The following is a 55,904-nucleotide window of genomic DNA, read 5'->3' on the forward strand; positions in this document are numbered from 1 at the left end:
GTCGGTGCTGCTGTGTTGCTGCTGCAGAAGGATGTCACCGAGCAGAGCCTGCTGGAGGCTTTGGCGGGGTTGTTCACCGATCGGGAACGGCGAGAGAGGATGAGTGCAGCGGCACGATCGCTGGCGAGGCCGGGAGCTCTGGAACGAATTGTCGAGATGATACGAGGACTGGCGGACGGTAAAAAGGGCTGAGACATTGTGTCTCAGCCCTTTGGGTTTTGTGGATTAGCGGGTTTTCCCTGAAACGCCGCTTCACGCCCCTTCCGGAAAGTAACAGGGAAAAATGCTTAGCGGTGTCCGCCGCCACCGCCGTGGAAGCCACCGCCGCCTCCACCACCATGGAAGCCGCCACCACTGCCGCCGGAGAAGCCGTGGCCACCGCCGAAGCCTCCACCGCCACCGAAGTTACCGCCGCTGCTACGGGGAGCGCTGAAGCTGCCGCCACCACCAAAGCCTCCGCGATTGCCGCCGAAGCTCGGCTGGCTGCCACCGAAGCTGCCCCGGTTTCCGCCAACACTGGGCTGGTTTCCACCAAAGCCGCCGCGGTTTACGTTGCCGCCGAAGTTTTGGCCGCCGTTGAAGGCCTGACGGTTTCCGTCAAAGCGCTGTGCTCCACTGCCGAAGCTGCCACGGTTCTGGCTGAAGTCACGGTTGCTGTTGAAGGCCTGACGGCCTCCATTGAAGTTCTGGTTGCCATTGAAGCGCTGGGCTCCGCCATTGAAGCCACCGCGGTTAACCGAGCCATTGGTCCGGTTGAAGTTATTCACCGTCGTACCGCCGCGGAAGTTGGCGTACCGCGCGGGGGGATTGCGCTGGAAGCTGGCGCCGCCGGGATGGACGGGAACTCCACGATAAGGCTGGTTATAGAACGATCCGCGGAAGCCGGGCCTGAAGTTGCAATAGGCGCGGTTGTACCAGAAGCGGCCGCCGTTCCAATAACCGCCATAGAAGCCGGTGCCAAAGTAGCCGAAGCCGTAGTTGATGCCGCCGTAGTAGCCAATGGTGGATCCCCAGTAACCGGGATGCCAGAAGTAGGCGCTATCACCCCAGCCCCACCATCCTGGGGTCCAAAGGGCGCCCATATAAGGAGGAAGCACCCATGCGCCGTCGACCCAGTAATAGCCGTCCGGACCGTAAGCCCAGTAGCCGGGAGTCCAGATATAACCATCGCCGGGGGCTACAGGCTGCGCGTACACAGGGATAGGAGGAGGCGCAATGCCCACAGAGACAAACACGGCTGCGTGCGCCGCCGTTGGAACAACCGCCGCTCCCAGGGCAAGGGCCGAGCCTAAGATCATATTTCCGAACGACTTACGAATTGTACTTGCTACATCCATCGGGTCACCTTGCCGCTGTTCACGCCTTCGCTGCTTCGTCCTTGCGCGGTGTGTGCGGCGAGCTTCCGGCCTAAAGGGGAAGGTCCGGCACTCGTTTTAAGAGACACCGGACCCTGGGGAAAGTTGCTTGTTGGCGGGGGAGCCGTTAGTGCGTCAGAGCCTGCCAGGCGCTATATACATAGACGCCGATGATGCCTGCGGTCGCCAGACCGGCGGCGCCACCCAGGACACGTAACATGGGTTGCAACCTGTTGACTTTCCTAACGATTTCCATTTGTTCGGTCTTTTCGACAGTGTTGGAGTCGCTGAGAAAGAGTTGGTCCTCCTCATAACGGGTGAGCGTTCCGCGATACGCCAGAAGCGCGAGAAAACAGGCGGTGAGCGCCGCCCATATGATCAGCATCAGTTGCATAGACATGTTGAAACCCTCCGAAAGGCTGCAATCGCCGGCTCGGGATACCGGGCGGGTCCGCTTTTATTTGGCGGGCTCTCGGGGTAGGCAGGGCCGTTCGCGCGGAATGATACTCCTGCCGATAACTGACGCACTATAGCTTTCGGAAAATAAATTTATGGGCGAACCAGATAGAAGAGCACGGTGGCGATCCCTCCGAGGACGGCCAGAGTGGCTGTCATCAACCCGACAATGAACCAGGCAGCCATACGCTTCTGACGTTCAGTCGGGTGGGTAATGCCGAAGAAGTCAATAAACCAGTTGGCGATGAACCTGATCACAATGACACCGCCTCCTCACTATGGAAGATGCCGAGTTAAGTAGAAAGGGTTCGAAAACGAAACCGGCCGCCAATTCTGGCGGCCGGTTTTACCAAGGCGCTCCTTCTGGAGCTCGATTGGGAATTCTACTCATCCGCGCAGAACCTGGATGGCGTTTACAACATAAATTCCCAGCAGCGCGGCAGAGAGGGCAATCGTGGTTCCACCGGCGAAGGCTACAAAGGGTTTAAGGTACTGGATTCTCCGCTGGATGTCGTCCTGACGGCGTTTTTCTTCGCCGAGGATATTTTCATCCAGGAAGATCTGGTCTTCTTCCCCGCGGGTAAGAAGACCACGATAGACCATAAGGGCAGTCGTGGAAATAAATAGGAAGCCCCAAACGGTCCAGAGCAGAGTCATGGTGCTCATGGGGTACACCTCCTGAGAGAATCACTGCAGGCGTACTAGAACGGTTGCCGTCTGTGTGGGGGAATTTGATTCGCAGCGTCCACACGAAACGACGGTCAGCCTACCGGCGGGTCTGTAACGGGCAGTATGCAGGCTCGGACGGTAGAAAAGGCCGTCACACGGAAATATACGCCGGTTTTGGAACACTGGTCCAAAATGCATCCATTTAGGTACGACGGCATCCATTACTTGTGTAGCGGGCGCAAAATCGCCCCTTGCCCGGCCTTCCGAGGGGGCATACACTTAGATAGAGATCGACTGAATAGGAGTTTCTTACCATGGCCACTACTGCCGCTACCCCCGAGGTTGTTGAGGTTGTTTCCTCGCCGATGCCCTCGACGCAGCCCGTCAACCTGACCTCGGCGGCGATTGCCAAGGTGAAGGAGATTATGGCTACCCAGGATCCAGTCCCGGCCGGTCTGCGCATCGGTGTTGTAGGCGGCGGATGCTCCGGCTTCCAGTACTCCATGAGCTTCGAGAACCAGCAGGGCATGATGGACAAGGTCGTCCGCTTCGAGGACCTGAAGGTGTTTGTGGACGCCACCAGCGCCATGTACCTGAACGGCTGCACCGTGGACTACGTTGAGACGCTGGAGGCTGCCGGCTTCAAGTTCGAGAACCCTCAGGTGAAGAGCACCTGCGGCTGCGGATCGAGCTTCAGCGTGTAAGTTTCTGATTTCCGGTGAAAAGACCTCGCTTCGGGCGAGGTCTTTTCTTTTGTGTGAGTTTGATGGAAATGGACCTCCGAAAAGGGGCACGCGGCGTCTAAACTCATACAGGGTTACCCCCGCCGGATTCATGACTGAGTTTGTCATCAAGTTGGCCGATGAGCGCGGCCGCATACAGGAGCAAATCCACGCCGCTGCCACGGCTGAGGAGTTACGTCTGCGTTTCACGCAGGCGGGCTACCTGGTCTATTCCGTTAAGCCCCGCTCGGTGTTGGCGGCAGGACGCAAGAAGAAGATCAAGCTCGACACCTTTCTCATCTTCAATCAGCAGTTCCTGACCCTGATCCGCGCTGGTCTGCCCATCCTGGGCGGGCTGGACCTGCTGACAGCTGGTCAAAAAGACCTGAATCTAAAGGGGCAGTTGGAGGACGTCGCAGCACGCGTCCGTACGGGCGAGTCGCTGTCGTCGGCGTTCGATGCGCAGAGTGGCGTGCCGATTATCTACACCACGACGCTTCTGGCTGGTGAGCGGTCGGGCAACCTGGAAGAGGTACTGCAGAGATTTGTCGACTTTCAGCGGTTGTCGTTGAGCTTTACCAAGAGATTGAAGTCGGCGATGGTGTATCCCATTGTTCTGGTGCTGATGGTGATCAGCATTATGATCTTTTTGCTGACCTTTGTGATTCCGCGGTTTGCGGAGCTGTACGAGCAACTGAATACGCCGCTGCCCGCAATTACGGTCTTTCTGCTGAATCTTGGGAAACAGGCGCAGCACTATGGAATTTACGCCGCCATGGTGTTTGCCATAGCGATCTATATCTTCTTCCGCTGGCTGAAGACGGATACCGGGAATCAATTGGTCGATCGCATCCGGATCAGGCTGCCCCTGATTGGGCCGGTGTGGCTGAAGTACCAGGTAGCGCTGTTTTCCCGCACGTTGTCGACGCTGTTGACCGGCGGTCTGCCGCTGGTGCCGTCACTGGAGACGGCGGCAAAATCGATCAATAGCCGCCAGACGGCACTGGCCGTGTATGCTTCGGTGGGCTCGGTCCGCGAAGGCAGAGGATTGGCGTATTCTCTCCGGCAGACGAAAATCTTTCCGAACCTGGCGACAGAGATGATTGAGGTCGGTGAGTCCACCGGCGCCTTGCCTGCGATGTTGAACTCGGTGGCCGAGTTTTTTGAGGAGGACGTACAGCTTTCCCTGGCGGCGGCCATGAGCCTGATTGAGCCAATCCTGCTCGTCTTTATGGGCATTGTGATTGCCGTTATTCTTATCTCTCTCTATCTACCGATCTTCTCGCTGGGCGCTGGCGGTCTCGGTCAGTAAACCCTTGGCGCAAACCGGAGTCCAATAAACCATGGCACAAGCTCCCATCGCGATCCCGATTCCCTCGACCAACGGCCTGGAGCTGAACGAGGTAGAGCGTGCGCAGATGCTGGCGCGCCGCTATCACTCTGAGTTTGTTGACCTGAAAAACTTCAAGATTCAGCATGAGCTGTTCCGGACGGTGCCGGTGGAACTCATGTTCCGCTATAACTTCGTCCCGTTGGAACAGAGGCCCGATGGCCGCCTGCTGATCGCGGTAAGCGATCCCTCAAAGCTGATGATGCTGGATGAGATTGCGTCACTGCTTTCGGCGCGGCTGATCACGCGGGTGGCGACGCTGTCGCAGATTACCGACCTGCTGAAGAAGAACGAGCAGTCGCAGCGTGTTCTGGAAGAGGCGAGCGAGGGGCTGACTTTCGATGTGGTGTCGCTGGACGAGAATGCGGACGAGAATATCTCGATCGAGAAGTTGACCAGCGAAGAAGATATCTCCCCGATTATCCGCCTGGTAGATACGACCATCTTTACGGCGCTGGAGCGCCGGGCTTCAGATATCCACCTTGAAACTTACGACGACTCACTGCTGGTGAAGTACCGCATCGATGGTGTGCTGACACAGGCCATGGCGCCCATCGCGCGTGAGCATCATCAGACGATTCTTTCGCGTATCAAAGTCATGAGCGAACTGGATATCGCCGAGCGCCGTGTGCCTCAGGACGGACGTTTCCGCGTGCGGTACAAGGGACGGCTGATCGATTTCCGTGTCTCGATCATGCCGACAGTGCATGGTGAGAATGCTGTGCTCCGTGTGCTCGATAAGGAGTCGATGAGCGAGAAGTTCACCAAGCTCTCGTTGGAAGTGGTGGGCTTTGCGGAGGAGGATTTGCGGCGGTTCCGGCGTTACATCAAAGAGCCGTACGGCATGGTGCTGGTCACGGGACCTACGGGTTCCGGTAAGACGACCACGCTGTATGCTGCGTTGAACGAGATCAAGAGCGAAGAAGACAAGATCATCACGATCGAAGATCCGGTCGAGTATCAGATTCGCGGCATCACCCAGATTCCGGTCAATGAGAAAAAGGGCCTGACCTTTGCCCGCGGTCTGCGTTCGATTCTGCGTCACGACCCTGACAAGATTCTGGTCGGTGAGATTCGTGACGCTGAGACTGCGCAGATCGCCATCAACTCAGCGCTGACCGGGCACCTTGTTTTTACGACCGTGCACGCGAATAACGTTGTCGATGTGCTTGGCCGCTTCCTGAATATGGGAGTGGAGCCGTACAACTTTGTCTCTGCCTTGAACTGTATTCTGGCGCAGCGGCTGGTACGCCAGATCTGTGATTTTTGCGCGCACTACGTTACGTACGACGATGAGACGCTGCTGCAGAGCGGTCTCGAGCTCGAGGATTGGCGAGGTTTCAAGTTCCGCGAAGGCGCCGGCTGCATGGAGTGCGGCGGCACGGGGTATCGCGGACGTTCGGCCATTCATGAGTTGCTGGAGCTGGATGATGAGATCCGCGAGATGCTGCTGGCCAAGAAGCCAGGCTCAGAGATTCGGCGTGTGGCGCGTGAAAAAGGAATGGCATTTCTACGCGACTCGGCGCTGCAGCGTGTGCGCGCCGGTGTGACTACCTTGAAGGAGATCAACAAGGTAACCTTTATCGAGGCGACCCGGTAACAGATCAACATATGTCCTTTCTTTCCAAGTTGAGCGGCACACATCAACGTCCCCGCCTGGCGGTAGAGTTACGTGGCGAACTGGTGGTGGCCGCAGCGGCTGATGTAACCACGGCACCGGTGCGTGCAGTCACGCAGGTATCGCTGCGCGCGGGTGCTTTGCAGCCTTCGCTGAAGGTTCCTAACCTTGTAGACCGTGTTGCGGTTGCCGCCGCACTGCGTTCGGCGCTGGAGCGGGTAGCGGCACAGAGCCGTGATGTCACGCTTGTTCTTCCGGATGCAACGGTCCGCGTCGTTCTCCTGGATTTCGACACCATGCCCTCACGGGCAGACGACGCCGAGAGCGTGGTGCGGTTCCGTCTGAAGCGCATGTTGCCCTTTGATTCTGATACCGCCGCGGTCAGCTACCAGGTGATGAGCGAGGCCAGGGGGAGCGTGAGTGTCCTGGCGGTCGCCATGCCCGCGGACTTGCGCACAGAGTATGAGCAGGCCGTTCGCGAGGCAGGATATGAGCCCGGCGCAGTGCTGCCGTCGACGCTGGCTGCCGTGGCAGCGCTCGACCCCGCGGAGCCAAAGGCGCAACTGCTCTTGAATATTGATGAAGCCAGCATGACCACTGCGATCGTGCGAGGCGGCAACGTAGTGTTGTACCGTACGGTGGAGTTTGCCCATGAGACGGTCAATACAGCGGCGCTGGAGCCAGAGCCTGTAGCCAGCGATCCGACATCGGCTCTGGCCATGGAGCAGGCAGACGTCCTGTTAGCCGAGGTGGAGCATTTGAGCCATGCCGATGAGATTGCCCGCGCCATCTCGGTTGCGACGGCCTATTTTGAAGATACGCTGGGCGCAGTGCCGGAGGAGATTCTGGTCGCCGGGACATGGCCTTCGAACGAGCTGCAGCGAATCGCATCCGAGACGATTGGAGAAGGAGTGCGACTGCGGGAGATTGTACGTGCCGAGGATCTATTGACCGGATCGACCATGTCGCGCAATCTGCTGGCTGGTGTGAGAGGAGCGTTGAAGGGCTGATGCGTATCCAGATCAATCTCGCGTCGAGGCCCTTTGTCGAACTTGGGCAGGTCTTCAAGCGGCTGCGTGTTGCCATGGCGGTACTGGGGGTAACAGCGGCTGCGTTGGGTGGTTTGCTGTATATGGAGTCGTCTAAGGCGGATGTCGCACAGGGACAATTGGCAACGTTGCGGAACAAGACTTCAGATCTGCAGCGAGAGCGCTCCCGGAATGAGGCGCGTATGCATCAGCCGGTGAATGCGGCGGCGCTGGAGCGCTCCCGGTTTTTGAATGAGCTGTTCCTGCGCAAGAGCTTCAGTTGGACCGCTGTGATGATGGACCTGGAAAATGTGCTTCCAGCAGGAGTACAGGTGTCATCCATCGAACCGCAGATCGGTAGCGATGGCGAGGTGCATATTCGCCTGCGCGTGATGGGAGACCGCGACAAGGCGGTAGAACTGATTCGTAACCTGGAGCATTCGCGACGGTTTGCCGAGCCTCGCCTGGCCAGCGAATCGTTGCAGACGTCAGGCAATCAGCCTGCCTATCAGCTGGCAGCGATGGGCAATGTAGAGTTCGATATCCTGTCCGGCTATAACCCGCTGGCTCCGCGTACCGAAGCGAAGAAAGACACAGAGAAGGACGATACGGCGAAGGCGAAGAAGGACGTTACAACGGTGAAGCCGGCAATCCGCACTCCTGGAAAGCTTCCCGCAAAGCCTGTGAATGCGCCGAGCGGGCCGGGGATGCCGATCAGGTCAGGTCCACCTGCTGGGCCGGGTACAGCGATGCGGCCGAAAACAGTTACGCCAGGAATCAACCAGGGAGGGGTGAAGCGATGAGTACATCTACCGTCACTCCCAGTGTGAATTCGCGCCGCGTGGCGGCGGCCCTGTCTCCTGTGAACCTCCATATTGCAGGCGTGATGGTGCTGCTGGCTCTGAATATCTATCTTGCGGTGCATCTCTTCCTGGCATGGAACAAGCTTCGTCAGAGCGGCAGCGACGCAGTGAGTCAGCAACAGGTGGCGTTGAAGACTGCCGATATTGCGGCGCAACCGCTGCGTGGGCTGGATGACAAACTGAGCACTGCACGTGCTGATGCTGACAAGTTTACCGAGCAGCGCTTGTCCTATGCGTGGTCGCCGGTATTGGCGGAGCTGGGTGCACTCGCGAAGAAGCAGAATGTCCGTCTGACGAGGGTACAGTACACCGAGACCCCTGCGGAAGATTCGCCTGATCCTGATCTGGTCGAGATCAGGATGGATATGACGCTCTCAGGAGACTATCGTCCTCTGATGCAGTTCCTGAATTCAGTGGAGCGGGACAAGACCTTCTTCGTGATCGGTGCAGTGACGTTTACAGGGCAGGCGGGCGGAGGGAATAACAACAATGCGCCGGCAACCTCTGTGGTGAATCTGCGTTTGCGTGTGACGACGTATCTACGCAAGCCACTGCCGTCCGATATCAAACAGGAGACAGGTACGAAAGAGGTCAGCACCAAGCAGCAGGAGGCAGGTCATGAAGTCCGGCGCTGAGGATAAGAAGAAGGTCGCCATTGCCGGAACGCTGGGCGCTGTTGCGGTGATTTGCCTGGGCTATATCATCTGGGACAACTTTCTTAGTTCGCCGGCAACTACTGCCCCACCTGCCGCTCCGGTCATTCGTGACCTGACGCCTAACGGTGGAACTGCTGCGAATACAGGCCGTAAAGGCGGAGGAGCCACAGGGGGTTCCTCCGCGAAGAAGGTTGGCACGACGGCGGCGCAGCTTGATCCCACGCTCCATATGGAAGCGATGAAGGTGGCGGAGTCGCTGGAGTATTCGGGCTCTGGGCGGAATATCTTTTCGATGACGTCAGCGCCTCCACCGATGGCGAACATTCCAAAGCCCATTGCTCCACCGCGTCCGATAACGCAACCGGTGAATCTTGCACCAGTTGGGCCACCGCCGCCTCCGCCGATCAACCTGCGTTTCTTCGGAGTAGCGACACGGTCCAATGGGCTGCGTCAGGCATTCCTGCTGCAGGGGGATGATGTCTTTCTGGCGGGATCCGGCGATGTGGTTGCGCGCCGTTATAAGGTAGTGACGGTCAATGCTACCTCTGCCGTGGTGATGGACATGACCAACAATAACCAGCAGACCCTTCCCCTGGTGACGCAATGACGAAGCAGCGGACCAACGAAGACGGTTATCTTCTGGTTGGTCTGCTGGTGATCATCTTCATTGTGCTGTTGACGCTTGGAGTAGCCGCGCCGACGATGCTGAAATCATTGCGGCGCGATCAAGAGCTCGAGTCCATGCACCGTGCGCAGCAGTACCAGCGTGCGATTCGGCTGTACTACCTTAAGCTTGGCCATTATCCGGCCTCGATCGATCAGCTCGAGAATACAAATAATCAGCGCTTCCTGCGGCGGCGCTATGTCGATCCTCTGACAGGTAAGGATGATTGGCGCCTGATCCACTTCGGCCAGGCGAAGGCGCAGATTAAGGGCTTCTTCGGCAAGCCGCTTGCGCCTACAGGCGGCGGTCTGGGGGCAGCCTCAGGAATGGGCTCGAATATCGGGGGCGTCAACACCACTGCCAATCCAGGCCTGGGTGCAAGTCCAGGACTTGGCGCGACGGGAGCGAGCGGAGCCACTGGCAGCACGGGAAGCACGAGCCCCTTTGGCGGTATCGGCAGCCAGAGCGCATCAAGCCTGCAGGGAACCGGTGGCCTAATTGTCGGTGTAGGGACCTCCAAGACCGGACCGTCACTGCTGGCGATCAACGGGGATGAAGTGAAATACGAGGACTGGGAGTTTACCTACGATCCCAGGGTGGAACAGCTGCGGGCGCAGGCAAGCCTTCTGGGAGGCGCGCCGAGTAGCGGCTCCTTAGGAAGCCTGGGTTCTTCCGGATCGACCGGGAGTACGGGAAGCAGTGGGGCTAGTGGAAGCAGCGGCGCTACCGGAACCTCAACGACGCCGCAACCGTAACAAGTGTCCCGACAGATTTCTTTGGACTCGCTTGCATCCCGTTGTGTTCATACCCTATGTAGTATATTACCTATAAAGGGGCCAAGCCGCCTGCCCTGCAGATGCGTCGACCGCGGTAAACGCTAAAACTAACTGACAAGGCTCGATCCCGGAGAAGGTTGCTATGATAGAGCGTCGTTTCACCCTTTCTTTGCTTGTGCTGGTTGGTTTGCAAGCGGCAAATCATGCGCAGGTTCTGACGGCTCAGTACGATAATTTCCGAACCAGCGCAGACCTCCACGAGACGATTCTGAAACCATCGAATGTAAACGCTCGCGATTTCGGGAAACTATTTTCCAGAACTGTGGATGGGGATGTTTTTGCCCAGCCTCTGTACATGCCCTCGCTTGCGATTCCTGGAAAGGGGAAGCGCGATGTGGTCTTTGCCGCGACGGCACACGATAGCGTCTATGCATTCGATGTGAACGGTACGGTCGATGCTCCCTTGTGGAAGACCACGTTTATCAACCCACAGCGTGACATAACCGCACTGAGCGAAGGAGATGCGTCCTGTCCGTTCATTACCCCGGAGGTGGGAATCACTCCAACCCCTGTCATCGATGCAGGAAGCAAGACAATGTATGTACTCGCGCGGACCAGGGAGCATGGCGCGTTCGTACAAAAGCTGCATGCACTCGACATCACCAACGGAAAGGAAAGAGCGGGCAGCCCGGTAGTGATCTCGGCAACAGTGCAGGGCTCGGGCGATGGCGCCGTGAATGGCAGGGTTAGCTTCGATCCGCTCAAAGAGAACCCGCGTGCCGCGCTGCTGCTCGTTGGTGGCGAAGTGTATGTGACCTGGGCTTCATCCTGCGACTTCGGTCCCTATCACGGCTGGATCATGGCGTACGATGCCCACACCCTGAGACAGCGCGCTGTGCTGAACACCTCTCCGGACGGCGCGAAGGCTGGAATCTGGCAGTCCGATGCAGGACCTTCGGCCGATGAGGGAGGCAACATCTATGTTGTTACCGGCAACGGCGACTTCAACGCGGCGAACGCGAATGGCAGAAACTTCGGCGATAGCCTATTGAAGCTGCGCCTGGATGGTCCGAACTTCGTGGTGCGTGATTACTTCACACCCTTCAATCAGAAGATTCTGGATTCTAAAGATCAGGATCTCGGAAGTCAGGGACCAGTCTTGCTTCCGGCGCAAATGGGGGCTCATCCGCATCTGCTCGTAATTGCCGGGAAAGAGGGCAAACTCTACCTGCTCAATCGTGACAAGCTCGGAAAGTTTCACGAGGGTTCCGATACCGACGTTGTGCAGACCATCATCAATGAGAAGGGCGCGTATGGAGCCGCGGCATATTGGAACGGCCACATCTTTTTGACAGATCGAAGCTACATAACCCGCGACTTTGCGCTCCAGGCGGGCAAGCTCGTTCTTAAGGGCGCGACCGCCAAGATGCTGTCACCGGCGGCGACACCAATCGTCTCGGCCGATGGGACGAAGAATGCAATTTTATGGGTCGTCTCCACAAAGGAGTGGAACGAGGCACACATGGACAGGGCTGCGGTCCTGCATGCATACGATGCGAACGATATTTCGCATGAACTCTACAACAGCGAACAAAACAGCAACCGCGACCGCGCCGATATGACCGTTCGTTTCTGCATGCCTACGGTTGCGGATGGCCGCATATTTATCGGTGCTCGCGGCCGGCTAGATGTCTATGGGTTGCTCAACAAAGCTACTCCTCGAAGGTAAGCTCGGTACGCCGGTAACTAGCCTGCTCGGGCCTCTTCGAAGGGCATCTCTTTGCGGTCCCGAAGCTCAATCGGAAACCGTTCAGTAAAAGAGATCTATGCTAGCTTTCTGGAGCGGGAGACCGGGATCGAACCGGCGACATTCAGCTTGGGAAGCTGACGTTCTGCCACTGAACTACTCCCGCTCGTGGAACCGATTATAGAATGCCGCAGCGTTTCTGCGAAATACTTACCTGCCAGCGTACCTTCTTCTTTGCTGTGCTCGCAGGGCGCTGAAGAACCGCGTCGATAAGGTTAGGGAAGCGCGCATCCAGATCTTTGCGGCGAAGGGTATTCAGCAGCGCTGTTCCTTGCCGCGTGGTAGCCATAATTCCCGACTCCCGCAGGACACGGACGTGATGCGACCCGGGGCCCGATTTCGGTGATCTGCAAGTTGGACCGATTTACCTCGGAGATCCCGATCTTGACGCTCCTGCAAAAGCAGGCTGCAATCCGGGGAATGGTCACTGGCCCGCGTCGCGTCTTCGAAGAGATGAACGAGGCACTATATGTCCTGTGATCGATGCTGTATATGCATTCGAAGACGCCCTCAAAGCATATGAGTATCTGTACCGTGGAGCGTTCGGAAAGATTGTGATCCGCGTCGGAAAATAGAGCGCACGAAACACAAGAAGGCAGCCATGCCATGAGCCTTTGATCGAGGGCTTTGCTGGCTTCCTGGAACCTCACAAAAACTCCGCTCCCAACAAAACGCAATCCGCAACAATCGCATCCGAGTAACCTACGCACCTGCGAGTCAAATTCCATGGAATTCCCGAGAAGTCATGGAATCGGGAGGAAATTATGAAGGTGAGAGAAGTGATGACATCCAATCCCATCTGTTGTGTTCCGGAAGATACAGCACAACATGTGGCGAAGTTGATGTGCGAACAGAATGTTGGAGCTCTCCCCGTAGTTACCGATCAGCAATCCCGTACGCTGACAGGGATCATTACCGATCGCGATCTCTGTTGTTCGGTCATTGCTCAAGGCCTCGATCCTAAAAGCACGACAATCCAGAGATATATGCGCCAGAATCCGGTGTCCTGCCGCGACGGCGAGAACCTGGAGCACTGCGAAGATGCAATGCAAAAGCATCAGATTCGCCGTGTTCCTATCGTTGATGGCGAGGGCCGTTGTATCGGCATTGTCGCGCAAGCCGACCTGGCACTCAAAGATAGATCGGAGAGAGTATCCAAGACTGTAGCGGAAATCTCCAGGAGCCGGTCTGTAGCGGCATGATGGGAGATCAACATATCTACATATCTACAAATGACCTGACGCCAAGCCCGCCGGCTGGTGTCAGGTCCTTGCAGTTAATGGGTTATAGCAGGAATATGCTAGAAGATCACGAGGCGCTGCTTGGCTGCGTAGATTACGAGGGACGTTCTATCGTCCACTTCGAGTTTACGAAAAATAGAAGTCAGGTGATGCGAGACAGTAGCAAGGCTGATATGAAGCCGATCGGCAATCTCCTTGTTGCGCAGGCCCTGGCAGATGAGTTCGACGACTTCACGCTCTCGCGGTGTGAGAGACGCGACCTTGCATTCATCGGCATCGGGAACCTGACGCCTTGTAAGAACCTGTTCAAGCATGCGCTCTGCAGCTGCCTGCTCCAGCCAGACCCCGCCGTTGATGACCTTACGGATGGCCATTGGAATCTGCTGGATGGGCCACTCGCGCTGAAAGACACCCTTGGCTCCGCATCGCAAGGCGCCTTCAAGAAAGGCCATATCCTTTCGATTCGTGACAACAATGACTCGGGTCTCCTCGATTTCGCTGACGAGGAGCTCCAACTCTTTCAGTTCTTCACGAAGAATCTCTGCACTTACCAGCAACACGTGCGGTGAATTATTTCGTACCGCATCAAGGAGCCGCTCTGGGTTTTGACATTCTGCAAGAATCCTTATATCGGATTGATCAGCTACTGCACTTCTCAGACCTGAAAGAGACATTGGTTGATTATCAGCAATGACTACATCTATCGCTGCCATATTCCTCCTCGCCCTGTTGGGCAAACCGCGGCAGCCAAGGGGTCCCAGTGCGTGTGATTCACGCATCTAAATATTTAACATGGCCCACTCTTACTTTTGCGGTTAGATGCGGTGAGGGCGTGATCGGTTGGACACGGAGACCTTTACTAGATATGCGCTTTAGATATCGTTGGAAAGTTGTTGCAATTTCAGTCGTTTGTGCCGGCGCTACGGTCGCGGTGTTTGATCACTGGCGCGAATCGGCGCACTCTTTTGCGGCTTCTTCGCCCGCTACGAACGCGCAATCGGCAGAACAGGCCCGCAGTGCGTATGACTTCGTCAACAGCATCGGTGTGAATACACATCTGAACTATTTCGACCGCGAGTATGGCAATTTTTCTTTTGTCAAAAATGAATTACAAATGAGCGGTATCCGACATTTGCGTGACGGCGTACATTTTCAGGATCCTGGCTATAACCGTCTTATGTACGGCCGCTGGGCGGAGCTTGGTGCTCTCGGCATTCGGTTCGATGCGGTTGTGGATCCGCGGAACAATCTTGGCCCAGTGAGGCCAGAGATACTGGAAGAGGCGGACCAATTATCGAATCATTCGATTGAAGCGTTCGAAGGGCCGAACGAGATGGATATCAGTGGACAGTCCGATTGGACCTCTACAGACCGCGACTACATCAAAGCCCTTTTTCGTTCAGCAAGATCACTCGCAGGCGGCAATCGTTTCCAGATCATCGGCCCATCGCTGGCCTTCGCAAAACGCGGGTCAGAGCTGGGGAACCTCGCTGACTCTATTGATGCTGGGAATCTTCACCCATATCCCGCGGGGAAGATGCCGTCGCACGTCTTTCCAGAGCAGACGGACTTCGCAAAGAATGTGTCCGGGGCGAAGAACATTGTCGTTACAGAAACCGGTTACCACAATGCTCTGAACGACCACACGGATCAGCCTGCTGTCTCGGAATTGGCCTCGTCGAAATACATCCCACGGCTGTTTCTTGAGCACTTCTCGCGGGGAATTCAACGGACATATCTCTATGAATTGCTGGATGAGACGGCTGACCCGGGTCTTGCGAACAATCAACTGCATTGGGGACTGATTCGCGCTGACAGGTCTGAGAAGCCTGCATTCATCGCAGTAAAGAGACTTATCGAAGAGCTGAACGACACGGCCACACCTGCTCGCCTTCATTCGTTAGCCTGGTCGCTCGAATCGAAAGACTCTCGCATCCATCATGTGTTGCTCGAGAAATCGAGCGGGGAGTTCGATCTTGTGCTTTGGCAGGAGACACCAAGCTACGACACCTTCTGGCAGAAGGACATTTCGAATTCACCCATCGCAACAACATTGGCGCTGACGGGTGCCGCTCGTCGCCTCGTTCTCTACGAGCCCTCAGTACAGGGTGATCCGCTGAAGGAATGGAAGGATACCGCGAAGATTCCTTTGGCCATTCCGGATCACCCGCTCGTTATCCGCATCGTTACGCGATAGAGCGTTTCCCTGTTGCTGGGTATCCCGAAAGTGACGTGTGGCGGCGTTTTCATTTGCGGAAAACGCCCAATAGATGCTGGAGCCCTACTCGACGCCTACAGGGAAAATGCTCCAGCATCGGCGTAACGATGCGGGATCAGAAGAAAAAGTGATCCTCGGTAAGCAGTGACCGTACGCCGGCTATGACGCGGCCAAGGCGGGTAGACCTGACGGCCGCAAACCTGGGGCTAATAACCCCACCGAAGCCGGTGTAGTGAAGAATGCTGCCCGATGTTCCCAGGCCCGCGAAGTCGAAGATCAGTCCCTTGTTTGCCGCATGCTGGATGGCCTTCCATACCAGCATGCTTGCCGCTCCATTTCCGGCAGCATCACTGCGAGTACAGGAGATGTAATAGGACGTCTTTTGATCCCACGCGCAGAAATTCGCGGCCACGATCTCTCCGGTCCGATTTCTGGCGGCAATCACGCGTCCCTGGTTGTGTTGGAGCGCAGCCTCGATAAGCCTTTTACAGGCGGAGAGATCCAGCTTATTGCGCACGCTTTTTGAGGAGAGGTTCGTCTCATACAGCCGGATAAAGGCATTGGCGTCTGGGATCTCAACCGTCTCAAACTGTTCTTCTGCCCGGCGGATTACATTGCGTGTTTTGTCGCGCATGCGCTGCCAGATTTCTTTCTCCGAGGCCGGCAGCACCTCATAGGTAAATTGCACATAGGTGCGAAAGGCCTGCTCTTGAAAGGGGATTACGTCAGGCGTTCCCCCATGGCAGCGAATGCATTGCCATGATGACGGCGGTAGCTTATGAATGAGCTCCCGTGTAATTTCAAGTCTGCGAAGATAGCGTGTGTTTGCACTGCCTTCTCCCTCATCAATTCCTGGTCCCAGAAAGTAGGTAAAGGGGGGAGTCCAGATTCCTTTGAGGCCCAGACGGTTTCTCATCATAAACGGAAGCCGGCCGACGGTCTGGTTATTCGCCGAGACCTCCAGGGTAGTATGGCGTCCTTCGGTGGCGGCCTCCATCCACCAATCTTCGTGGAAGACGGTAGGAATAAGGCTCATCCGGGATGAGGAGATAGCGGTTTTGGGCGCGACAGCATCAGCGCCCGGAGGTTGGGCGAGCCTGGTTCCGTTGCGGGGAGAAGTTACCTGGAGAAGGGTAGTGTCATACAACGGTTTTCGCGTACTTTTTGGTTTCTGCGACTCTTCCGTGCTGGTCGCCTCAGTCGTTATCTTCATAGGGAGAGTACTCCTCGCATGGCGCGTCGTCTTTCTTTCCAACGTCGCGCATGACCGACCAGGCAAGGCACGCTGTATTCTTCTCGCGGCGTGCGAAGATTGCATTCGTCTTCCGATATGGATTCGATGGGAACATGCTGTGAGCTGCAAACCCCCTTATTTCTGCCAAACTACGTTGGACTCTGTGTCGATGTTCGGCGATAAGGAGAGCTCCTCATAAACGCTCTGAACTTCGCCGGCCATGACACTGACACGATAGTCTTCAATTCCGTTCAGTGCCTGTTTTCTCCATGCGTCGCGCTCATCCTCGGAGCCGATCAAGGACGATATGGCTCTGGCGAGTGCTTCCGGAGATTGGGGTGGCACCATGACTCCGGAACGCCCATCGTCCAGAGCTTCGGAGATGCCGTCGACATTGGTTGCGACAATGGCGCAACCCGCCTGGCGAGCTTCAATCAGTACCAGCCCAAACGACTCTCGCCTTGAAGCCAGAACGAAAACATCCGCGCTCAGCATGTATGCCTGAGGTACTGCCCGAAACCCTTCGAAATGAATGCGGTCATGGAAGAGGGACTGCTGTGCTCGCTGTTCGAAGATATTCCGTTCCGGCCCATCGCCAACGAGGTAAAGATGCGCCGTTGGGAATTTGCGTCCGACAGACTCAAACGCCTCGATGAGTTCTGCAATGCCTTTGCGGCTTGTCATGCCGGCGACGGTAACAATGGCCGGATGCTGCAATTGCACCGGCTGAATCTCATCGAGTTGCGGTTGACGCTGGTTTTGCAACGTTCGGTTGAGAATGACCCTGATCTTGTGCGGCGCGATGCCCTGGCCCTCCATCGTTACGGCAACCGATTGACTCACGACGATAATGCGGTCAGCGAGCCCCATCAGGATGGAGCTTCGATCATGGACATTGTGAACGTGCCCGACCAGAACGAATCGCCGGAACCTGCGCCAGACCCATGCAAGCAGCAGTCCAGTGCGCATGTGTGCGTGAACGACATCAGGCTGGAACTCGCGGAGGATCTGTCCAAATCGAATGACGGCGCGCAGCAGCTGCAGAGGCCGGCGGGCCTGATTGAGCGTAATGTGGGTTGCGCCGGCTCTCTCCAGTAAGGGCTGATACCCTCCACCGTCTGAGACAACGGCCACGGGAACGCCTGTTCTCGCCTGCTCGGCAGCGAGATCGACTGCGGTATTGACGATGCCATTACCCTGGTCGGTTACGTCGTTGAGGATATGGAGAACTCGCATGTCCCCTCCTAAGTGGTTGCGTAGCTGGCGGTTGGGTTGGGTTGATAGTCGAGCGTCCGTTCGCGTGTCTCTGGACTGGAAGCTGCAGCGAGGCTCATGGATGCAAATGTCCAGACCATGAAGCCTAGGACGCCCAGCATGACGCTGTTCAGCATGGCCTGTGCGACAAAGCCAATCAGGATCGCATGCGACGCGAGGACAAAGGGATCCCGCCGACTATGGCGGATCACTTGAAAGAGAAGATAGCCGAGCCCCAACAGGTAAATGAACGTGCCGACCCATCCGAGGGAATAGAGAAACTCAAGTAAGGTACTGTCATGAGGACCGATCATATCGTCGTCGCCTTCGGTGTTGTGGTTGGTATCGGTGCTTCCGATGCCTTCACCCCAGGGCTCCTCAGCAATCTCGCGAAGAGCTCGTTGGTGGCCTTCAATACGGGCAAGATAGCTCACGTCCTGTGATGGCTGCGAGAACGTACGCATGCGTGTTGCAACAACTTCATCAACACCAGGAACCTGCGTAGCGGCCAGCATGAATGCGATGCAAGCGAGCGAGGCAATCGCGAAATTGACGCGCGCACGCATTCCGAGGCGGAAGAGGAGATATGCGCCGCCGGCTACCAGGCTGAGCCACGACGAACGGCTGAGGGTCATGATCAAGCTAACGAATCCGAATGCCGCAGCCGGCAGGCGTAGCTTCTCCTTCGAGTTGAATAACAGCAGAAGACCGGTGGCCATCGCCGCGGCGAAGATGGCCGGTGCATTCATAGTGCTGAATGCACGGGTCTTCATAGGATCGATTTCGCCGAAGGAATTCATCTGGACGTGCAACATCCAGCCACGGTCCCATTCTGGAAGGACAAAGAATTGATAAATGCCGTAGGCTCCCAGGATCAGTACACCGTAGAGAAATGACTTTTCAATCACCCTGCGGAACTCTGGGTAGAACTCTCGATTCTGATAGATGAACAGGCCAAAGATGACGGGGACCAGCCAGTTCAATAGTGCGCGTAATACATTGAACAGTGGAAGGGTCACAAGACCGAAGACGGCGCCATAAAAGATTGCCGCCAATGCGCAGGCATAAGGAACGGTACCCCGGTCGGTAAGGCATCGCAGATTCGCAAGCAGAGGAATTCCTGCAAGACCGGCAACAAGATAGGGAGCAATTTCGACCGGGTTCGCAGGTGTGTATCCCGATTGATAGTCTGCCATGCGGCCGAGAAACGGAGTCACAAACCACAACCAGAAGGTGAGGCCAACGTAGTGCGGCTTTGACCGCCAGAGTAGAAACGCACCTATGATCAGGCTGAGGGCAGGGAATGCAAGCCGCAAAAGTCCGGCCTGATGGCCAAGAATCAAGATTGCGGGCATTCCCACGAGTATCAGGATGGCACAAAGGACCTGTCCGCGATGCAGCGTAGGATGGTGGACCTCGCCGAGGGGATACTGCTGTACATCTGTGAGAACAGTCATGCGGCACGCTCCATACGCCAGCCCGAGACCACACTCCACAAGAGGCGGATATCTGCCCCTTCGGGGACCAGGCTCGGTGGCTTGGTTTTGAGAAACCAGTGGAAGCCAACATAGACGAAGATCAGTCTTGCGACCGTCGATGTAAGAAGCGACACTGCTGCTCCGTAGATTCCATAGCGGGGAATCAGCACGAGCATCATCGGAATGCTGAATGAAAGCCCGACCCCCTGAAGAACGGTGACTACACCTGGCCTATCGAGAGCCATGAAGGCCTGAGCCAGAATAAAGACAGCCCCCGAGAGCACTACTTCCAGAACCAGGATGCGCAGCACGCCGGCGGCCTCAACATATTCACGGCCATAAAGCAGGCGCAACAGGAGCGGGCCGGCGAGACAGACGAAGATGCCGCATGCTGCCGTCACAAGTCCGCTTACGCGTACGGCGTCGCCTGTCATAGCGATGACTTCGTCTGCGGAACGCCCCGCGGCTTTGGGGAAGAGCACCATGACTACTGAATTTTGGAAGAGGTTGAGCATCCGGGACAGACTCAACACAACTACATACGATCCCATCGCGCTGGGACTCAGCATGCCTACTACCAGTACCTGGTCGACTTGTAGTGTCAGTGTTCCTAATACGTCGATTCCGTACGAACGAATTCCATAGCTCAGGATCTGCTTCACGGTCGCCATGCGCGCAGGTACAACTCTTGCGGAGACTCGCCGCAAGCGCGCGGCCATATACCAGAACGCCGGGCCGGACGCGGCGATGTATGCGATCGCGGCGGTGAATGGCGTAAGATGATGGGCGACCACAAAACATAAAAGACCAATCAGCGTTGCGAAGGGTGTGATGATCTGGATTGCATTCGAGCCGGAGAAGTCGTGCGATGCCTCAAGCACTGCGCGGCCGACGAGAGTGACGGAGCAGAGCGGCACGGTGATGAGAAACCATTGCGCGGCATGTACGGTCGACGGCGAGTATTGATGCAGCCAGTGGGGAAGCAGGAACACGGTGCCTGCTGTGGCAAACATACCCAGTATCGTCGCCATGAAAAAGCCATTCGCAATCAGTTCTTCTCGATCTTCAGGGCGAAACCGCAGATAGTAGATGAGAGAACTGGGAACGCCCAGTGTCGTAACGCTGGCAATGAAGAGAGGCCACAAGATCATCGCCGCCAGTTCGCCGCGGCCCCAGGGTAAAAGCATCCGAGCGGTAAGTATCCCTGTGGAGGCCTGAAGCGCAAGAATGAGAACCTTGCTGGCGATGGAATGAACGACCGCACGCGCACCGTGTCCAGCGCTTGTTTCGGCCGACTTCGGTGGTGAGATCGATTCTGTGGACGACACGCTCATCCAGCCCTCCGCTGTAACAACTTCAAGCTATGAACTGCAGGCGATACGCTGTCGAGAAAGCCCAGTAGACGCTCCTGAAACACATTGATGTCATAACGCTGCGCATTTCTCCGGATAGCCGCTGGGTCCCATTGCTGGCTTTCCAGTCTTTCCAGCCCCTCTATCAGTGAGTCGACGGTTTGTTCGCCAAAGCGGACGCCATTCATGCCTTCCACCACGGTCTCCGTTGCTCCTCCGGCATCGTAGGCCACCACAGGCCGGCCCGCCGCATTGATCTCAAGCGGAGCCATCCCAAAGTCTTCCTCGCCTGGAAAGATCAGAGCGCGGCAACGGCTCGCATAGCGATTGACGTCGGCATCGGACTGACGCCCAAGGAAGGTAACGGTTGGTCCTGCCATAGCCTCGAGCGATTCGCGGGCTGGACCATCACCGATAACAATCAGCCGCCGATTGGTTCGCGTGCATGCTTCGACCGCGAGGTCGATTCGTTTGTAGGCGTTCAAGCGAGAGAGAATCAGGTAATAATCCTCGGTTTCTTTGCTCACCCAGAACCGCGATGTAACGATCGGAGGTTCGATGACAACTGCATCCACACCGAAGGCTTGTTTGAGACGGTTCGCCACGATATGCGAATTTGCGATGAAGAAGTCGGGCCGCGTGGCTGCCTGCATTTCCCACTTCTTTAAGCCTTGGACCATAAGATGCAGAAGCATCTTTGTAGGTTTATTGAAGTGTTCGCGCGCGATGTATTCAGGAAAGCGCCACACCCAGCGCATCGGATTATGGCAGTAGCAGACATGAATCGCGTTTTTGCTGCGCTTCACGCCTTTGGCATATCCGCAGCAGCTGCTGACGATGAGGTCGTATGCCGTCAGATTCGCCGACTCTACACCGAATGGATATAGAAGGAAATATTGACGGTACCATTTGGCCTTGGCAGGCAGTGCCTGCATCCAGGTCGTCGTCGCATCTGCATCGCGAAGATATGGGGGCAGCCGCTCAGGCACCGCCATTGTGGTGTGAAGATCTGCGCCGGGTAACGTCCGGAGGATAGCTTCGGTTACCCGTTCTGCACCGCCGTTCTGTGCAAGATAGTCCTGGAAGAGAGCAATTCTGGGCATAGAACCCCTTGTTCCCCGAAATGTGACTACTCGAGGAACTTCGTTTTGAAGTCGTGTTCTGTACTGCTTTTCGCGTTCACCTGGCAGCGGACAAGAGAACCGAGCTCATGCGGGTTAGGTGTATGCCGCTGCCGTGTTGTTGTTGGGACTACGCGTTCATAGAGTTTCTTCAGCTCCGCCCGAAATCTCTCCGAAGAGAATCGCGGGCAGGTCTCAAGCCGTGCTGTCATGGCCGCAGCGTCGAGCAGAACGCGGTTCTGCGATAACTGAAGCAGTCTGCCTGCGAGGCCGGCTGTGTCTCCTGGCTCAACAAGCCACCCAGTTCGCGCGTCCTCAACGATCTCCGGAATTCCTCCTGTGCGTGTCGTAAGCACAGGCGTACCGCTGGACATCGCTTCTATGAGGACCAGGCCAAAAGGTTCGTCCAAGGAGTTCAATACAAGCAGGTCGGCTGCTCGCAGGAGTGCCGACGTATTACGGATTTCACCAATGAGGTGCACCCGGCCCTTGAGCTCCGGTGTGGCTGCAACATGGCGAAGCGTCTCAAAGTACTCCTGCTCATGATCGAAGACGACCTTTCCCGCGATGACGAGATGCATCGTCGGCGCCAGTTGACGTATGCCCTGGAAGGCTCGGACGAGCTCCACCAGCCCCTTGCGCGCGCAGATCTGTCCTACAGCGCAAACCAGAAATGCATTGTCGGGAACTCCGATTGTCGACCGAAAATCACGATCGCCGTAGGCTTTCAGCGGGAACTGGGCGAGATCGGTTCCGTTATAGATGGTGTTCACTTTCCCGCCGAAGGGAAACAGGCCACGGAAGGCTTTGGCTACAGCATCAGAGACGGTGACGATTTGCGTGCGGCGTGAAAGAAAGGCGAGGAAGCGGATTGCGCTGCTGAAAGGATGTCGCGGGAGCGTGTCATGTACGTGCCAGATTGACGGACGCGACATACCTGCAGTCGCCAGGGAAACAACGATGCCTGCACGCAATGTGTTCGCATGAACAATGTCGGGTTTGAGATAGGCGACCGTCCGGCGAACGGCAACTACGGCCTGGCTTATTGTCCGGGCGGCTTGCCATAGCTGGCTCAGTCGCCATCCGAAGCGGGCCCGTACCTGTGGGATTTCGACGCATGGAACGTCTTCTGCCGTTACCGCCCTGGTAAGGCGACCATCCGCTGGGCATGCAACGAAGGGTTCGTAGTATCTGCGGTCAAGTCCTTTGATCATGTCCAGAAGGACTCTCTCCGCGCCGCTCACCTGGCCTGTGTGGTTGATATAGAGGACTCGCATGCGTCCGAAGGAGTTCATGCGGCCCCCGTCTCACGCAGGACGACAGGCACAGTCCGGGCGAGGATCTTCAGGTCGAGCTCAAGTGACCAGTTGTCGATATATTGCAGGTCGAGTTCGATCCAGCGATCGAAGCTCACATTACTGCGTCCGCCAATCTGCCACAGGCATGTGAGTCCGGGTTTGACGCTGAAACGGCGCATCAGCCATGCCTCAGAAAACAGACCTACGTCGCGCAGGTTCAGAGGACGTGGACCGACGAAGGACATCTCTCCCTTGAGGATGTTGATGAGCTGCGGTATCTCGTCGATGGAGGTCCTGCGGAGAAAGGCTCCTACCTTCGTTACGCGAGGATCTTTGAAGATCTTGAACACCGGGCCGCTATTCTCGTTGAGATGTTCGAGCGATGCTTGGGCAGCCTCAGCATTGACGACCATCGTGCGGAACTTATAGATCCGGAAGATGCGGCGTCCAAGGCCATAGCGCTGCTGCAGGAAGAACACGGGACCAGGGCTGGTGCTCTTGATGAGAATGGCTACGATAAGGAACACCGGCGCGCAGAGGATCAAGCCAAAGAGTGCGCCGGCAATGTCGATCCCTCTTTTAATGCGATGACGGTAGTCGTCCTCAACCATCTTGAGAATTACCTTGCGGTCGTCGTGGCGTTCCCGATAGCAGCGGCCTCGGCGCGAAGCATCGAAGAAGAGGTCATCGCGATACTGCACCTGGACACCCACTCGCTCGCAGACCGAGATCGTGTGTTCGATGGCGGCATAATCCGATTTCGCCGGCAGAGCGACGATGACCTCGTCAACGACCTGCTTCAGCAGGATGTCTTCAAGATCTCCAATCTTTCCGAGACAGTCGGCCGGCGTTTTCGACTGATATACGATGCCGTCCACACGGCCCAGGATCTTGTAGTCCCATTTCGGGTGTGCTTTGAGCTCCTCAGCGATCCGGCCGGCGCGCGCACGCTTGCCGACGATCACGGCATATCTGCTCTTCCGGAAACGAGGTTGCACATAACGGCGAAAGAGCCCGATTGCGATTCTCGACAACATGACGCCGGTGCCGGCGATGACCCAGAAGAGCAGTGCTTCTCTTACAAAGTGGCCATGGTGCCAGATCGTGGAGATCGTCCTTCCTGCGATCAGTGAAGAGAGGAAGGTTGCCAGGACGACTCTGCCTGGAAGGCCCTTTATCGACCGCACATGCCGCCAGGTATAAAGTCCGCAGTAGGAGAAGATGGTGTGCCACAGGATCAGACATACTGCCAGTACGGCAAAATGTCCGATAGAAATCCGCATGGACAGAAAATCAAGGACGTTGCTGGAGATCCCAGGCCGTCCGCCTCCAGCCCACAGAGCCAGATAGATAAGAGCCGCACTCATGCACGTAAGGTCGCCTATGCGGCCCGCAGGTCCGGCTATGGCTCTCGCAACTGACGGTTGTAGGCGAAGTGCAGACTCTGTCGGCATAGGCGCAATGAGCGGCGTGCTGAGCGACTCAAAGCGGGTTGCCGAGCGATCGTCGAACTGCGAATTCTTCTGCTGCACCGCAAACCTCCATCGATGAAACGAAAAAGAGCGTACGAATCCTGACGGCTGTGCGAGGCAGGGCGCAGCTAGCCGTTACCGTTCAGGAAGAGATGCCTATGGCATCTGAGTCGGGTTGAAAAATATGCCGAGGTTGCTCGCCTTCATGAAGCGGGCGAGGTGTTCCATTTTGTTCCGGGTCACCAGCAACATATCTCCTGGCTGTAACTCGGTATCTTTTTCCAACTCGGCCTTGGTTTTCACATTGTGCAGGTTGAGCTTGCGCACTTCAGCGTCATCGGCGTTGATCTTCCGAAAGAGAATGACCTGCGTGTCGCGCGCAGAGTCTTTGAAGCCGCCTGCCAGCATAACCGCCTGCAGTGCTGTTGTATCGTCTCGCAACTCGAACTTCCCGGGATGTTCCACCTCACCGGCAATGACCACGTATGGGTGCTCGAACTCCTGCAGCGTGATTGTCAGTTCCGGATTGTTGAGCCGGGCAGAGGCCTTCTGCACAATTTGATTGTGGGCATCATCAATGGAGAGTCCTGCGACCTTGATGTTGCCGACGATGTTCAGATTGACGCAGCCATCGGGCTGCACCTTGATTGTCTGATTGAATTCCGGGGTATAGCGATAGTTGAGGACGATGACGTCGCCAACATGCAGGGTATACACAGGCCGATGGTGCAGTTGCTGGTCAGCACCCAGCAAACGATGGCTTGGCGCCACCAGGAGAATGGCCAGCGTAATGGCCAACTTCACTGCATTCCATTGTCTTCCGGAAACTTGCTTACCTTCTATGCACTGGGGGATAACCATCGGGGCACCTCGCTAGTTTGCTTGTTGAGGATGTAACCAAGGACGGTTCCACCGGCAGCGGTGATCGCCTGCTCGGCCTGGCGTGGCTGATGTCGGAGTGTTCGGTTGGCCTCCGCCACCAGAATGACGCCATCGACGAATGGGGCAATGCTGAACAGGTCTCCGGATTGATCCAGGGAAGGGCAGTCGATGATCGTGTAGTCAAATTCAGAGCGCAGGAGCTCGATACAGTCGCGCCGGTAGCGCCAACTGCAATCCCATGGACTACGCCGTTCCGACAGCACGAGCGGCCGGGGACTACCTGCCGCATCATCTCCATAGTCTTCCTTAGGGTGATTTCCCGATCTTGCAACCGAGTTGCGGATGGCTTCGACAGTTGGCTCATGCAGCTTGCGTAAGAAGCTCAAATTGATTCCGGCTACCGACGAAAGGTCAGAGCTGGAGAGTTCCTGGAGCAAAGCCCGGGCTACGTAGGTGACACCTCCGCCGGTGTTACTTGAGCAAAGGGCGATAACCACTCCGGAATCCTGCTCTCGCGGCTTCTGCAGGATGGTGTAGAGGAGTGTTTGATATACCGAGCGTGAGACATCTGCCGATGCTGCCCATTCTGCCGTCTCCGGATGATCGAGAATTATCTTCATATCAGGTACCCTTCTTAGCGATATCGAACTAGACTTGCCCTCTGTATCTTTTGTGGTTCCGCGTTGGCAGTAAGTCCAATCAAGACCGGACCAAAGTCCGGAAGCCGTTCTTTCTTTCTCTTGCGGTCCTTATCCAGCGGCACTGTTGCCAGGACTGGATAGCGCGCGTATTTGTCCAACTCGTACGAGTTGGCAATGGTTTCTCTTCCCATCTCGGCGAGGAATACCAGGAAGCTGGCGAGGAAGATTGCAGTGAGACCACCCAGGATCGAGTCCACGACTGGCTTTGGACGAAATGGCATCGCAGAGTAGGTCGGATTTTGTTGTATTGCAACGTTGAGCAGGCGGTTTTCGTTCATGGAGTCCGCCATCTGTGCTTCATCGTGCTTTTGCGTATAAAGCTGATAGTTATTGGTCAGGTCGGCAACCTTCTGGCGTAGCGTCGTGTATTCGACCGTAGAGTCTTCAGCGTGAGAGAGATTCCTGCGGAGCTCGCTAACCTGTTGGGACAGTGCATCGCGTTTGGCCTGTAAGGCCTTACGATTCGTCTGGTTCAGGATGATGGAGCCAGTCATGGACTGCCAGACCGGGTTTACGTCCGTCGAGCTCTCCTGCGAGGTCATCTGTTGCGCATTCTTCAGGGCAGATTTGGTGTTCGAGATTTTCGTTTCAATCTCCTGCACAATGCGGTCCTGCGGGGTGAACTTCGTCAGCAACGAGGTGCGCTCATTCTGCAACTCGGCAAGCAAGGTATTCAATCGTTCCACGGAGTAGTCATTGGGAATGGTGCGCTGCTGCGTCGTCTGCCGCGGAGCGATGCCGGACAGTTGATGTGTGTCGCTCGCGATGCGCTGTGTCATCTCTCCGATTTGAGCGTCCAGGCTTCTCACTTCAGTCTGGGCGTCATTGATCTGGCGATCGATATTCTGCTCTGTCTCGGGCAGCGATACGATATTGTGCTGCTGTTGATACTGCGCCAGCTCCAGCTGCGCTTTGTCGAGATCGGTTTTGTAGTGTGCGGCTTCGTTGGCGAAGAATTGGGAGGTTCCCGGCGGCTGTGCAATCTCACGATGTTTCGCAAGGAAGGCATTCAACAACCGGTTGAGTGCGTCGGCGGCTTCCTTGGGGTCGGATGCGACGTATGTTGCGTGAATCACATTCGATTTACGCACGAGGTCGACATTGAGCCCCTTTTCGAATTTGTCGATTGCCTTGTCATGGGCTTTCTGCTCGGCCTGCGACATGCTTCCGATTGGCCGGTTCTTCCATTCGGGATCGACCACACTACTGGCCAGGCTTCGGCTTTGGAGTAGTTGGATCTCGGAGTTGATCCGTTCTTCCGTGACTCCGTTGATCTCGATCGTGCCATTGACGCGGCTGGGGGTGATCTGTTGATCGGCTCGTGTGTTCTGTACGAGAATGTCCATCTCTGAGCGATACTGACGCGGCCGGAGAGTGGTATACGCCACAGAGAGAGAGAACACGACGAAGACGACAAGAAGCCATAATCGGCGATGCCGAAAGACGGCTTCGAGGATATGGCGCGACGAGAAACTTTCTTGCTGTGTCGCGAGTGCTGCGTTACCTGGAAGGCTGTGCATGATTACAAATCACCTCTGCGCAATAGAAGTACCTTTCGATCACGTGGTGCTTACGCTTGCACGCGGACCCAGGAGTTGGACAATGCCGCGCGCACGCCGATCAGACGTGCGGATTGCAAATCGAACGAACTGCTCTTACAAGAATTGTCCGAACGTAACTAATTGCACATCGGAGGAATATCTATTTCTGGGTCATGGGATCGTGCCAAGAAGACCGGCACAAAATCACGGCCAAAACACGTACGGCGTTTCGACTCAAGAATGCATCGAACCGAAATGTACAAACTACCAACGTGTAATGTCGGATTCCGAACATTTCTGATTCTCGCGAGAATATCGACCCGATAGGGAAATATTTGGATAAGTGCTGGGAAATATTTGGATCTGAGTTAGGAAATATTTGGACCAGGTTGGCTTTACATAGAGTTTGTTTGGGTATTTCCGATAGTTTTATGTTTTCCAAGCCAATATTGGAATTGTTTCCGGGTAGTATGAAGACACCGAGCACGTCAATTTCAATCAAGCAGACGACGCCACTGTGAGCGTTCGTTCTCCGCTTTGTGCGCGTTAGCGGTGGTGTCTCTGAAGGGTGGTAGTTTGGGTTTTCTTTCGTTTGGGAGGATTCTGGCCGCAAGCCAGCAGTCTCTAGTTATCTCTGAGCCATCGGATACGACCTGCAAGACGATTATTCGGAAACCGGTCTCACGACGCACCAATCAATTCAACAAGTGGACGCTGCGCACATCGTTCGCGTGCGCCGTTGTCCTTTACCTGGGATGCGGCTCTGCAAAACAGGCATTGGCGGCTGGCGGGCAGGCAACGACAGACGCAGTGACATTGTCCCAAGTGCAGGCCTCTCCCGCCGATACGTTTGTCGACTCCATGGGCGTAGTCACACACATAACCTATGGGAACACGCCTTATTACACCAACTGGCCTCAGACGCTGAAGCTCCTCCAGGATCTTGGTATCCGTCACATCCGTGATGGATATTTCGATTCGAGCTGGACGCCGTTTGCCACAAAGCACCAGCAATTGGCGCAATCGGGAATCCGTACGAACTATGTGATTCCTTACGATCCCTCGATCACATCCCAGAGTATCCAGAAGCTTGCAGCTGTCAGCAATGACATGGAGCTTCTCGAAATTCCAAATGAGTGTGACCTCGCGGGAAGCTGCGGCGATTCTTTGGATTCAAGCATGGCGAGTATGGCCGCCTTCTCGCCAGTTGTGAAGGCAGCGGGTACGGCGATGAATATCCCCGTGCTTGGACCGGCCTTTGCCGCGTACGAAACGTATGGACAAGTGGGGAATCTCACTTCTGTTATGGACTATAACAACCTGCACGTATACTTCGGCGGCCGTAACCCTGGCGCGGAAGGATGGGGTAGCCCGGATGCACAGGGGAACGCTTACGGAACATTCAGGTTCTGGCTCGATCAGGCAAATCTCGATGGGCCAGGACTGCCTTCGCAGATAACAGAGACGGGTTACATGACCTTCCCCGGTAATCCGACTCCCTACACCGTTCCTCTAGATGTCGAAGAGTCTTACATCCCGCGGACGTATGCCCTTGCTTATCTCCACGGCATTGGCCGGACGTATGTGTACGAGCTTCTCGATGAGATCAACTCCCCTGGCTTCGGACTAGTCGACGGCAACATGAATCCGCGGCCGGCATACTACGCGATTCGGAGCCTGATCGGAACTCTCGCTGATCCGGGCCCGAGCTTTACCCCTGGAACGTTGCCCTATGCCGTCACTGGAGGAGATTCCTCACTGCGCAAATTGCTCTTCCAAAAACGAGACGGCAGCTTCTGGCTGCTCCTCTGGTCAGAGCAGAGCAGCTATGACTCCGTGCATACCGTGTATACGCCCGTGACTCCGCAGCAGGTAACGCTCTCTCTGGGAGGAACCTACTACACTCCTAGTGTCGGCACGTTCGATACAACCGGCAATCTGAACTGGACCAACACGGATACAGCAAGCCAGACAGTGCCGTTCACGATCTCAGACCAAATCACGATTGTGAAGATACTTCCGCGGTAAGGTCTTCCTCGTTAAATATCTCTGATGGATCAGAGTTCCCATGAGGAACGCTCCGCAGAGGTTACTGGATGAATGCTTTGAATTTCGAGAGGGGGGGCAACCCCCTCTCTTCTTTTTTGTCTTGCGCTTTCGGCGTCTGCAGGTGGGCAGGAGAAGAGCAAGTCTCCCGTTCAGTTCCATAACTCCGCGCTCTGGAAGCTAATCTTTCTGTCGGATCAGGTCGGCGCCGACAAAAGCGGACATATCGAAAGACGATTTCAATGCTCAGACAAAGCAGGCCTCCGAGAACCTGAAGACGATTCTTGCCGAGATCGAGGCTTTTGCGGTCAGTAGTTCCCAAGGTCCCGACAGATTTGTTAGTGCCATTCTTCAAATACCAGGTTCAATGTCGCCTTCCCGACTTTTAGATAAGTGTGTATCTCTCGCTCCCGGTAAGGATCGATTTCTCGAAAATTTACGGGCAGTTATGGAAGAAGGCGCTTTCGTGTACGGTTGGCGCGAAGTCTGGACCCTCTGGACCAAAATGGGTCTGGAAGCCGTTTTGTGTGGCATCCCGAAACTTGCGTTGGAATGGTTCCCGCTTAGGATGAAAACACCGAGCACGTAAATTTCAATCGTAAGTCGACGCCGCCGCTGTTGTGCGAGCTCTTTGCCCGCTTCTGCACGTTGGCGGCGGTGTGTCTGAAGGATGGTTTGTTTGAGTTTTCTTTTGTTTGGGAGGATGCTGGCAGCGGGTCAGTCGTCATCATTTAGTTCGAAGCCCGTGGATGTAACCTGCAAGAAGGTTTTTCGAAAGCTGGCCTTACGACACTGCAAACCATCCAGAAGACAAACACTACAAGCGTTGTTCCTAAGCGCCTGTGCTGTTTCTTTGGGATGCGGTTCTGCGAAAGAGGTGCTGGCGGCCGGGGGGCAGCAATATACAACCTCAAATTCAGTAACCCTGCCTCAGGTGCAGGCTTCATCCGCCGATGCGTTTGTTGACTCGATGGGTGTGGTCACGCACATGACCTACGACAACACGCCGTACTATACCAACTGGGCGAAGGTGCTGACGTATCTGCAGCGTCTTGGTATCCGCCACGTCCGCGATGGATACTTCAATCCCAACTGGGGTGCGCCGCTCACCACGCGGCATCAGCAGTTGGCACAGTCTGGGATCCGCACGAACTATGTGGTGCCGTACGATCCCGCAATCACATCACAGACCATTCAGAAACTTTCGGCTGTGGACAAAGACATGGAGCTTCTTGAAGCTCCCAATGAGTGTGATGTCGCAGGGAATTGCGGTGCCTCTGTAAGCGCAAGCATGGCCAATATGATTGCGTTTACTCCGGCAGTACGTTCAGCAGGAACGGCGCTGAAGATACCTGTGCTGGGGCCGTCGTTCGCTGGATACGAAACCTATGGGGCGGTTGGCAATATCAGTTCTCTGATGACTCATAACAATCTGCACGTCTACTTCGGTGGGCGTAACCCAGGCAGCGCCGGATGGGGTGGCCCGGACGCGCAGGGAAATGCTTATGGATCCTTCCCGTTCTGGCTGGATCAGGCGAATCTCGACGCGCCCGGACTGCCTTCGCTGGTCAGCGAGACAGGATACTTAAGCTTCCCCGGCAATCCAACACCGTATACGATCCCAACGGATGTAGAGGAGTCTTACATTCCACGGACGTATGCTCTCTCATTTCTTGACGGCGTCAGCCGGACGTATGTGTATGAACTTCTCGAAGAGGTCAATTCGCCTGGCTACGGACTGATTGACGGCAATATGAATCCTCGGCCGGCGTACTACGCAATCCAAAACCTGATTGCGAATCTCTCCGATCCGGGACCGAGCTTTACTCCAGGTACCTTGCCCTATGCCATTACTGGAGGAGATGCGAACGTACGTAAGCTACTGCTCCAGAAGCATGATGGAAGCTTCTGGCTGCTCCTCTGGTCGGAACAGAGCAGCTATGATCCGGTGAACTGCTTGTATCTGGTAGTGACCCCGCAGCAGGTGACTCTCTCTCTGGGTGGAACTTACTACACCCCCAATATCGGTACGTTCGATACGACGGGAAATCTGAATTGGAGCAGCACCCGCACGACAAATCAGACAGTGCCGCTCACGATCTCAGACCAAATCACGATTGTGAAGATCCTTCCGCGGTAAGGTCTTCCTCGTTATGATCTCTGATGAATGAGAGTTCCTTTGAGGAACGCTCCGCGGAGGTTACTGCATGAATGCTGTGAATTTCCTGAGGGGGGCAACCCCCTCTCTTCTTTTTTGTCTGATGCTTTCGGCCTCTGCCTCCGGGCAAGCGAAGATCAACTCTCCCGTCCAGTTCCACAACTCTCCGGCGCTGGCGCCATCGCCTGGTTACAGTCAGTCAGCAGTTGTCACGAGCGGGAAGCTCATCTTTCTTTCGGGACAGGTCGGCGCCGATAAAAGCGGCCATATCGCGAAAGATGATTTCAATGCACAGGCAAAGCAGGCCTTTGAGAATCTGAAGACGATTCTTGCCGAAAATGGAGCAACACCGGCCAATCTGGTGAAGCTTAACTATTACGTGGTTGGGCTGAATACCGATCGTCTGAAGTCGTTGCGGACCATTCGGGATCAGTACATCGACGTTCAACACCCGCCTGTGAGTACGCTTGCCGGGGTGAAAGATCTCTTTCGCGAAGAGTGTCTGATTGAGATTGAAGCTGTCGCGGTGATTCCCTGAAGCTATCGCTCATTCAGGTTTTAGGGTAGTGACAGATTTGTCAGTAGGACTCTCCGAATCGGAGCGGCATGCGCCAGCGTCTCTACTGCAGCAAGATCAGTAGCCGGAGGCGTCATGGAGATACTTACCATCATCTGCATTGGACTTATGACGGGCGTGGAGTTATGCGTCGCTGTCTTTATTAACCCCATTTTCGCCAAGCTTCCCAATGACGCGAGAAACATTGCGACCTCGCTGGGCGCGAAGCAGTTGGGCAGAGCTATGCCATTCTGGTATGCGAGTTGTCTGCTTCTGTTGATTGCGGAAGGTATCGCCCACCGGCATTCACCGCAGGTGCATTTGATTTGGGCGGCAAGCCTGATCTGGATGGTGGTGATCGTCCTGACGATTGTCTTTCTCGTGCCGATCAATAATCGGATCGCATCTACAGCTCCGTCCGCGTTTACGGAAAAGCTACGTCAGGAGCATGATCGGTGGAATCTGCTCCACAGATGGCGAGTTGTTGCTCTGGTGGTTGCCATGGCTCTCTTTCTCCTCGGGACTGGCGTAGCATGATTGCAGTCAGTCATCAATAAAGTCGCGGTGGGATCGGATGGCGGTATCGAAGAAAGAAGCCGGTGAATGCCCTGTAGATGCCATGATGCGTGTGCTCGACGGGCGCTGGAAGGGAACGATTCTCTGGTGTCTGCAGGACGGTCCAAAACGAACAAGTGAACTCAAGCGAGCTGTTCCGGAGATCACCGAGCGTGTCCTGATTCGTCAATTGCAGGAACTTGTCAGCGATGGCATTCTGCAACGAGCCGAAAGCGATGAAAGCGCGACCCGCGTGTACTATTCCTTTTCCGAGTACGGGAAGACTCTGATTCCGATCGTGCAGATGATGTGTGAGTGGGGACGTAAGCATCTGGTGCGAGAAGCTAGTCCGGGCTGCGAGATGAGCTGAGGTCCGGCATCCCGTTTCGAATGATGACGAGATCGTTAGTGGTCAGACCTTGCGTTTCTCGTTACGGAGTGCCTTGCATTTTCTCTGTTCCTGCTCTCGCCAGTTGTGTTTGTGTCGCGATAGGATGCCAGCGGTCCCTGAAAACTCTCCTTTAGAAGGAAGGAAACTGTATGGCTCCTATGCCGTATCGGCCGTCTCGCTCTCTTCGCTCACATGTCATTTGTTTCTTGTGCTTTTCTTCACTCGTGTGTGCTTCAGCAGGCCTGCTGGCGCAGGCGCCTGCCACGGGGGATACGGCGCAGCCGGTACGACGTCCCCAGATCGGGCCCGATGGTAAACCGTTGCCGGGGATGCCAAGGTTTCATGAGCCTGATCCGTATGACATCAATGAGCACACAGGCTTCAAAGAGATCTTCGACGGCAAGACGTTCAACGGATGGGATGCCGATTCAACGATCTGGCGCGTGGAAGACGGCGTGATGATCGGTGAAACCCTTGAAGGGAAGCCGCGCGGGAACAACTACATCGTTTATCGCGGAGATACGACGAAAGACTTCGATCTGAAGTTGCAGATCAAGGTGGAGAAGGGCGGCGGTGGCGGCATTCAGTATCGCAGCCAGACCGGAGTCCCGTGGACGCGTGCACAGCCAACGGGTTTGCCTCCCTATGATCTGCGCTACATGATGACGGGGCCGCAGGCCGACTTCTGGTTTCCGGTAAGACCGCAGGCATTTATCTATACCGGCCAGTGGTACTCGGAGAATACGATGCAGGGCATCCTGGCATGGCGTGGGCAGGTGACGCAGACGATTCCAGGAAAACCGAATCGTCTGGTCGCAGACATCGGTGACCGGCAGGCACTTGGTGGTTATGTGAAGATCAACGATTGGAACGACTATGAGGTGATAGCGCGCGGTGGTGTGATGATGCACATCATCAATGGCCACCTGATGGCGATCTATATCGATGACGATCCTAAGTCAGTTAACAATCAGGCTGGTCTGATCGGATTTGAGATCGAGAGCCAGCCGTGCAAGATCTCGGTCAAGAATATCTGGCTGCGCAAGCTGGACTGATCAGGAAATACAAAAGAGCCGGGGAGAGGATCCCCGGCTCTTGTCATTTTATGGCTAGAGCATTTTCCCTGCTCTACTGTGGCGGTGGCACGCCCGGCCATTCGCGTCCTGGAGGAGCGATCGGTGCAACCTGCGAGGTCTGCTGAAGCCGATAACCTTCGCGGGTGCGAATCTTGTATTTCTGCATGCTCTTGTCGGCCAGCTTTACGGTTATGGTGCGCCAGCCCTGGTTGGGATTGGGTGCAGGGTAATAGCTGAGTGAGTAGAGGTGCGCCAGATCTTCGCGGATGGACTCAAAGGCCATCTTCTCGTCCTTCCAGCTCTTGGAGAAGTAAGCCTTACCCCCGGTCGCCTTGCTGATGCGTTCGAAGACAGTCGTCGAGGCCTCATCGTTGAGAGCTTCGCGGGTGCTGATCATGTAGATGATGGTGCCGGTCGATTGCGCCAGTTCGGCCACGTCTTCCGGGGGAACCATGCTGGCGTTGTCCGGACCGTTGGAGAAGACGACGATGGCTTTGCGGCCATGCAGCGGAGCGGCGTCTTTCAAGGTAAGCAGAAGGCTGTTGTAGAGAGCTTCATCGTCGCCGGCGACGGTGTTGCGGACGCCGCGGATCACGGCGCTACGATCAGCGGTGAGAGGAGTGATCTTCGAGAGATTGCGGCTATACGAATAGAAGGCCACCTTGCTGACGCCTTCGAGTGAACGGATGAAATCAGCGATAGCGTCCTGCGCGAAGACGAAGCCGCGGTACATGTAGTTGCTGCTGTCAAACAGAATGAAGACGCTGGCCCCGGCAGTTTGAGGGCCGCCGGTTGCGGATGGAAGAGCCGGGTCACCGGGCGCGGGAATGGATTGTGGCGCCGTTGTGGGCATTGGAATGCCTGTATCGTCGGCCGCGCGCGTGAGGGTGGTGACACCTTCTTCAAAGCCGGCGAGCCTTTCGGGGATCTTATCCTCGGTAACGACGAAATCATCCGGTTTCAGACCGCCGATGTAATTGCCCTTGCCATCTGTAACGGCGACACTCAACTGTACGAGTACGACGTTGACGCGAATACGCGAGTTATCCTCCTGCGCACGCAGGCCGCCTTGCAATAGCACTAACAGACCCAATGACGTTCCAGTCAACAAATTTCTAAACATACTCAGTGTCCCGTAATTTCCAAGATTTCATTGCGCGCTGCTTGCAACGGCCTGCGCTGCTTTTTGTGCTGCAATACTATGGCGGAAGTCTTCTCCTGTTTCTCGCATGGCGCGGTCCAGTGCTGCCCAGTCCTCAATGTGCGATGCGAAGATCTTTGCCGTCATGCGCCGTGTCAGTTCCGGCACAAGGCGATGAAGCATGACCGGTTGATAGCCGAGCTCATCGGCAAGGCGGGCCCAATAGAAGTTGTTGGAGTCCCAGCTTTCGCCGAAGAGGCGGCTCGAGAAGCCTCCGAAGAAAGGAAATGGTTTGATCGCCAGGAGATCGCGGCCATAGCTGGAGTCCATGACCGGGTGCGGTACACCAAAGTCGCGCGCAATGCGGTCAGGCCGTGACTCTTCCGGATGTTCTTTACTCAACGCTTCGAGTTCCTGATCGGCAGGGCTCCATGCCTGCTCCTGCGGGAAGCGCGTGCGGTACAGCGAGGCGAGATAGAAGGCATCGGCAGGAGCTATCTTTGGCGGGCTGGCGGTCTTGCTGTTCCATGCGTCGTCCACCGTCATTATTTGACCAACGGTCAGGCGATCTTCCAGAATGCTGCGAACATGGGAACGGACTTCCGGGTTCTTGCGGGCGAGATCGATGAGGTCTTCTCCGGCTCGCTGATAGAGAGCGGCGGCATGCATCTCCGGGGCGGTGATCTCCCACCAGCGTGGCATGCTTGCGGAGACGAGAAGCTCGGGAACCAGCTCGCGCCAGATAAGCGCCTGTACATTTTCCGGAACGATAAAGTCCTGCTCCGACTTTGCTAAAGCAAAGGGAAGATCAGCCAACGAGCCGGCGAGATAGGCGCCCCCACTGGCGGGTGAACCGGTGCCGAAGAGTTCTGCGATCATCCAGGCACGTTCGGGGCTGGAAACGGTTGTGCCAGTGAAGTCATGGGCACGTACAAAGACGGGATTGTGGTGCAGCATCTGCGCGCCCGGCGGCTCGTAGTAGGCGTAGTTCAGGCCCACCAGGGTGTCGCGGAGGAAGGCCGCCAGGGTGCCGCGGGCATTCTCAAGCTGCTGCTTGTTTGGTTGCGACTTCAGCAGCTTCGTCATGTCGGTGCGCGCCTGGAGCTGCGCATGGCGAATCGAGTATCCGCGGGGAGCCCATTCGATGCGCTCCATTGTGGTGAGAATGGCGCGCGGCATCTCAAACTCGCGCAGTTCCTCGGCCATCGGCAGCAGCTTGTCCGCGGTGGTTGTGCCTTGTGAAAGAGCAGAGAGACCGTCACTTAAGGTGAAGAGCGTGTCGAGCGAGACCAGCCGCTGATCGACCATGACGGAACGGATACGGCCGGCCATTTCCTGCTGCATGGCGCGGCCTTCGCGGCTGCTCTGGTTTGGCCCTCCAAGCAGACTGATCCATTCGTCCTGAGTGCAGTTCGGCTTACCGGCGGCCGCCATGGCAAGCTGGCCGAGCGATTCGCGGGCGTGGTCGAAGAGCTCGGTATCATTCTGTACTTTGTTGAAGGGCTCCAGCATGTGCTGCCAGGAGGCGTTCAGCATTGCGGGCTGGATCTCACCCTGCCGGGCCAGTACCTGCCATATGCCGACTATGGCCTGGAAAGAACCGAGAGCATTGCCCCGAAGCGTCTCATTGGAGATGCCGCCTACAGTTTGAGCTGTATTGATGAACTGCTGAATCGAGTCATTGTCGAGTTCTGGGAATTCCGCAAAGAGTGGGAACCAGTTGGCATACTGCGAGAAGTGCGATGCCATCAGGCGGACCGTCTGCGGGTCGAGCGGTTTGGCATTGCCACGGGCGCGGTCGATGGCGTTGGTCTGGAGGAAGACCTGCAGCGGTCCGCTCTCCATATCAGTTCGGGAGATGCCAACCATCCCTTGCAGCACCTGCTCCGGACGATTCCAACCTTTTGCGTGCTTGGCCCATTCGCTTGTGGCATGGTTGCGCGGAGCATCGGCGAGGATGTGCTTCCATGTATCGATATCTCCCGGGATATGAGGTGTGCCATCGGGAGCCCAGTTTGCGCGTGAGAAGAGGACGAGGATATCGGGAGCGCGGCGGAAGACACCACGAGTCGCAGGCGGATCCGAATCGGACGGATGGAAAGCTTCGTACAGCTGCTTCATGCGCGTCGGCTCGGTAAGGTGAACCTGTTCCTCACGGCTGGCGCGAGACAGGGAATCGAAGTAAGCCGCGGTCCAGCCACGGTCTTTCGCAAGCAGATGAAGGATGAAGTCTCCGGGCGACTGCGGGCTTGCTCCCACAATATCTTTCCAGGCATTGTCGCTGGTTGGGCCGCCAGGGACAACAACGCGGTTATCGCGGACGGTGAGCTCGCCGCCATAGAAATCGAGGACCGCGCTGACCGGCGCCAGGCGGCGAAGACCAGGCTGGCGCAGCAGTACGTTGCGCGTTTCAGGATCAAGCTTACTCATCGCCCAGTAAAGACGTGCTACTGACGGATCGTCGACGATGGCGTCAATCAGGCTGCTGATGCCGCGGCGACGGCTGGTGCTGATGCTGAACCAGTCGCCCTCGTGCAACAGGCCCGGCACCTGCGAGTAGGTGTAAGGCATGGTGAAGGTCTGACCGGTTTGCAGTGCTTCTTCAAGCTGGGGGAGGGGAAAACCGGAATCGATGGTCAGAAAGGCGCGGTCGGGATCGGCGGTCGTAAGCAGCGTGGTCTTTCCGCAGCCGTTGCGGATGCGGTAACCCAGGATCTGCAGGAGCGGGACGGCGTCCGTGCAGCTTGTGACTTTGAGAGTTCCCGCGGGGCCGGCGAGCGCTTGCAGCTCCCGTGCCTGGGCGACGTAACGGTCCAGCAGCATCAGATATTCGGATGGTCGGCCGCCGGAGTAACCACGGATGAAAACGCTACGCGCGAAGAGCGGAAGAACATCTTCCGGGGCGGCTTTCTGGCTGACACCCGCCATGCGCAAGAACGAGCGCAACGGCCCTGGAATCAGTACAGTGCTATTTTGAGCGAACGCGATCGGTCCAAGCCCGAGAAGGCCTGCCGCAAAGATATGTAACCCACGCCGACGGAACCGCATCACGGATACCTCGCACCTGGAAGAGCTTCTTTAAACTTGTGCCGAAACAGAGCTGGTGTTCCGGTGCGAGCAAGACTACATCATCCTTTGTTCCGGGTCCAAGAGTGGAACGTGAGTTTTTGTTGCGTTGGATGTCATTTGATTGTCAGCTCCCCGTAAGAGCGGTTCAGAGAGGTGATCGGTAAACCGCCTGATAGAGCCGGGAGGAAGCCTCTGCAGAATTATGAGACGACTCATAAAAACATTTTTTCTGCCCACGTTTCGGCACCCATCAAAATTTCGGTTGACAGTCATTTGCATTCTCCCTATATATTTTTGCCCGCGTAATAAAGCCGTCAAAGACGGAACTCTAAAAACAGGTTGCCTTGTAACGCAGGGAAGTCCTCTTCCACACAGGGTGACCACAGGAAGTCATTGAAACAGGGGGCGTATATGAAGCGAAGGCTTCTGATGTTTTTCCTCATACTTATTTCGTCAATAGGAATTTCCGCAGCACAGGCGGTGGACAGCCAGCAGATTTCGGGCACTGTCACCGATCCTTCCGGCGCGGCGGTTCCTCAGGCGGATGTCACGGTAATCAACGAGGCCACCGGCGTCAGCCGAGCGGTCAAATCGAACGATGACGGTAACTACGTCGTTCTTAACCTTCCCGTAGGCATCTACACGGTCACTACGACCATTGCGGGATTCAAGAAGTCGGTCCTGACCGGCGTTCACGTGGACGTGGGCAGCAAACCGTCCGTACCGGTCGAGCTTGCTCTTGGCCAGGCCACCGAGTCCATCGAGGTAAAGTCGAGCGATGTGCTGATCCAGACAACGACGGCGGAGATCGGCGGCGTGATTTCGAGCACGGAAGCGACGCAGATCCAGTTGAATGGCAGAAATTACATTCAGCTTCTCACCTTGCAGCCGGGTGTATCGCAGACGATCGCCGGAGGCTTCGCGCTCTTCGGTACCTATGGTGTTAGCGGCAGCTCGCAGTCGGTGAATGGTATCCGTACCGATTCGGCGAACTACTTCATTGACGGCGTCGATAATAAGGACAATGGCGGCGGCGGTAACAACTTCGTCAACATCTCTCCGGACTCCTTGCAGCAGTTCCGTAACGTTGCATCTGCCTACGATGCCAGCTACGGTGGAACCTCCGGTGCGACGGTATCGGTAGCGATTAAGAGCGGTGGCCGCAACTTCCATGGCAGCGTGTATGAGTATCTGCGCAATGACGCTGTTCAGGCCTATCCCTTCCGGGCGATCAGCTCCTACAGCGTGGCTCCGGTTAAAGCGCCGCTCCGTTATAACGACTTCGGCTATACCATCGGGGGTCCGATCTGGATTCCTGGTGTCTTCAACAAGAACCGGGAGAAGCTCTTCTTCTTTGCCGCACAGGAATACAAGCGCCTTCGCACCTCGACGGTGCAGAATGTGACGGTTCCCACTCCGGCGGCCATCGCAGCTGCTATCTCAGCGGGAGGATCCACTGCGACCGGTCGTGCTCTTGCTGCAACGGTGCTGCAGGACCCAAGCGGCAACTTCCGTTACCTCAGCCTGGGAAACAATAACCAGTCCGAATACCTGGTCAAGGTCGACTACAACATGAACGAGAAGAACCAGATCAGCGGGCACTTCGTTCACGACAATACGCTCAACGTGGGTAATCCGACGAACTTCGTGATCTACGATCGCACCATCCCCGGACTGACCTCTTCGCTGCAGTGGACGCATACCTTCAATGACAAGACGGTAAACGTCGCAACGGGTTCCTACTCCGGAAACATCATCAATGAGGGCGGGAACATCCGGGCGAATCCTCAGTTCAGAGGAGCAAAGATCCTCCGTTCGGACTTTGGACTCACCTACGCGACCTTGTATAACGCGTCCCCTATCATTCCGCAGATCACCATCACTGGATTCGGCAACCCCAACGTATCGCCGAGACAATTTGATAACTATCAACGTATCTATGCGTTGAAGGATGACTTCTCGCGCGTGCTGGGGAACCACTCTCTCAAGATTGGTGGGTACTTCTGGCGCGCGCGTAAGAACCAGACGGCTCCGCCGGCTTTGAACGGGCAGTTCACCTTCAGTTCCTTAAATGCTCTCGTTCAAGGCAACTTCGCCAACTATACCGAAGGCAGCAACATTCCCCAGATCCAGGCTCGTTTCCCGCAGTTTGAAACCTATGTGCAGGATGACTGGAGAACGACTCGCCGGTTGACCCTGAATATTGGCCTCCGCTGGCAGCTCATGCCGCCTATCTCAAGCTGGCCCAACAACACCGCATTCTTCGACCCGACACTATTCGATCAATCGAAGGCGGCGACCATCAGCCAGACAAATGGAAGTATTACCTCCAACCCTTCGCCCTACAACGGTCTTGTACTGCCCGGCAACGGCTTCTCCGAGAAGGCGAAGCAGGTGGTAGCGCCATCCGTATACAACAACCCGGCGGTGCAGGCGTTGTTCCGAAACAAGCCCGGCGGTATTGTCGAAACGAAGTACAACACCTTCGCTCCACGCGTTGGGTTCGCTTATGACTTGACGGGAAAACAGACTACCGTGGTCCACGGCGGCTACGGCATGTCCTATGAGCGTGTCGAAGGTAACTATATTTACGGTGCGTCGTCGCAGTTGCCGTTTACCGCAGTTGCTTCACTTGCCAGCGCCGGCAACGTGGACGGCCTCGGTAGCATCGGTACACAGTCCACGCCAACCAATATCGGCAACTCGGCGGCAATGAACCTGGAGCCCCCGCGGATTCACAGCTACAGCTTTGGTGTACAGCACAAGCTGTTCAACAACACGTCCGTTGAGCTGAACTATGTAGGCTCTCGTTCAGCGAACCTGACCTACCGCAAAAACCTGAACCAGGCCGCTGCCGGCACGGAGCAGGCAAATCCGTTGGCTGCTGCTCAGCGTAACGCATGGCGCCCGTATCGCGGCTACGGCGAAATCTACCAGTACACCAATGGAGCCCATGCGAACTACAACTCGCTGCAGTTCCGCATGCAGACCCATTTCAATCACGGTGGCCTGGCGACGATTTCCTATACCTGGTCCAAGGCTCTGACCGAAGGTTCTACCTTCGACTACCAACCGCAGGATAGCAACAACCTGCACGCTGACTACGGTCCGGCTAACTACAATCAGCCTAAGATCTTCGTAGCCAGCTACGTCTATCCCATCCCCTTCTGGCAGCATGAGCAGGACTGGTACAAGAAGGTGATTGGAGGTTGGCAGCTTTCGGGTATTACCCGTATTGCGAACGGCCTGCCGATCAATGTGGTTCAGCCCTCCGGCCAATCAGTCGCAGGCAATCTCGTGACAACTTCCTCTGTTGCCCAGCGCCCGAACCTGGTTGGCGATCCCTATGCTCATAACGGCAAGCAGTATCTGAACCCTGCTGCGTTCGCTGTTCCGGCTGCGGGAACCTACGGCAACCTGGGGTACGACGCCATCAAGGGGCCGCTGTTCAATAACTGGGACGTCGCGCTGCAGAAGAACATTCCAATTCACGAAGACATTGGAGTGGAGTTCCGCGCCGAGATGTTCAATGCTCCGAACCACCTGTCGCTCTTCACGATCAGCAATACGCTCGGATCTGCCCAGTCAAACGGAACCTACCAGACGAACTTCAGCTCAACCGGTACGTTCCAGAACGCTTTCGGTCAGGCGACGGCTACCACCGATCCCCGCACGATGGAGTTCGTTCTCCGCGTTCATTTCTAACCTCCAACGGGCCCCGGTTTTATGCCGGGGCCCGCATTTTCCCGACACCACCCCGCTTGACACACGATTTTCGCGCCTCTTATATTCGAGGCGGAAAATAAATCCATTCCCATTACGGCTGCGCCTCTCCTCCAATGGAGTTTGCGCGGCGCAAGAAGCGAAGGTTCGATGAGGCTCCGTTCCCGAAACATCCTGCTGGCCGCTGCGGTGGCGGCGCCAGTGATGCTGTTTACCTTAAGCCGGATGACAGCTCAGGCCCCACAGACTCCTGGTCAAAGACCCACTCCTGCTCAGAGACCCAGTTGGACGGTGGGGTCACAAGGTCCCCTGCCGGAGCACGCCAAGTTCACGCCGCTGCAGGCGGAGAACGGTGGAGCGCTCTTTATCCAGAACTGCGCCTTCTGCCATGGCAAGGATGCCGCCGGCGGCGAGACCGGGCCTGACCTGACACGCTCGAAGCTGGTGACCGGCGATAAAAACGGCGAGGCGATCGGCGCGGTGATCCGCAACGGCCGGTTGGAGAAGGGCATGCCACGCTTCAGCCTGTCGGATACCGAAATTCTGAATCTTGTAGCGTTTATTCACACCCAGCAGGATTCCTCACTATCGCAGTCCGGTAATCGCCGTGGCGTGGACGAGAGCGATCTGCACACCGGCAATGCCGAGGCGGGCAAGAAATATTTCGAGGGGCCGGGAGGCTGCACTCAGTGCCACTCGGCAACGGGCGACCTGGCCGGGATTGCCTCAAAGTTCAGCGGTCTCAGGCTCGAGATGCAGATGCTGTATCCCCGTGATGCAAAGACGAAGGCCACGGTGAAGACCAAGTCCGGCCAGACCTTTGCCGGCACTGTCGAATACGAAGACGAGTTCACTCTTGGCATCCGGGATAGCTCCGGGATCTATCGTTCGTGGCCGATGACCGCGATCACTGCAAAGCTCGATAAGCCGGTTGAGGCTCACGTTACCGCCATGAGCAAGTACACCGATGACGACATTCACAATGTTCTCGCGTATATCCAAACCCTTAAGTAAGGAAAGAGAGCGCACGTTGAAGCTGGTCCCGATGAATTGGAAGAAGAGTGCACGGGTGCTGACGCTGGCTGCTGCCGCGACTGCCACTACGGGTTTGAATGCGCAGAGCGTGGATAGTGCGATGCTGAAGAATCCTCCACGCGATAGCTGGCTGGGATATCACGGCGACTACTCCGGCCGCCGCCACAGCGCGCTGACGGAGATCAATACGCGCAACGTCAGCGGGCTGTCGCTGGGATGGGCCTTTCAGACACAACAGAACGGCGTTCTGAAGGCGACGCCGATCCTGGCGGACGGCATTCTGTACTTCACCCTGCCGGATCACGTGTGGGCCATCGACGCCCGCTCCGGTCACCAGTTATGGCACTATGCCGCACCGGCAACTAAGGCGTTCCACATCGGTCAGCGTGGGGTGAGCATTCTGAAGGACAAGCTCTACTACATGACTTCGGACGCGCATCTGCAGGCGCTGGATGCCAAGACCGGCAATGTGCTGTGGGATGTGGAGGTCGCCGACTCGAAGAAGGGGCAATGGGCAACGATGTCTCCCCTGATTGTCGGCAATCACGTCCTGGTGGGAGCTTCGGGTGATTTCGATAACCTGCAGGGCTTCCTGCGAGCGGTCGATCCAGATACCGGAAAGACGCAGTGGACGTTTTACTCGACACCGACAGTGGACACCCCACGAGTTGCCTATAGCGGCAATATGTGGATGACCGGTACGTACGATCCAGAGCTGAACCTGATCTACTTCGGTACGGGCAATCCCTCGCCAGTGCTGAATGGTAAGGTGCGGCCGGGGGACAACCTTTATACCTGCACCATCCTGGCGCTTGATCCCGAGACCGGCAAGCTGGTGTGGCACTTCCAGCCTTCGCCGCACGATACTCACGATTGGGATGCCGTAGAGATCCCAGTACTGGCTGACGGCGTCTTTGAAGGCAAGCCGCGCAAGATGCTGATGCAGGCTTCGCGTAATGGCTACTTCTTCGTAGTCGATCGGACGAATGGCAAGAATCTGCTGACCACGAACTTCGGCCCGGTGAACTGGGCGAAGGGTGTAGATAAGGATGGCCGGCCGATTCCGAATCCCGACAAGGAGCCCGCGCCGGATGGCCGCCTGATCGCCCCGGATGAGGGTGGCATGACGAACTACCGCTCGCCAAGCTTTGATCCGAAGACCGGCTTGTTTATCGTGAGTGCTTCACCGAGCTACAGCCTCTACTTCAATAAGCCCGCCGACGGCGCATACGGCTGGGCAGGCGCGGACTACGGCCTGTGGAGCAAGGGTGTCCTGGACGCGATCGACTACAAAACCGGCAAGATCCGGTGGTCGCATGAGCTTGGCCAGCGTGCAGGCTCCGGTGTTCTGACCACAGAAGGTGGGCTGACCTTTACGGGCGACTCAACCGGGAACTTCCTGGCGCTAGATACGGCGACGGGAAAGACGCTGTGGCACGCGGGAGCGGGAGGGCAGATTGCATCGTCGCCTATCAGTTACGAACTGGACGGGCATCAGTACATCCTGACCAGTGGCGGCAATGTGATGTTTGCCTGGCGCCTGCCTGAGGCTGCGGCGGCACCTGCGGCGAAGCGGACTCCAACTGCAGCAACAACGAAGTAGGAAGAGGCAGATCATGAAGCATTGGTTTCTTGCACTCGCAGTTGGCTTTGGCTCGCTGACACCGGCGGCGATGGCCGCATCGAAGATTCACGTTCTTATCCTCGACGGAGAGAGTGCGGCTCCGTATCACAACTGGGCGGCGGAGACGCCGGTCCTGAAGCAGGAGCTGGAAGAGACAGGCCTCTTCGATGTAGAGGTGTTGACGATTCAGAAGGACGGCGACTTCTCTCAGTTCCATCCCGCGTGGTCGAAGTACCAGGCGGTGGTGCTGAATTATGACGCTCCGGATGAGCGCTGGTCGAGCGATGTGAAGTCCTCTTTCGAGCAGTACATGAAGAACGGCGGCGGACTGGTAACAATCCATGCTGCCGACAATGCCTTTCCCGACTGGGTCGCCTTCAATGAGATGACAGGCATCGGCGGATGGCGTGGGCGTACTGAGAAGGCTGGTCCACACTGGGTTTATAAGGATGGCAAGCTGGTTGCCGATGATAAGCCGGGCCGGGCCGGTGTTCACGGTTTGCGGCTCCCATTCCAACTTACGGTGCGCGATGCCAACCACCCCATTACCAAGGGACTGCCGAAGCAGTGGATGCATCAGGGCGATGAGATGTATGCCAACATGCGCGGTCCCGGCAAGATGACCGTGTTGGCCACGGCCTACTCTGACCCAGAGAACCACGGTACCGGTTTTGACGAGCCGATGCTGATGGTCTCGCAGTTCGGTAAGGGACGCATCTTCCACTCGACACTGGGGCACGATGTGATGGCTATCAGCTCTGAGGATTATGTAGTGACCTTTCAGCGCGGAGTGGAGTGGGTGGCGACCGGCAAGGTCACGCAGCCTGTGCCTTCCTCTTTCCCAACGGCAAATTCAGTGAGCTTTCGTACGGATCTGGCCGCGAAGGATCCGCATTACAGCAAAGGTTTGAACCCGATGGATGGCCCGCCACCGATGCGTCCTGGCACACAACCCACACCACAGAAGTAAGATGGTCGGGAGAGAACATCGCGAATCATGAAGACGATCAAGGGACCTGGAATTTTTCTTGCGCAGTTTGCCGGCGATGAACCGCCATTCAACTCACTGAACGAGATCTGCAAATGGGCCGCCGAAATCGGCTTCAAGGGTGTGCAGATCCCTACCTGGGACGGCCGCCTGTTCGACCTGAAGCGCGCCGCCGAGAGCACAGCCTATTGCGATGAGGTGCGCGGAGTTGCGGCATCGCATGGTCTGGCAATTACGGAGCTCTCAACGCATCTGCAGGGACAGCTCGTTGCGGTGCATCCGGCGTACGATGCGCTGTTCGACAGCTTTGCTCCGGCCGCAGTGCATGGCAAGCCTGCCGCGCGTACGGAGTGGGCGATCGAGCAGCTTCGCTTCGCAGCGAAGGCTTCGCGGAACCTGGGACTCGATCGTCATGCCACGTTCTCAGGAGCGCTGGCTTGGCCGTATCTCTATCCCTGGCCGCAGCGTCCTGCCGGTCTGGTGGAGACTGCTTTCGGAGAACTGGCAAAGCGCTGGTTGCCGTTGTTGGATTTCTTCGAGGAGCAGGGCGTTGATCTCTGCTACGAGATCCATCCCGGCGAAGACCTGCACGACGGTTCATCGTTTGAAATGTTCCTGGACCTGGTGAAGGGCCACAAGCGCTGCAACCTGCTTTATGACCCCAGCCACTTTATTCTGCAGGGGCTCGATTACCTGGAGTACATCGACCTGTACCACGACCGTATCAAGATGTTTCACGTCAAGGACGCCGAGTTCCGGCCGACTGGACGGCAGGGTGTCTATGGCGGCTTCCAGTCATGGGCGAATCGCGCGGGCCGTTTCCGTTCGCTGGGCGATGGACAGGTCGACTTCAAGGCGATCTTCTCCAAGCTGACGCAGTATGGCTTTGACGGTTGGGCGGTGATGGAGTGGGAGTGCTGCATCAAGAGCTCCGCACAGGGCGCCCGTGAAGGTGCGCCGTTCATCCAGAGCTGCATCATTCAGGCGGTGGAGAAGGCGTTCGATGACTTCGCCGGAGCCGCGACCGATCAGCAGATGCTCGACAACCTGCTTGGCATTGGAAGGAAGGACGCATGAGCAAAAAGCTCGGACGGAAGCTGCGCCTGGGCATGGTAGGTGGAGGCCCCGGGGCCTTCATCGGAGAGGTGCATCGCATTGCGGCACGGTTCGATGGTAAGTACGACCTGGTAGCCGCGGCACTCTCTTCCAATGCGGAGAAGTCGAAGACCTTTGCTGCAGAGTTGGGAATTCCGCGCGCGTACGGCAGTTTCGCCGAGATGGCTGAGGTTGAGTCGAAGCGCGAGGACGGCATTGATGTGGTCGCGATCGTGACACCGAACGATACGCACTATGCCATCGCCAAGGCCTTCCTCGATGCTGGTATCCACGTTATGTGCGATAAGCCCATGACGACCACCCTGGACGACGCGATAAAGCTGGCCGAAGAGGTTGAGCGTTCCGGCTTGATCTTCGCCTTGACGCATACGTATTCCGGTTACCCGATCGTGCGGCAGATGCGCAGCATCGTGGAAAGCGGCGTACTTGGCAAGGTCCGCATGATCAATGTGGAGTATGTGCAGGGCTGGCTGGCGACTCCGCTGGAGAGCTCGGGAGCGAACAAGCAAGCGGAATGGCGCACCGATCCCAAGCGCAGCGGCCCCGCCGGCTGCCTGGGCGACATCGGAACGCACGCTTATCACCTGGCCTACTTCGTCAGCGGGCTGGAGCCGGCATCGATCTCTGCCGATCTGACGACTTTTGTCGAAGGGCGACGGCTGGATGACAACGTCCAGGCAATGATCCGTTACGAAGGTGGCGCCAAGGCCAGCCTTTGGTCGTCGCAGATCGCCATCGGGAATGAGAACAACCTGAATCTGCGTATCTACGGTGAAGCCGGTTCGCTGGAATGGAACCAAGAGAACCCGAACTACGCGCGCTATACACCGCTGAACCAGCCGACGCAGATTCTGAGCCGGGGTGGCGGAGCGTTGAATGCCGCTGCGGCGCGTTTGCCGGCGGGCCATCCCGAGGGATACTTCGAGGCCTTTGCGCAGCTTTATGCCGACCTGGCGGAACGTATTACGGCGAGGCTGGAAGAGCGTGATCCCGCACCGACGTCGTTGTTGCTGCCTACCTGCCAGGATGGTGTGAACGGACTGAAGTTCATTGAGGCGTCATTGAGCTCCTCAGCGAACCAATCTTCCTGGACGTCGCTTAAGTAGTTACGGTGATGTGACTTGCTGTCGTACCATGGTGGGACTAAGAGCATTTTCCCTGTTGCTGGGTATCCCGGAAGAGGAGTGCAGCAGCGTTTTCATTGCGGAAAACGCCCATAGATGCGGAAACCCAACTCTACACCTACAGGGAAAATGCTCTACTGATCGGTACGATGAGTTCTCCGAAGTCCAGAAAACCGAATACACGGCAGACCCATGGAGTGCGCCAGATCGATCTGGCGTCATTCCAGCCTGCCTCCAGTGAGATGGCTCGCGACATCAATCGCGACATCATCCTCGAACTCATCCGTTTCAAGCAGCCGCTGGCGCGCGCCGATCTGTCGCGCCTCTCCGGCCTGCGTCCAAGCACGGTGTCGGCGATTGTCGAGCAGTTGATCCAGGAGAACTGGGTGAAGGAAGGCGCGGTGGTCAAGCCCGCGCGCGGACGGCCCTCCACCATGCTTTCGGTCAACAGCGACAAGGTGACGCTGGCGCTTGATCTGCGTCCAGACCGCGCCATTCTGGCGGTGGCAGATCTGAGCGGGCGCTTCCTGTCGCGCGAGACCATCACCACCTCGTCGGACTTGAAGAAGACAATCGCGCAGATTGGAAAGCGGATGCGGGCGCTGCGTGACGAGCACGCCACCAAGTCGTTCGAGGGGATCGGGGTCAGTCTTCCGGGCCGCGTCCAGCCCGCGACTCAGCGTGTGCTGCTGGCGCCGAATATGCACTGGCACGAGTTCGATCTGAAGAAGGCGCTGGAAGATGTCTCCGGCCTGCAGGTAGAGATCGACAACGATGCCAATGTCTGCCTGATCTCAGAGCTTTGGTTCGGCCGGCTGCAGGGCGCCAAGGATGTCGTGCTGGTTGCCGTGGCCGAAGGTGTCGGCGCCGCGATTCTTGCCGGTGGACACATGCACTCGGGGTACAACGGTATGGCCGGCGAGTTCGGCCACGTCTCGATCGACCCCAATGGACCTCTGTGCCAGTGCGGACAGAAGGGTTGCTGGGAGATGGTCGCGTCCTCACGCGCAGCCATCCGGAACTTCAACGAGGCCAGCCGCCGTAAGGTGAAGGATATCTATGAGCTGCTGCAGCTCTGCGAAGAGGGCGATGAGAACGCCATCGAGGCGCTGACCGACCAAGCCCGCGCTCTTGGCCGGGGCCTGCGGCTGATTACGACCAGCATCTCTCCGGAGCTTATTCTGGTTGTGGGCGATATCACCGCCTCGTGGGATCGTTTCGGGCCCGTTGTTGCGCAGGAGCTGGCGGCATCCATGCTGGCCGGTCCCCCGCCGTTATTGCGCGCCACCGGTGATGCAGAGTTAGCCCGCCTGAGCGGAAGTGCCGCAATGCTGATGCAGCGCCATGCCTCGTACCACCGTTCGACGCACGACGCATCACGCCGCCCTTGATCCATGAAAAACGGATTTCATTGACCATGGAAAGAACATGTTGATATATTTTTGGACGGAAAATAAAGAAACTGCGGCCCCTTCACAGCCTCCTTTCTTTAGAACTTCAAACCAGATGGGAGCTCTGATTTATGTACTTGGGAATTGATTGCGGAACCCAGGGTACAAAGGCTCTTCTCATCACCGAGGCGGGCGCAGTCCGTGGTCGTGGGTATGCCAGGCATCAGTTGATTGAGCGTGCCAGCGGGGCTCGCGAGCAGGAGCCGCAGTGGTGGGTCGATGCTCTGCGCACCAGCGTAACGCAGGCGGTGAGCCACCATGGCGCCGAGGTCCTGGCGCTGGGCGTGAGCGGACAGCAGCACGGCCTGGTGATTCTGGACGAGGCAAAGCAGGTGATCCGTCCCGCGAAGCTGTGGAACGACACCGAGACCGCTCCGCAGAACGCTGCCTTGATTGAGCGGCTGGGCGGAAAGAGCGCCATGATGGAGCGCTTCGGCATTCTGCCGATGACTGGCTATACCGTCTCGAAGCTGCTGTGGGTTAAGGAGAACGAGCCGGAGAACTTTGCCCGCATCCGTCACATCCTGTTGCCGCACGAGTATCTGAACTTCTGGCTGACCGGACAGCTGTATGCCGAGTACGGCGACGCCTCGGGCACGGCCTTCTTCGACATTCGTACGCGTGAGTGGATTCGCGAGATTCTTGATGAGATCGACGGCGGTACCGGCCAGCTTGCGGCAGCACTGCCTCCGCTGCTGAAGGTAGAGCAACTTGTCGGCACAGTTCGCCCCGAGGTCGCGGCCGAGCTTGGACTATCGCCACAGTGCGTTGTCTCCTCCGGCGGTGGCGACAACATGATGGGCGCTATTGGAACAGGCAATGTGCGTCCGGGGATTGTGACGCTGAGCCTGGGCACCTCGTCGACGGTCTATTCCTTCCTGGAGAAGCCGCTAGACAGCATTGATCCGAGTGTCGCGCCGTTCTGCTCCTCCTCGGGTGGATGGCTGYCGCTGGTCTGTACCATGAACGCTACCAATGTGGTGACACAGACTCTGCATGTGCTGGGCAAGGGCGTCGAAGATATTGATCCGGTTCTGGCCTCGACCAATCCCGGTGCGGACGGTATTACTTTCCTTCCGTTCCTGAACGGCGAGCGCACGCCGGACCTGCCGACGGCACAGGGCAGCATGCATGGTGTAACGGCCACGAACTTCAGCGCCGGCAACTTGCTGCGCAGCGTGATTGAGGGCGTGACCTTCGGTGTGCTGAATGGCCTTGAGCTGATTTTGCAGGGTCAGCCTGCCAGCAAGATTCAGGTGATCGGCGGCGGTTCGCGCTCGGCAGAGTGGCGGCAGATGATTGCCGATGCCACCGGTGCGGTGATCCAGGTACCGATTGAAGAAGAGGCTGGCTGCCTTGGGGCGGCGATTCAGGCCATGTATGCGTACAAGAGCCAGCAGGGAACTCCGGTCACCTTTGCTGTGCTCTCCGAGCGCCTTGTCAGCGTCGATGAGGAGAAGACAGCTCACCCCCGGGCGGAGAAACGTGCCGCCTATCGTGCGGCGCAGGACCGCTACAACGCTGTACTCAAAGCTCAGTTTCCGAACCTATGATCCAGATTGGAGAACCACTTGTCTGAAACGATCTTCAGCAACTTTCCTACGGTGAAATTTGAAGGTGCCGCGAGCACCAATCCCCTGGCCTATCAGTACTACGACGGCGACCGCGTCGTGCTGGGCAAGCCGCTGCGCGAGCATCTTCGCTTCGCCGTGGCCTACTGGCACTCATTCGCGATGACAGGAAGCGATCCCTTTGGCGGGCCCACGATTCATCGTCCGTGGATGGGTGCGGGCGACCCCATCGCTTTGGCAAAACAGAAGGCCGATGCCGCGTTCGACTTCTTCCGCGTGCTCGATGTGCCGTTCTACTGCTTCCACGATGCCGATGTTGCCCCCGCGGAGGAGACGCTTGCAGGCACGCTGAAGAACCTGCATACCATCGTCGATTACCTGGGCGAGAAGATGAGCTCGTCGAAGACGAAGCTGCTGTGGGGAACGGCGAACCTGTTCTCGCACCCGCGTTTCATGGCCGGCGCGTCCACCAATCCTGATCCCGAGGTCTTTGCCTGGTGCGCTGCCACGGTGAAGCACTGCATGGACGCGACGATGAAGCTCGGCGGTTCGAACTACGTTCTGTGGGGCGGACGCGAGGGCTATGAGACGCTGCTGAACACCGACATGAAGCAGGAACTGGAGCAGATGGGCCGCTTCCTCTCGCTGGTGGTCGACTACAAGCACAAGATCGGCTTCAAGGGGCAGATCCTGGTTGAGCCGAAGCCGAAGGAACCGACCTCGCACCAATATGACTTCGATACGGCGACGGTCTACGGCTTCCTGAAGCGCTTTGGCCTGGAGAATGAGGTGCGTGTAAACCTCGAAGCTAACCACGCCACGCTGGCCGGTCATACCTTTGAGCATGAGATTGCCACCGCGGGCGCCTTTGGCATTCTGGGCTCGCTGGATATCAACCGCGGCGATGCACTGCTGGGCTGGGATACTGACCAGTTCCCGAATGACCTGTGGAGCATGACCATGTCGATGTACCAGGTCATCAAGGCCGGCGGCCTTGGCGTGGGCGGATGCAACTTCGACGCAAAGGTCCGTCGCCAGAGCTTCACCGCCGAGGACCTGGTGTATGCCCACGTCGGCGGCATGGATCTTTGCGCCCGCTCCTTCCTGACAGCCGCAAAGCTGATCGAAGAGGGCGAGTACGACTCCATCCTCACCGAGCGCTATGCCGGCTGGAAGACTCCGGAGGCACAGGCCATGTTCAACGGCAAGCTCTCCCTGGAGGAGATTGCTGCGAAGGCCGAGAAAGATGCGATCCAGCCCCAGCCTCGTTCGGGTCGCCAGGAGAAGATCGAAAACCTGCTCGCCCGCAAGATCTACCGCGATCTGCAGTAATTTTCGTAACGCTTCTGAAGTCCACAAAAAGGCCGTGATGTCAGGAAGACATCGCGGCCCTTTTTATTGCAAGTCGATGAATTACCTGGCCTGTGCGGGGAAGAAGACGGCCTGCGTCGGTTCGAGACAAGACAAAAGTACCGTCGGCTCTGTACACTGTCCGTCCGCCAGTAAAACCTTTCGATTTCGACGTACGGAGATGATCTATGGCCACTTCGCAGACTGATCGCCGCGAGTTCCTCAAGCTTTCCACTGCCGCGCTTGCTACCTCTGCGCTCTCGATGAACGCCCGCAGCTATGCTGCCGTTGTCGGAGCCAACGACCGTGTCCGCACCGCCGTTGTCGGCTGCGGCGACCGTATGCGGCAGGCTCTGATTCCTGCCTTTGAGGCCTGTAAGCAGGAGAACAACTTCGAGTTCGTCGCGGTATCTGACATCTGGTCGATGCGCCGCGAATCGGGTCAGGCGTTGCTAAAGAAGCTCTCCGGCGGAGACATCGCGATCTGCCGTAATAACGACGAGCTCTACTCGCGCAAGGATGTAGACGCGGTTCTGATTGCAACCGCCGACTTCCAGCACGCGCAGCACGGCATCGAAGCAGTGAAGGCCGGCCGCGATGCCTACTGCGAAAAGCCGACGGCGGACATGCTGTCAGACGCTCGCGATCTGCTGAAGGCCGTGAAAGAGAGTGGACGGGTCTTCCAGGTGGGTACGCAGCGCCGGTCGACGCCCGCGTATCAGAAGGCGTACGAGTACATCCGCTCCGGTAAGTTCGGCGACATCAACATGGTGGAGATGACGTGGAACGTCAATCAGCCGGGGCGCTGGCGCCGTCCTGACGTAGTGCCGTTGCTGAAAGAGGAAGACACGGATTGGAAGCGCTACCTGCTGAACCGTCCGTATGAACCGTTCGATGCACGTAAGTATCTCGAGTTCCGTCTCTTCTGGCCGTTCTCCTCGGGCATTCCCGACCAGTGGCTGGTGCACCAGATCGATACTGTGCACTGGTTCTCCGGACATCCGCATCCGCGCTCGGTGGTTGCCAACGGAGGTATCTATCAGTGGCACGACGGCCGCCGCAACTGGGATACGTTTACGGCAGTCTTCGACTACGGCCCGCTGGATGATCCGAAGAAGGGCTTCCAGGTGATGTACTCGTCGCGCCAGACGAATTCGGCCGGCGGTATTAAGGAGATTTACTACTCCAACGGCGGCAGCCTGAACATGGATACGCAGGAAGTAACGCCGGATGGCGGCCTCACCACGAAGGCGGCCGCGGAGATGAAGATGCAGCCGAACCAACTGCCGAAGTTCTCGCTGGCCGAGAAGGCAGAGAAGGTTTCGACCGATGCCAACACCGGCGGCGACCCGATGACGACGGCGAACATGCATAACTGGATGGAGTGCGTGCGTAGCCGTAAGACTCCGAACGCCAGCATTGAGGCCGGTTATTCGCACTCGATCGCTCTGTGCATGTGCATTGCGGCCATGCAGACCGGGCAGAAGGTGACCTTCAACGACAAGACGCAGCAGATCATCGCCGGAGGCAAGGTCTATGCGTAAGTTGTTGGCAGCGGCTATGGTACTGCTTCCACTTACTTCGGTTGCGCAGATGGTAAAAGTAACTCCGGTAGAGAGCGAGCGCCGCATCGATATCACCATCGACGGCAAGCCCTTCACCAGCTATATGTGGCCCACCACGCTGGAGAAGCCGGTGCTGTATCCGCTGACAGCTCCGGACGGAACCATCGTGACCCGCGGCTATCCGCTGAAGCCGCAGAAGAACGAGCGTACAGACCATCCGCATCACGCTGGTCTGTGGTTCAACTACGGCAATGTCAACGGATTCGACTTCTGGAATAACTCTGACGCTATCAAGCCCGAGCAGAAGCCGAAGATGGGCTCGGTGCATCACACCAAGGTCGTGAGCACGCACAGCGGCCAGGGCAAGGGTGACCTCACGGTCGAGTCCGTCTGGACCAATGGAGCGGGACAGGATGTACTGCGGGAGACGACGCAGTATGTCTTCGGTGTGAAGAACGGTGTCCGCTACATTGACCGCATCGGCAAGCTGACCGCGCTGGAGAAGATCACCTTCAACGACGACAAGGAAGGCGTGCTGGGCATCCGCGTGGCGCGCTGGCTCGAGTCGCCGACGGAGAAGGGCGGCACCTTCCTGGACGCCAGCGGCAATCCGACGCAGGTGGCTGCCGTGGATAACTCCATCGCGACGGGTGTATATCTGACCAGCGAAGGCATCGAGGGCGACAAGGTGTGGTCGACCCGCGGTCGCTGGTGCTTGCTGGCCGGGCATACTCCTGAGGGTAAGAAGGAAGCGATTGCCATCATCGATAACCCCAAGAATCCGGGATATCCCACTTACTGGCATGCACGCGGCTACGGGCTGTTTGCGGCGAATCCGCTGGGAGCGCATATCTTCAATCCGAAGGCGGAGCCGTTCAATTACACGGTAGAGAAGGGAAAGACCGTCACCTTTACGTATCGTGTGTTGCTCTCATCCTCGCCTCTAACCTCGGATGAGATGAACCACGAAGCAGATGCATTTGCGAAACAGTACTAAATAGGGTGTGTCGACATATTCGAAAATGGTCGCGCCATGCGCGACCATTTTCGTTTGTCATTTCGTAACGACCAACGGGAGTGGAGAAATCTGCTTCTTCTCCTGGGACATCGGCAGAATCTCCGAGCCACAACTTCCGTTGCTCATTCTTCGCAACGACGTCGCGAAGGATGAGGTCCCGGCGAACTTGTTCGCCGGGGTGTAGCGTGGGGTATCACGCTGTGCGCGGCGGTCTTTTTGTTTGTCATTTCGAAGCGACCCCCGGAAGCGAAGAAGTCCGCTTCTCTATCCATACTTTCATTTGGTTCCGAGAATCCCTCCTATCGGCGCTGGCTATATTCCTGAGAGGAGGGCTATAGAGTCTGTGTGAGTGAGGGATCTTCTCTTTGTTGAGTGGGCCTTAGTTGCTGGATTTCTTTGTGRCGTCTGGAAGGAGTTGTTTTATCGGGTTTTCTGCGGGACATTTTCTTTGTTGTATCGGAAGGAGTTGTTTTAGCGGGGCTTCGTCAGGATGTAGATGCGCTTGAGGTTGTAGGCGGTGGCGGCGAGAGCGAACTCGGCCTGAGCCTTGG

47 protein-coding genes and 1 tRNA gene (1 of these 48 running past the window's edge) are annotated in these 55,904 nt (G+C 56.9%); 29 read left to right on the plus strand and 19 right to left on the minus strand.

All coding sequences use genetic code 11. The features are described 5' to 3' along the window. Positions 1-192 carry the final stretch of an undecaprenyldiphospho-muramoylpentapeptide beta-N-acetylglucosaminyltransferase gene (gene murG / locus AB4Y89_RS10555; RefSeq protein WP_442300887.1) on the plus strand. It extends 888 nt beyond the left edge of the window, so 192 of the gene's 1,080 nt are visible here — the last part of the coding sequence; the start codon falls outside the window, past its left edge; the stop codon is at positions 190-192. Positions 193-287: 95 nt separating this feature from the next. Here the strand turns inward: murG and AB4Y89_RS10560 are convergent, their stop codons facing one another. The 4 genes from AB4Y89_RS10560 to AB4Y89_RS10575 all read right to left on the minus strand — a co-directional run bounded on the left by AB4Y89_RS10560 (position 288) and on the right by AB4Y89_RS10575 (position 2,477). After that, positions 288-1,298: a YXWGXW repeat-containing protein gene (locus AB4Y89_RS10560; protein WP_442300888.1), complete on the minus strand. Its 1,011-nt coding sequence runs from the start codon at positions 1,296-1,298 to the stop codon at positions 288-290. Between the two features lie 184 nt (positions 1,299-1,482). Continuing rightward, positions 1,483-1,749, minus strand: coding sequence for a hypothetical protein (locus tag AB4Y89_RS10565; RefSeq protein ID WP_442300889.1), 267 nt, complete (start codon positions 1,747-1,749; stop codon positions 1,483-1,485). A gap of 155 nt (positions 1,750-1,904) precedes the next feature. Continuing rightward, the gene (locus AB4Y89_RS10570; RefSeq protein WP_442300890.1) at positions 1,905-2,069 is read right to left on the minus strand and encodes a hypothetical protein; all 165 of its coding nucleotides are present in this window, start codon (positions 2,067-2,069) and stop codon (positions 1,905-1,907) included. Positions 2,070-2,198: 129 nt separating this feature from the next. After that, positions 2,199-2,477, minus strand: a complete 279-nt coding sequence (locus AB4Y89_RS10575; RefSeq protein WP_442300891.1) for a hypothetical protein — start codon at positions 2,475-2,477, stop codon at positions 2,199-2,201. A gap of 317 nt (positions 2,478-2,794) precedes the next feature. Here AB4Y89_RS10575 and AB4Y89_RS10580 point away from each other — a divergent pair, with 317 nt between their 5' ends. The 9 genes from AB4Y89_RS10580 (at position 2,795) to AB4Y89_RS10620 (ending at position 11,926) form a co-directional block, all read left to right on the plus strand. Next, positions 2,795-3,184, plus strand: a complete 390-nt coding sequence (locus AB4Y89_RS10580; protein WP_442300892.1) for a HesB/IscA family protein — start codon at positions 2,795-2,797, stop codon at positions 3,182-3,184. A gap of 130 nt (positions 3,185-3,314) precedes the next feature. Next, positions 3,315-4,514, plus strand: coding sequence for a type II secretion system F family protein (locus tag AB4Y89_RS10585; RefSeq protein WP_442300893.1), 1,200 nt, complete (start codon positions 3,315-3,317; stop codon positions 4,512-4,514). A 31-nt stretch (positions 4,515-4,545) separates the two neighbouring features. Next, a complete protein-coding gene (locus tag AB4Y89_RS10590) occupies positions 4,546-6,192 on the plus strand; it encodes a GspE/PulE family protein (protein ID WP_442300894.1) in 1,647 nt (548 codons plus the stop codon). A gap of 11 nt (positions 6,193-6,203) precedes the next feature. Beyond that, positions 6,204-7,220 carry a hypothetical protein gene (locus AB4Y89_RS10595; protein ID WP_442300895.1) on the plus strand — a complete coding sequence of 339 codons (1,017 nt, stop codon included), beginning with the start codon at positions 6,204-6,206 and terminating at the stop codon, positions 7,218-7,220. Continuing rightward, entirely contained in the window at positions 7,220-8,041 is an 822-nt protein-coding gene (locus AB4Y89_RS10600; RefSeq protein ID WP_442300896.1) for a PilN domain-containing protein, read from the plus strand. The genes AB4Y89_RS10595 and AB4Y89_RS10600 overlap by 1 nt, the downstream gene beginning before the upstream one ends. Further along, on the plus strand, positions 8,038-8,736 hold the full coding sequence (locus AB4Y89_RS10605; RefSeq protein WP_442300897.1) for a hypothetical protein: 699 nt from the start codon (positions 8,038-8,040) through the stop codon (positions 8,734-8,736). The genes AB4Y89_RS10600 and AB4Y89_RS10605 overlap by 4 nt, the downstream gene beginning before the upstream one ends. Continuing rightward, positions 8,720-9,364 (plus strand): hypothetical protein, encoded by a 645-nt coding sequence (locus AB4Y89_RS10610; RefSeq protein ID WP_442300898.1) that lies wholly within the window; start codon positions 8,720-8,722, stop codon positions 9,362-9,364. The genes AB4Y89_RS10605 and AB4Y89_RS10610 overlap by 17 nt, the downstream gene beginning before the upstream one ends. After that, complete coding sequence (locus AB4Y89_RS10615) at positions 9,361-10,176, plus strand: type II secretion system protein (RefSeq protein WP_442300899.1); 816 nt, start codon at positions 9,361-9,363, stop codon at positions 10,174-10,176. Before AB4Y89_RS10610 ends, AB4Y89_RS10615 begins: the two co-directional genes overlap by 4 nt. Positions 10,177-10,339: 163 nt before the next feature. Next, positions 10,340-11,926 carry a hypothetical protein gene (locus tag AB4Y89_RS10620; RefSeq protein ID WP_442300900.1) on the plus strand — a complete coding sequence of 529 codons (1,587 nt, stop codon included), beginning with the start codon at positions 10,340-10,342 and terminating at the stop codon, positions 11,924-11,926. Between the two features lie 109 nt (positions 11,927-12,035). On the opposite strand, the gene AB4Y89_RS10625 is transcribed toward AB4Y89_RS10620, so the two are convergent. Both AB4Y89_RS10625 and AB4Y89_RS10630 read right to left on the minus strand, forming a co-directional pair. Beyond that, a tRNA-Gly gene (locus AB4Y89_RS10625) sits at positions 12,036-12,110 on the minus strand. Positions 12,111-12,122: 12 nt separating this feature from the next. Then, a complete protein-coding gene (locus tag AB4Y89_RS10630) occupies positions 12,123-12,293 on the minus strand; it encodes a hypothetical protein (protein WP_442300901.1) in 171 nt (56 codons plus the stop codon). Positions 12,294-12,768: 475 nt separating this feature from the next. On the opposite strand from AB4Y89_RS10630, the gene AB4Y89_RS10635 reads away from it, so the two are divergent. Continuing rightward, entirely contained in the window at positions 12,769-13,206 is a 438-nt protein-coding gene (locus AB4Y89_RS10635) for a CBS domain-containing protein (protein WP_442300902.1), read from the plus strand. Positions 13,207-13,304: 98 nt separating this feature from the next. Here the strand turns inward: AB4Y89_RS10635 and AB4Y89_RS10640 are convergent, their stop codons facing one another. Next, positions 13,305-13,958, minus strand: coding sequence for a response regulator transcription factor (locus AB4Y89_RS10640; protein WP_442300903.1), 654 nt, complete (start codon positions 13,956-13,958; stop codon positions 13,305-13,307). 152 nt (positions 13,959-14,110) lie between these two features. Between AB4Y89_RS10640 and AB4Y89_RS10645 the strand changes: the two genes are divergently transcribed. Then, positions 14,111-15,442, plus strand: a complete 1,332-nt coding sequence (locus AB4Y89_RS10645) for a hypothetical protein (protein ID WP_442300904.1) — start codon at positions 14,111-14,113, stop codon at positions 15,440-15,442. 136 nt (positions 15,443-15,578) lie between these two features. On the opposite strand, the gene AB4Y89_RS10650 is transcribed toward AB4Y89_RS10645, so the two are convergent. From AB4Y89_RS10650 to AB4Y89_RS10695, 10 genes are all read right to left on the minus strand, one after another. Beyond that, on the minus strand, positions 15,579-16,676 hold the full coding sequence (locus tag AB4Y89_RS10650; RefSeq protein WP_442300905.1) for a GNAT family N-acetyltransferase: 1,098 nt from the start codon (positions 16,674-16,676) through the stop codon (positions 15,579-15,581). A gap of 156 nt (positions 16,677-16,832) precedes the next feature. Beyond that, on the minus strand, positions 16,833-17,933 hold the full coding sequence (locus AB4Y89_RS10655; protein WP_442300906.1) for a glycosyltransferase family 4 protein: 1,101 nt from the start codon (positions 17,931-17,933) through the stop codon (positions 16,833-16,835). 8 nt (positions 17,934-17,941) lie between these two features. Further along, positions 17,942-19,408 (minus strand): O-antigen ligase family protein, encoded by a 1,467-nt coding sequence (locus AB4Y89_RS10660; protein ID WP_442300907.1) that lies wholly within the window; start codon positions 19,406-19,408, stop codon positions 17,942-17,944. Further along, complete coding sequence (locus AB4Y89_RS10665; RefSeq protein WP_442300908.1) at positions 19,405-20,763, minus strand: oligosaccharide flippase family protein; 1,359 nt, start codon at positions 20,761-20,763, stop codon at positions 19,405-19,407. Before AB4Y89_RS10665 ends, AB4Y89_RS10660 begins: the two co-directional genes overlap by 4 nt. Next, the gene (locus AB4Y89_RS10670; RefSeq protein ID WP_442300909.1) at positions 20,760-21,884 is read right to left on the minus strand and encodes a glycosyltransferase; all 1,125 of its coding nucleotides are present in this window, start codon (positions 21,882-21,884) and stop codon (positions 20,760-20,762) included. The genes AB4Y89_RS10665 and AB4Y89_RS10670 overlap by 4 nt, the downstream gene beginning before the upstream one ends. 26 nt (positions 21,885-21,910) lie before the next feature. Beyond that, positions 21,911-23,197: a glycosyltransferase family 4 protein gene (locus AB4Y89_RS10675; RefSeq protein ID WP_442300910.1), complete on the minus strand. Its 1,287-nt coding sequence runs from the start codon at positions 23,195-23,197 to the stop codon at positions 21,911-21,913. After that, on the minus strand, positions 23,194-24,732 hold the full coding sequence (locus AB4Y89_RS10680) for a sugar transferase (protein WP_442300911.1): 1,539 nt from the start codon (positions 24,730-24,732) through the stop codon (positions 23,194-23,196). Before AB4Y89_RS10680 ends, AB4Y89_RS10675 begins: the two co-directional genes overlap by 4 nt. A 96-nt stretch (positions 24,733-24,828) precedes the next feature. After that, complete coding sequence (locus AB4Y89_RS10685) at positions 24,829-25,476, minus strand: polysaccharide biosynthesis/export family protein (RefSeq protein WP_442300912.1); 648 nt, start codon at positions 25,474-25,476, stop codon at positions 24,829-24,831. Between the two features lie 35 nt (positions 25,477-25,511). Next, positions 25,512-26,174, minus strand: a complete 663-nt coding sequence (locus tag AB4Y89_RS10690) for a hypothetical protein (protein ID WP_442300913.1) — start codon at positions 26,172-26,174, stop codon at positions 25,512-25,514. A gap of 14 nt (positions 26,175-26,188) precedes the next feature. After that, on the minus strand, positions 26,189-27,775 hold the full coding sequence (locus tag AB4Y89_RS10695) for a GumC family protein (RefSeq protein ID WP_442300914.1): 1,587 nt from the start codon (positions 27,773-27,775) through the stop codon (positions 26,189-26,191). A 597-nt stretch (positions 27,776-28,372) separates the two neighbouring features. On the opposite strand from AB4Y89_RS10695, the gene AB4Y89_RS10700 reads away from it, so the two are divergent. From AB4Y89_RS10700 to AB4Y89_RS10725, 6 genes are all read left to right on the plus strand, one after another. Further along, a complete protein-coding gene (locus AB4Y89_RS10700; protein ID WP_442300915.1) occupies positions 28,373-29,824 on the plus strand; it encodes a hypothetical protein in 1,452 nt (483 codons plus the stop codon). A gap of 952 nt (positions 29,825-30,776) precedes the next feature. Then, a complete protein-coding gene (locus AB4Y89_RS10705) occupies positions 30,777-31,982 on the plus strand; it encodes a hypothetical protein (protein WP_442300916.1) in 1,206 nt (401 codons plus the stop codon). A gap of 67 nt (positions 31,983-32,049) precedes the next feature. Next, positions 32,050-32,538 carry a RidA family protein gene (locus AB4Y89_RS10710; protein WP_442300917.1) on the plus strand — a complete coding sequence of 163 codons (489 nt, stop codon included), beginning with the start codon at positions 32,050-32,052 and terminating at the stop codon, positions 32,536-32,538. A 114-nt stretch (positions 32,539-32,652) separates the two neighbouring features. Then, positions 32,653-33,093, plus strand: coding sequence for an anthrone oxygenase family protein (locus tag AB4Y89_RS10715; RefSeq protein WP_442300918.1), 441 nt, complete (start codon positions 32,653-32,655; stop codon positions 33,091-33,093). Between the two features lie 37 nt (positions 33,094-33,130). Then, positions 33,131-33,481, plus strand: coding sequence for a winged helix-turn-helix transcriptional regulator (locus AB4Y89_RS10720; RefSeq protein WP_442300919.1), 351 nt, complete (start codon positions 33,131-33,133; stop codon positions 33,479-33,481). A 245-nt stretch (positions 33,482-33,726) separates the two neighbouring features. Beyond that, positions 33,727-34,557 (plus strand): 3-keto-disaccharide hydrolase, encoded by an 831-nt coding sequence (locus AB4Y89_RS10725; protein WP_442300920.1) that lies wholly within the window; start codon positions 33,727-33,729, stop codon positions 34,555-34,557. A 73-nt stretch (positions 34,558-34,630) separates the two neighbouring features. Here AB4Y89_RS10725 and AB4Y89_RS10730 read toward each other — a convergent pair whose 3' ends face one another. Both AB4Y89_RS10730 and AB4Y89_RS10735 read right to left on the minus strand, forming a co-directional pair. After that, complete coding sequence (locus AB4Y89_RS10730) at positions 34,631-35,701, minus strand: VWA domain-containing protein (RefSeq protein WP_442300921.1); 1,071 nt, start codon at positions 35,699-35,701, stop codon at positions 34,631-34,633. Between the two features lie 27 nt (positions 35,702-35,728). After that, a complete protein-coding gene (locus AB4Y89_RS10735; RefSeq protein WP_442300922.1) occupies positions 35,729-38,767 on the minus strand; it encodes a hypothetical protein in 3,039 nt (1,012 codons plus the stop codon). 450 nt (positions 38,768-39,217) lie between these two features. Between AB4Y89_RS10735 and AB4Y89_RS10740 the strand changes: the two genes are divergently transcribed. From AB4Y89_RS10740 to AB4Y89_RS10790, 11 genes are all read left to right on the plus strand, one after another. Further along, positions 39,218-42,493 carry a carboxypeptidase regulatory-like domain-containing protein gene (locus tag AB4Y89_RS10740; RefSeq protein ID WP_442300923.1) on the plus strand — a complete coding sequence of 1,092 codons (3,276 nt, stop codon included), beginning with the start codon at positions 39,218-39,220 and terminating at the stop codon, positions 42,491-42,493. Positions 42,494-42,661: 168 nt separating this feature from the next. Next, positions 42,662-43,525 (plus strand): c-type cytochrome, encoded by an 864-nt coding sequence (locus tag AB4Y89_RS10745; protein ID WP_442300924.1) that lies wholly within the window; start codon positions 42,662-42,664, stop codon positions 43,523-43,525. Between the two features lie 31 nt (positions 43,526-43,556). Next, entirely contained in the window at positions 43,557-45,149 is a 1,593-nt protein-coding gene (locus AB4Y89_RS10750; RefSeq protein ID WP_442300925.1) for an acido-empty-quinoprotein group A, read from the plus strand. Positions 45,150-45,162: 13 nt separating this feature from the next. After that, positions 45,163-46,140 (plus strand): ThuA domain-containing protein, encoded by a 978-nt coding sequence (locus AB4Y89_RS10755; protein WP_442300926.1) that lies wholly within the window; start codon positions 45,163-45,165, stop codon positions 46,138-46,140. 27 nt (positions 46,141-46,167) lie between these two features. After that, positions 46,168-47,235, plus strand: coding sequence for a sugar phosphate isomerase/epimerase family protein (locus AB4Y89_RS10760; RefSeq protein WP_442300927.1), 1,068 nt, complete (start codon positions 46,168-46,170; stop codon positions 47,233-47,235). Further along, positions 47,232-48,380, plus strand: a complete 1,149-nt coding sequence (locus AB4Y89_RS10765; protein WP_442300928.1) for a Gfo/Idh/MocA family protein — start codon at positions 47,232-47,234, stop codon at positions 48,378-48,380. Before AB4Y89_RS10760 ends, AB4Y89_RS10765 begins: the two co-directional genes overlap by 4 nt. Positions 48,381-48,547: 167 nt before the next feature. Next, complete coding sequence (locus AB4Y89_RS10770; protein ID WP_442300929.1) at positions 48,548-49,789, plus strand: ROK family protein; 1,242 nt, start codon at positions 48,548-48,550, stop codon at positions 49,787-49,789. Between the two features lie 131 nt (positions 49,790-49,920). Then, the gene (xylB, locus tag AB4Y89_RS10775) at positions 49,921-51,402 is read left to right on the plus strand and encodes a xylulokinase (protein ID WP_442300930.1); all 1,482 of its coding nucleotides are present in this window, start codon (positions 49,921-49,923) and stop codon (positions 51,400-51,402) included. Positions 51,403-51,420: 18 nt separating this feature from the next. Beyond that, the gene (gene xylA / locus AB4Y89_RS10780) at positions 51,421-52,752 is read left to right on the plus strand and encodes a xylose isomerase (protein WP_442300931.1); all 1,332 of its coding nucleotides are present in this window, start codon (positions 51,421-51,423) and stop codon (positions 52,750-52,752) included. A gap of 206 nt (positions 52,753-52,958) precedes the next feature. After that, entirely contained in the window at positions 52,959-54,314 is a 1,356-nt protein-coding gene (locus AB4Y89_RS10785; protein WP_442300932.1) for a Gfo/Idh/MocA family protein, read from the plus strand. After that, the gene (locus AB4Y89_RS10790; protein WP_442300933.1) at positions 54,307-55,332 is read left to right on the plus strand and encodes a PmoA family protein; all 1,026 of its coding nucleotides are present in this window, start codon (positions 54,307-54,309) and stop codon (positions 55,330-55,332) included. The genes AB4Y89_RS10785 and AB4Y89_RS10790 overlap by 8 nt, the downstream gene beginning before the upstream one ends. Positions 55,333-55,904: the final 572 nt, after the last annotated feature.

This window comes from Terriglobus sp. 2YAB30_2 (assembly GCF_052114765.1).
Classification (GTDB): domain Bacteria; phylum Acidobacteriota; class Terriglobia; order Terriglobales; family Acidobacteriaceae; genus Terriglobus.

Coding starts and splice junctions, on each gene's coding strand:
- AB4Y89_RS10560 (WP_442300888.1), bottom strand. CDS start 1,298: ATGATCTTAGGCTCGGCCCTTGCCCTGGGAGCGGCGGTTGTTCCAACG.
- AB4Y89_RS10565 (WP_442300889.1), bottom strand. CDS start 1,749: ATGCAACTGATGCTGATCATATGGGCGGCGCTCACCGCCTGTTTTCTC.
- AB4Y89_RS10575 (WP_442300891.1), bottom strand. CDS start 2,477: ATGAGCACCATGACTCTGCTCTGGACCGTTTGGGGCTTCCTATTTATT.
- AB4Y89_RS10580 (WP_442300892.1), top strand. CDS start 2,795: ATGGCCACTACTGCCGCTACCCCCGAGGTTGTTGAGGTTGTTTCCTCG.
- AB4Y89_RS10585 (WP_442300893.1), top strand. CDS start 3,315: ATGACTGAGTTTGTCATCAAGTTGGCCGATGAGCGCGGCCGCATACAG.
- AB4Y89_RS10590 (WP_442300894.1), top strand. CDS start 4,546: ATGGCACAAGCTCCCATCGCGATCCCGATTCCCTCGACCAACGGCCTG.
- AB4Y89_RS10595 (WP_442300895.1), top strand. CDS start 6,204: ATGTCCTTTCTTTCCAAGTTGAGCGGCACACATCAACGTCCCCGCCTG.
- AB4Y89_RS10600 (WP_442300896.1), top strand. CDS start 7,220: ATGCGTATCCAGATCAATCTCGCGTCGAGGCCCTTTGTCGAACTTGGG.
- AB4Y89_RS10605 (WP_442300897.1), top strand. CDS start 8,038: ATGAGTACATCTACCGTCACTCCCAGTGTGAATTCGCGCCGCGTGGCG.
- AB4Y89_RS10610 (WP_442300898.1), top strand. CDS start 8,720: ATGAAGTCCGGCGCTGAGGATAAGAAGAAGGTCGCCATTGCCGGAACG.
- AB4Y89_RS10615 (WP_442300899.1), top strand. CDS start 9,361: ATGACGAAGCAGCGGACCAACGAAGACGGTTATCTTCTGGTTGGTCTG.
- AB4Y89_RS10620 (WP_442300900.1), top strand. CDS start 10,340: ATGATAGAGCGTCGTTTCACCCTTTCTTTGCTTGTGCTGGTTGGTTTG.
- AB4Y89_RS10630 (WP_442300901.1), bottom strand. CDS start 12,293: ATGGCTACCACGCGGCAAGGAACAGCGCTGCTGAATACCCTTCGCCGC.
- AB4Y89_RS10635 (WP_442300902.1), top strand. CDS start 12,769: ATGAAGGTGAGAGAAGTGATGACATCCAATCCCATCTGTTGTGTTCCG.
- AB4Y89_RS10640 (WP_442300903.1), bottom strand. CDS start 13,958: ATGGCAGCGATAGATGTAGTCATTGCTGATAATCAACCAATGTCTCTT.
- AB4Y89_RS10645 (WP_442300904.1), top strand. CDS start 14,111: ATGCGCTTTAGATATCGTTGGAAAGTTGTTGCAATTTCAGTCGTTTGT.
- AB4Y89_RS10650 (WP_442300905.1), bottom strand. CDS start 16,676: ATGAAGATAACGACTGAGGCGACCAGCACGGAAGAGTCGCAGAAACCA.
- AB4Y89_RS10655 (WP_442300906.1), bottom strand. CDS start 17,933: ATGCGAGTTCTCCATATCCTCAACGACGTAACCGACCAGGGTAATGGC.
- AB4Y89_RS10660 (WP_442300907.1), bottom strand. CDS start 19,408: ATGACTGTTCTCACAGATGTACAGCAGTATCCCCTCGGCGAGGTCCAC.
- AB4Y89_RS10665 (WP_442300908.1), bottom strand. CDS start 20,763: ATGAGCGTGTCGTCCACAGAATCGATCTCACCACCGAAGTCGGCCGAA.
- AB4Y89_RS10670 (WP_442300909.1), bottom strand. CDS start 21,884: ATGCCCAGAATTGCTCTCTTCCAGGACTATCTTGCACAGAACGGCGGT.
- AB4Y89_RS10675 (WP_442300910.1), bottom strand. CDS start 23,197: ATGAACTCCTTCGGACGCATGCGAGTCCTCTATATCAACCACACAGGC.
- AB4Y89_RS10690 (WP_442300913.1), bottom strand. CDS start 26,174: ATGAAGATAATTCTCGATCATCCGGAGACGGCAGAATGGGCAGCATCG.
- AB4Y89_RS10695 (WP_442300914.1), bottom strand. CDS start 27,775: ATGCACAGCCTTCCAGGTAACGCAGCACTCGCGACACAGCAAGAAAGT.
- AB4Y89_RS10710 (WP_442300917.1), top strand. CDS start 32,050: ATGAATGCTGTGAATTTCCTGAGGGGGGCAACCCCCTCTCTTCTTTTT.
- AB4Y89_RS10715 (WP_442300918.1), top strand. CDS start 32,653: ATGGAGATACTTACCATCATCTGCATTGGACTTATGACGGGCGTGGAG.
- AB4Y89_RS10720 (WP_442300919.1), top strand. CDS start 33,131: ATGGCGGTATCGAAGAAAGAAGCCGGTGAATGCCCTGTAGATGCCATG.
- AB4Y89_RS10730 (WP_442300921.1), bottom strand. CDS start 35,701: ATGTTTAGAAATTTGTTGACTGGAACGTCATTGGGTCTGTTAGTGCTA.
- AB4Y89_RS10735 (WP_442300922.1), bottom strand. CDS start 38,767: ATGCGGTTCCGTCGGCGTGGGTTACATATCTTTGCGGCAGGCCTTCTC.
- AB4Y89_RS10740 (WP_442300923.1), top strand. CDS start 39,218: ATGTTTTTCCTCATACTTATTTCGTCAATAGGAATTTCCGCAGCACAG.
- AB4Y89_RS10745 (WP_442300924.1), top strand. CDS start 42,662: ATGAGGCTCCGTTCCCGAAACATCCTGCTGGCCGCTGCGGTGGCGGCG.
- AB4Y89_RS10750 (WP_442300925.1), top strand. CDS start 43,557: ATGAATTGGAAGAAGAGTGCACGGGTGCTGACGCTGGCTGCTGCCGCG.
- AB4Y89_RS10755 (WP_442300926.1), top strand. CDS start 45,163: ATGAAGCATTGGTTTCTTGCACTCGCAGTTGGCTTTGGCTCGCTGACA.
- AB4Y89_RS10760 (WP_442300927.1), top strand. CDS start 46,168: ATGAAGACGATCAAGGGACCTGGAATTTTTCTTGCGCAGTTTGCCGGC.
- AB4Y89_RS10765 (WP_442300928.1), top strand. CDS start 47,232: ATGAGCAAAAAGCTCGGACGGAAGCTGCGCCTGGGCATGGTAGGTGGA.
- AB4Y89_RS10770 (WP_442300929.1), top strand. CDS start 48,548: ATGAGTTCTCCGAAGTCCAGAAAACCGAATACACGGCAGACCCATGGA.
- AB4Y89_RS10785 (WP_442300932.1), top strand. CDS start 52,959: ATGGCCACTTCGCAGACTGATCGCCGCGAGTTCCTCAAGCTTTCCACT.
- AB4Y89_RS10790 (WP_442300933.1), top strand. CDS start 54,307: ATGCGTAAGTTGTTGGCAGCGGCTATGGTACTGCTTCCACTTACTTCG.